The sequence below is a fragment of the Aquabacterium sp. NJ1 genome (assembly GCF_000768065.1).
Classification (GTDB): Bacteria; Pseudomonadota; Gammaproteobacteria; order Burkholderiales; family Burkholderiaceae_C; genus Aquabacterium.
In genome coordinates, this window is sequence record NZ_JRKM01000001.1 from 1834437 (window position 1) to 1892107 (window position 57671).

Below are 57671 nucleotides of genomic sequence, written 5' to 3' on the forward strand. Positions count from 1 at the left end.
CAGTTCGATGCAGATCGAGCTGGATTCGGGCAAGCGCGTGAAGGTGAAAGCCGCCAACGTGCTGATCAAGTTCGCCAAGCCCGCCCCCGCCGAAATCCTGGCGCAGGCCGCGGCCCAGGCCGCTGACATCGACGTGGACCTGATCTGGGAGGTCGCGCCCGAAGACGAATTCGGCTTCGATGACCTGGCCAAGGAATACTTCAGCGCCAACGCCGACGCCGTGCAGCAGGCCGCCATGCTGATGCGCCTGTTCGACACCCCGCACTACTTCCACCGCCGGGGCAAGGGCCGCTTCCGCAAGGCGCCCGAAGACATCCTCAAGCAGGCCCTGGTCGCCATCGAGCGCAAGAAGCAACTGGCCCTGCAGATCGAACAGTGGGCCCAGGAGCTGGCGGCCGGCAACTGCCCGCCCCCCATCAAGGACCAGCTCTACAAGATCCTGTTCAAGCCGGACAAGAACGGCCCTGAGTACAAGGCCGTGGTGGACGCCGCCAAGGCCACGCAACGCGCCCCGCTGGACCTGCTCAAGGACGCCGGCGCCATCGACAGCCCCTACCAGTTCCACTTCAAGCGCTTCCTGTTCGAGTACTTCCCCAAGGGCACCGGCTTCCCGGCCCTGGAAGCGCCCCCCATCAAGGACGAACTGCCCCTGGCCGCCGTCCAGGCCTTCTCCATCGACGACTCGATGACCACCGAGATCGACGATGCACTGTCCGTGCAAGGCCTGGGCTCTGGCACCGTCACCTACGGCATCCACATCGCCGCACCCAGCCTGGCCATCGCCCCGGGTTCGCCTGTGGATGCGCTGGGCCGCGCCCGCATGTCCACGGTCTACATGCCCGGCCACAAGATCACCATGCTGCCCGATGACGTCGTGCAGACCTACACGCTGATCGAAGGCCGCGACTGCCCCGCCGTTTCCTTGTATGTCACGTTCGACGAGGCCACGCTGGCCGTCCAGGGCAGCGAGACCAAGCTGGAGCGCGTGCCCATCGCCGCCAACCTGCGCCACGACAAGCTCGACGGTGTCATCACCAACGCCACACTGAGCGGCGAGGCCCCGGCCGACTACGCCTTCGCGCCCGAGCTGGCCTTCGCCTTCCGCCTCGCCCAGCACCTGAAGGCCCAGCGCGAGATCGTGCGCGGCAAGCCCGAGACCTTCAACCGCCCGGACTACAGCTTCAAGCTGCTCGGCGCCAAGGGCGAGAACACCATGAGCGACGGCATCGAGCCCACCGGGCACGAGCAGGTCGTGATCGGCACGCGCGCCCGTGGCTCGGCGCTCGACCTCATCGTGGCCGAAGCCATGATCCTGGCCAACAGCACCTGGGGCGGCTGGCTGGCCGAGCTGGGCGTACCCGGCATCTACCGCAGCCAGGCCAGCCTGCAGCCCGGCATCAAGGTGCGCATGAGCACCAAGCCCGCACCGCACGCCGGCATGGGCGTGGCGCAGTACACCTGGGCCACCTCGCCGCTGCGCCGTTATGTGGACCTGGTCAACCAGTGGCAGATCGTGGCCTGCGCCAAAAACGGCCGCACCGCCGCCCTGGCCGCGCCCTTCAAGCCCAAGGACGCCGAGCTGTTCGCCATCATCTCGAACTTCGACACCGCCTACAGCGCCTACAACGGCTTCCAGTCCAGCATGGAGCGTTACTGGACGCTCAAGTACCTGGGCCAGCAAGGCCTCACCGAGCTGGACTGCGCCGTCATGGTCAATGGCCTGGTGCGTGCCGACACCCTGCCCCTGGTCTTCAAGGCCATCGGCGCCGACAGCCTGCCGCGCCATGCCAAGGTGCGCGTGCGCATCACCGGCGTGGACGAGCTGACCCTGGACGTGCACGCCAGCGTGGTGGCGCGTCTCGATGAAGCGACATCTGCGGATCAGGGTGAATCGGAGGGTGGCGACGACGACGAGGTGCTGGACAATGCAGGACCACTGACCCTGGCCATCGACGTGACGGATGCCGACGCCCCCGCGGGCGAGGCCCCGGCCGCCTGATCGGGGTTGACCAGCCACCTCCTCCTTGACGCCTGCCAAGCGGATGCTGCAACGCCTTCGAACACTGTGGAAATCCTTGAGCCTCCTGCAGATCTGCCTGGGGGTGTCGGCGCTGTTGCACATCGGCCTGTTCAGCTTCCGCCTGGTGGACCCCGAAGGTTTCAACCGCACCTTCAAGGACACGCCGCTGGAAGTCATCCTGGTCAACGCCGGCAGTGAAGCCGCGCCCGACAAGGCCCAGGCCCTGGCGCAGCAGAACCTGGCCGGCGGCGGCGAAAGCACCGGCCGCGCCACCTCGCCCCTGCCACCCTCGCCCGAAGCCGAAACCGGCGACGCCATGGAGCAGACGGCCCGCATGATCGAGCAGATGCAGCAGGAACAGCAGCAGTTGCTCACCCAGGTCAAGAACGAGCTGTCGGCCCTGCCCCCGCCCCAACCACGCGCCAAGGCCGAGACCGAGCAGAACCGCGCCGACGAAGAACGTCGCCGCCAGCTCACCAAGCTGCTGGCCGAAATCGAAAAGCGCATCCGCGAAGAAAACGAGCGCCCCAAGAAGCGCTACATCAGCCCGGCCACGCTGAAGTCGGCGGACGCCCTCTACTACAGCCAGTTCCGCACCTTGGTGGAACGCGCCGGCACCGAGCACTTCCCCACCCAAGGCGGCCAGAAGCTGTACGGCGAGCTGGTGATGGAAGTCTGGCTGGACCGCCAGGGCAAAGTGGTGGACGCCATCATCACCCAACCCTCGCGCAACAAGCAGCTCGACAAGCGCGCCCGCGCCATCGTGATGAACGCGGGCCCCTTTGGTGCCGTGCCCCCCGAAGTGATCGCCGGCAAGGACCTGCTGCTGATCTCGTCGCGCTTCCGCTTCACGCGGGAAGCTGGCATGCAGGCCACCACGCAGGCCCCGGCCCCTGAGCAAGCCACCATCCCGGCGGCCCCCTGACCCCCTCTGACCGACTGACCCGCCCATGACCACCGCAGACCGCTACGCCGTGGCCGGCAACCCGGTTGAACACAGCCGCTCGCCCCTGATTCACGCGCGCTTCGCCGAGCAGACCGGCCAGGCCGTCGACTACGGCCGCCTGCTGTGCCCGCTGGACGACTTCAAGGCCCACATCCAGGCCTTTGCAGCCAGCGGCGCCAAGGGTTGCAACGTGACCGTGCCTTTCAAGTTCGAAGCCTTCGAGCTGGCCACCCGCCGCACGCCCCGCGCCGAGCTGGCCCAGGCCGCCAACACCCTGCGCTTTGATGCCCAGGCCGATGGCGGCTGGCTGGCCGACAACACCGATGGCATCGGCCTGGTGCGCGACATCACCCGCAATGCCGGCGTGCCGCTGGCGGGCCGGCGCGTGCTGCTGCTGGGCGCAGGCGGCGCCAGCGCCGGCGTGCTGGGTCCGCTGATCGAAGCACGCCCTGCCGAGATCGTCATGGCCAACCGCACGCTTGAAAAGGCAAAGGCCATCGTGGACCGCCACGCCGAATGGGCCGCCCGGCATGGCGTCCAGCTCAGCGCCCGCAGCCTGCAAGACCCCGGCGAGGGCTTTGACGTGTTCATCAATGGCACGGCCGCCAGCCTGGCCGGCAGTGGCGTACCCGTAGGCGCCCAGGTGCTCAAGCCCGGCACCCTTGCGCTGGACATGATGTACGGTCCCGCGGCGCAAGCCTTCCTGGACTGGGCCCGCGCACACGGCGCCACCCCGCGCGATGGCCTGGGCATGCTGGTCGAGCAGGCCGCCGAGGCCTTCGCCCTGTGGCGTGGCGTACAGCCCGACACGCAGCCCGTGCTGGCGCACATGCGCGCACTGGTCGACGCGGCCCAGCCTCACTGAATCCTGATCTTCAACCGTTCCACCAAGAAGCCCTCGATGCGTGCAGTCTGGCGAATCGTCGTCCTGTTGATCCTCAGCGCCCTGAGCCTGCAGCTCTACTTCGCTGCGCGCATCGGCCTGATGCGCTTTGTCGATCCGCAGTCCACCACCTTCCAGCGCAGCGAAATGGCGCGGCTGCTGCGCGAACAAGGCCGCATCACCTGGACCCAGACCTGGCGCCCCTATGACGCCATTTCCGACAACCTCAAGCGCGCCGTGATCGCCTCTGAAGACGGCAACTTCGTGGACCACTGCGGCGTGGAATGGGATGCGCTGAAAAACGCCTGGAAGAAGAACAACCAGGCTCAGGCCAGGGTCGACAAGGTTCGCCAGCAGGCGCAGGAGCGTTATGAACGGGCCGTGGCCCGTGCCAAGGCGCGTGGACGCGCGATCCCCCCGCCCCCGACCGCAACCACCACCGCCTCGCCCAAGATCATCGGTGGCTCGACCATCACGCAGCAGCTGGCCAAGAACCTGTTCCTCAGCAGCGAACGCAACTTCCTGCGCAAGGGCGAAGAGTTCATCATCACCTTCATGCTCGAAGGCCTGCTGGGCAAGGAACGCATCCTCACCGTCTACCTCAACAACGTGGAATGGGGCGAGGGCGTGTTCGGCGCCCAGGCCGCATCACGCCACTACTTCCAGGTGGAAGCCTCTCAGCTCAGCCCCATGCAAGCGGCCCGCCTGGCGGTGATGCTGCCCGCGCCCAAGCGCTTCGAGCAACAACCGCGATCAGGCTACATCATGAGCCGCTCGGCCACGATCGTGGCGCGCATGGGTGGGGCCGAGCTGCCCTGATGTCGGCGCAGGCAGGACCGACATCACTTCTTGTTGATGTCGTCCACGCCCTTCTGGTAGCGGTCGTAAGGCTGGCCGGCCTCGTCCATGCATCGCCTGCGCTCGTCCATGTTGGTGAGCGCATTGCACTGGTTCTGGCGCCAGGCCTGGCCGGCGCTGTACGCCTGTTGGGTGGAACATGCGGTCAAGCCCCAGACTGCCAGCAGACCAAGCCCGAATGTGATGGCGAGTTTTGTCATGCGGGCATCTTATGGGCGCGCCAGGCCAAGTTCAAGCGGCCTTGTTCAACCAGCGCCGCCAGGCCAGCGCATCCAGCGACAAACGCCCGCCACCAAAAGCCGCCAGCGCCACGGCCAGCACGCCCCAAAGATGGTGGTCCTTCAACGCAGCAGGCGCCAGATCCGGGTAGCTGATCACGGCCATCGCGTTGACAAAAAACAGGCCCACGGCAGCAGGCCGCGTCACCAGCCCGAGCGCCAGCAGCATCGAAAAACCCAGCTCGCCGCCCGTGCCCATCCACGCGGCCAGTTCGGGCGGCAACACGGGCACGTGGTACTCCTCATTGAACAGGAACAAGGTGGCATCCCAGTCCTGCACCTTGGTCAGGCCGGACCGGAAGAACACCTCGAACAGGTACAGTCGTGCGGCCAGCAAGGCCAGGGCCTGAGGCCAGACCTCGAAGCGCAGCCAAGCTTGGGCCAGCCCGATCAGGCGCTGGCGCAGGGATGGGGCGGCAGCAGACGAGCCCGCAGCGGCAGAAAGAGATGAGTGAGTGGGGGACATGGTGCAAGCCTCGACAAAGTGGCACAGATGTCCATTGGTCGACGCTGGCGGCGGTTTCTTACACCGCGAGCCCCCCGTTGCCCTCGCCCCGCTCAGCCCCCAGCGGGTGGTGGCATCTTGTCGTCGCCACCGGCGGCCCCGCCACCGTCATCCGCATGCGTGGCAAAACCCTTCATGGCCTGGCGGATGAAGCCCAGTTGCCCACCGAAGTTGCGGCAACCCGAGCAGATCCAGGTGTGCATGCGCAGCACCGTGCGTTCGGCCGTGCCCAGCTGGCGCTCTTGCGACTCGGACATCATGCGGGTGGCTTGTTCGCAGTTGAGTTTCAACATCCTGGGGTACTCCTCAACTTCAGGCGGCCTGCGCAAACCAGCGCTGGTTCAAACATTCGCGCAGGCGCAAGCGGGCCCGGTGCAGGAGCACGAACAGGTTGCTGCTGCTGACGCTCACCGTGGTGCAGATCTCGTCGGACTCGAAGCCCATGAACTCGCGCATCATGAACACGCGGGCCTGTGCGGGCGGCATGCCGTCCAGGCAGACCTCCAGCACCGCCCAGAACTGCTGCTGCTCCAGGCTGGCCTCGGGGCAATGCCAGGCGGTGGGCTTGCTGTCCTGCAACCAGTGGCCACGCTCGTCGAACAGGTCGCTCATGGCCTGCTCTTCGTCCTCTTTCATGAGGCTGCTGGCGTCCACCATGCGCTGCTTGTGGCGCAGCAGGTCGGCCACCTTGTTCTTGAGGATGGCAAACACCCAGGTCTTGATGGCCGCACGGCCCGCGAAACGCTGTGCACCGCTCCAGGCGCCGGCCAGGGCTTCCTGTACGGCATCCTCGGCCAGGTGCCGATCCCCCAGATGCAGCTGGGCGAACTTGATCATCTGGGTGCGCAGCGCGCTCAGGAAGGCCTGGTCGTGCAGACCATGCAGCTGCGCGGCCGCCCCTTCAGGCTTAGAAACGCCAGAAGCCGACGCAGCAGGGTCGGCTTCATCAGGGGGCAAGGTCAAAGGGGATTCGTCGCGGGACATGGTGGGCGGTGCGTTTCAGCAGCCCCCACTGTAGCGCCTGCCGCGCGCACCGCGATGCCCCAGGGGCTTCAGGCTTCTTCGGCCTCGAAGTCCACCTTGTCGCGCACGGCGCACTCCGGGCAAGCCCAGTCATCAGGGATCAGCTTCCAGGGCGTGCCGGGCTTGAAGCCTTCATGGGGCTCGCCCTTGGCTTCGTCGTACACGTATCCGCAGTTGGGGCAGCGGTATTTCATGTTGGTGTCTCCTCGGTGGCTGGCGTCTGTGGATGTGTTCTGGCGCCAGCCGCTCACTCATGGATCAGGCCTGGCGGGCCAGTTCACGCGCCTGCTCAGCATAACGGGCGGTCAGCTCGGCGCGGCGCGGTTCGTACATGTTGATGCGGCTCATGTCGCCCTTGTAGTGGGCCAGCACGCGCTTGTTCATCAGCGCATACCAGATGGGCGGGAAGTAGGCCAGGGTGATCATGCCGGCGTAACCGGAAGGCAGCTGCGGGCTGTGCTCGAAATGGCGCAGGGCCTGGTACTTGCGGGTCGGGTTGGCGTGGTGGTCACTGTGGCGCTGCAGGTGGTACAGGAACAGGTTGGTCACCATGTGGTTGCTGTTCCACGAATGCTCGGGCTCGCAACGCTCGTAGCGGCCATCGGCCTTCTTGCGGCGGCACAGGCCATAGTGCTCCAGGTAGTTCACCACCTCCAGCAAGTGGAAGCCGTAGATCGCCTGGATGACCAGGAAGGGCAGCGCGGCCCAGCCCAGCACGGCCAGCAGCACCGCGAACAGCACGACCGACATGCCCCAGGACTGCAGGTTCTCGTTGTCCAGACTCCACACGCCCTTGCCCGAACGGGCCAGGCGCTCACCTTCCAGGTGCCAGGCCGAACGCAGGCTGCCAAACACCGTGCGGGGCAGGAACACCCAGAACGATTCACCGAAGCGCGAGCTGGCGGGATCTTCCGGCGTGGCCACGTTCTTGTGGTGACCGCGGTTGTGCTCGACGTAGAAGTGGCCGTAGAAAGTCGGCGCCAGCGAGATGCGCGCCATCCAGCGGTCGAACTTGGACTTCTTGTGGCCCAGCTCATGCGCCGTGTTGATGGCGATGCCGTTGACCATGCCCACGCTCAGGGCCAGACCCACCAGGTGGTACCAGGGCAGATCGGAGGTGACGGCCAGCCAGGCGCCGAACACGGTCACCGCGAGTTGCAGCGGCACGAAGGCATACAGCACCCAGCTGTAGTAGCGGTCGTTTTCCAGGCCTTGCAGGGCGCTGTCGGGCGGGTTCTCGGCGTCCTCGCCAAAGAGCCAGTCCAGCATCGGCAGGATGACGTGCACCAGGCCCACCACGAACCACAAGGTCCACACGGCCTTGGTCTGCATGAACACGCCCAGCATGATGATGCCGATCAGGGGCACGGCCGGCCCGAGCAACCACAGGTATCGTTTCGGGTCGGCCCACTTCTGCACGGGGGCCATGATGCTGGCGTTGGACATGTCAATCTCCTTCAAGTGCAGCCAGTGTCTTGAATTTGACATGGATCAGGAGGGGGCAAAAGTCCGTTCGACCATTGCAATACGCCGCACCCCAATCCGTGTTTACCCGAGGTTCGTCAAACATCTCACATTCCCGGCGTTTGGCACCTGAAACACGGATTTTCGGCAGATGCGATGGCTGGCCTTTCGTGGCATCCTGAGCCAATATGGATAGCCTCAGCCTGATTTTGGACGACATGCACTTCGACGGTGTGGTGTTCGCGTCCACGCACAACTCGACGCCCTGGGCGTGGCGTCTGGCGACACCAGGCCTGGCGGCTTTCCACATGGTCACCAGTGGTCAGGCCTGGTTGCTGCGCGAGGGCGAAGAGCCCTTGCTCGTGCAGACCGGTGACCTGATCGTGCTGCCCGCCGGCAGCCAGCACCACATCCAGGACAAACCTCAGACCATGGCCGTGGCGCAAGACCTGCTGCCCCACATGGCCGCCTCCGAGCTGGAGCCGCAAAAGCACGGCGGCCAAGGCGAGCCCAAGTGCGACCTGATCAGCGGCCACGCCCGTTTCGACGTGGACATGGCCGCCCCGCTGATTGCCGCGCTGCCGAGCTTGATGCATGTGCGCGGCCTGGGCGAAGCACCCCCACTGTGGCTGGCCATCGGCCTGCAGTTCCTGGCTCAGGAAGTGGCCGCCCCACGCCCGGCCCAGCAGGCCATCATCAACCGCCTGGGCGACATCCTGTTCATGGAGTGCATCCGCGACTATGTCGAGTCGGTGCCGGAGGGCTCGGGCAACTGGCTGGCAGCATTGAAAGACCGCGCCTTGTCCAATGCGCTGGCCCACATGCACCGCGACCCGCGTCGCAACTGGACGGTGCCGGAGCTGGCGCAGCAGGCCTGCCTGTCGCGCTCGGCCTTTGCAGACCGCTTCACCCAGACACTGGGCGAACCGCCACTGACCTACCTGACACGCCACCGCATGCGGCTGGCGGCCAGGCAGTTGAGCGGGTCAGGTTTGTCGATCAGCAAGATTGCCGATCTGGTGGGGTATTCGTCGGAGGCGGCATTCAGCCAGGCCTTCAAGCGCGAATACGGCACCTCGCCTTCGGTGTGGCGTCAGCAGCGACTGGCTGCCGTCAACCCCATCGCGGTGGCGACGACCAATGGCGACCAACAAGCAGCAGCCTGAACGGGCAGCCTGCTGATCGCACGGACTGATCAAACTGAGCGCGCGAAGGCCTTGACGAGGCCCACCTTCACGGCAGGGGCTGGTGGCCAGGTTTGGCCGCCCATGCGGTTTAACGCCGGGTCGTGCCCGACCCACCCAGCAAGGCCGCGACCTTGCGCTTGGGCTTGATGAAGCGCGACAGGCCCGTGCCACTGCTGGCGGGTGTCGCGGCAGCGGTCTTGTCTTCCCAGACCGGATCGGCAGAGGGATCGGGTTCGTAAGGCTTGTCGAAGAAGGGGTCGGACGGGCGGCGTGGTGCCGGGCGCATCGAACGCGAGGGCTCGCGGTACTCGCGCGCCTCACGTTCACCACGGCCAGACGAGGCGGCGGGTGCCACGTCGGAACGCACATCGCCATCCTCGCTGCGGCGTTCACGGCGATAAGCGCCACGTTCACCGCCTCGGTCGCCACCGCGGTCACCACCACGGCCGCCTTCGAGCTCGAAAGGCTCGACGTCGATCTTCTTCTTGATCAGCTTCTCGATGTCGGCCATCAGGCGGGCATCCGAGCTCGTCACCAGGGACACGGCCAGGCCGCTGGCACCGGCACGACCGGTACGGCCAATGCGGTGCACGTAGTCTTCGGCGTTGAAGGGGATGTCGAAATTGAACACCGCAGGCAGCGCGGCGATGTCGATGCCACGCGCGGCCACGTCGGTGGCCACCAGCAGGTCCATCTCGCCGGCCTTGAAGGCGGCCAGGGCCTTCATGCGCTCTTCTTGCGATTTGTCGCCGTGAAGGGCCGTGGTGCGCAGGCCGTCGCGCTCGAAGGTGCGCGCCAGGCGGGCGGCGCCCAGCTTGGAGTTCACGAAGACGATGCTTTGCGTGATGCCGCGGTCACGCAGGATCTGGCGGATCACGTGGCGCTTGGCGTCGTCATCGACCTTGTAGAAACGCTGCTCGACGTTGGTGGCCGTCTGGTTGGGGCGGGCCACTTCGACCAGGATCGGGTTCTGCAGATAGCTTTGCGCCAGCTTCTTGATTTCGGGCGAGAAGGTGGCCGAGAACAGCAGGGTCTGGCGCTGCTTGGGCAGGTAGCTCAGGATGCGCTGCAAGTCCGGCAGGAAGCCGATGTCCAGCATGCGGTCGGCCTCGTCCAGCACCACGTACTCGACTTGCGACAGGTTGCAGTTCTTGGCTTCGATGTGGTCGATCAGGCGGCCCGGGGTGGCAATCAGCACCTCGACGCCGGCCTTGAGCTCCAGCGTCTGCTCTTTCATGTTCATGCCACCGAACACGACAGCCGAACGCAGATTGGATTTGCTCGCGTACTTCTTGACGTTGTCCGCCACCTGCACAGCCAGCTCACGCGTGGGTGCCAGCACGATGGCGCGCACCGGGTGGCGGGCCGGCGACATGCTGGCGTTCTCGTGCTTCATCATTTTCTGAAGCAGCGGGATGGAGAAGGCAGCGGTCTTGCCGGTGCCAGTCTGCGCGGCACCCATCACGTCACGACCGTCCAGCACCAGGGGGATGGCCTTGGCCTGGATCGGCGTCATCGTCGGGTAGTCGATGGCCCGCAGCAGTTTGGCGTCCAGCGGCAAGGTGTCGAACCGCGCTGGAAGGTCTTCGGGGGCAGCGTCTGGCAGGACGGCGGCGATATCGGCAAGTTCAGCCGCAAGAGAGGTATTCGAATTCATCGGTTGCGGATTATCCGCTTGTTGCTGCATTTTTGCGCAATTTAATTAAGGGGTACAAATCAGAAGGTGTATCCGACCTGCGTCTGGGTGCCGCCGTGGGCCGCCTCGCACTGCTCCAGCAGGCGCGCCAGCGGGCCCAGGCCCTGGTAGCGCGAGGCCACGCGGTGGGCATATGTCCAGACACGGGGGATGTCGTCCAGGTACTGGCGCTTGCCGTCGCGCAGGGCCAGGCGGGCAAAAATGCCCAGCACCTTGAGGTGGCGCTGCAGGCCCATCCATTCGAAATCACGCCAGAAATCGGCGAAATCGGCGGGCACGGGCAGGCCAGCCTTGCGAGCGCGCTCCCAGTAGCGCACGGCGTAATCCAGCTGGATGTCCTCGTCCCAGATCACGTAGGCGTCACGCAGCAGCGACACCAGGTCGTAGGTGACGGGGCCACGTACCGCATCCTGAAAATCGATCACCCCCGGGCGCGCCGTGGAATCGGCCGGATTCGCCATGAGGTTGCGCGAGTGGTAGTCACGGTGCACCAGCACATTGGCCTGGCTCAGGACCTGGGCCTTGATCAGCGCAAAAACCTGCGCCAGCTGGGTTTGCTGCTGCTCCGTCAGAACTTGCTGCCGCAGCTTGCCGATGTACCACTCGGGGAACAGGTCCATCTCGCGCTGCAGCAAGGCGTCGTCGTAGGGCGGCAGGGCCTGCTCACCCTCGCCGGGCGCCACGCCCTGCAGGCGCACCAGCTCGTCGATGGCGGCCTGGTAGCGGGCGCGGTTGGCCGAACCCGGCGCGTGTTCGTAGTCGGTGGCCTCCAGGGTGGACAGGAAGGTGTGTTCACCCAGGTCGCTCAGCAGCATGAAACCCTGGGGCTCGTCCCAGGCCAGGATGTGGGGCACGTTGACACCGCCGCCATCCAGCAGGCGGTCCACAGCCACGAAGGGGTGGCAGTCCTCCTTCTCGGGCGGGGCGTCCATGATGATGAAGCTGCCCTGGGCCGCGTCTTTCGCCGCATCCACCCGGAAATAGCGGCGGAAGCTGGCATCGGCGCTGGCCGGGCGCACCGTCTCGGGCAGAAGACCGTGGGCGGGCGCCACGGCAGCCAGCCAGGCGGCAAAGGCCTGCTGGCGGGCGGTGTCGGCCCAGTGGATGCTGGAAGAAGAAGCTGTGCTCATGAGGGGACTGATTCGAGAAAGCCGGCAAACGGCGCCGACATGAAATAATGCGTCGATTCTAGGCAAGGCCGGCTCACCGAGACGATGGCCCATGCCGCAGCCCCCTTCCTGCGACTGCGATATGTCGTCCGTGGCAACCCATGCCCTCCGTGATCCTTCCGTGACCCCTCTTCCGTGACTCCTCGACTGGCCCGCCCCTCCGCCTCCATGCCCCGCCGCGCCGCCCTTGCCGCGCCGCGCCTGCGCTGGACCCCTGTTGCCGTGGCCGCCGGGCTAGTGGTGGCCCAGATCGCCTGGCCAGGCCAGGTGCAGGCCGATGACCGTGGCCTCAGCGTGGCCGAGGCCGCGCCTGAGCCCGCCGCGCTGCCCAGCTCGACGCTGGCGCCGCCCCTGCGCTTCAGCTTCTCGCTGCCGGCCCCGCAAGCCGATCTGCACAACGGCAAGCTGCCGCTGTTCTTCGAGGCCGACAACCTGGAAGGTGAATCCGGCACGCGCACCCGGGCCACGGGCTCCGTGCGCCTGCGCCAGGGCGACCTCACCGTGCGCGCCGACGAGCTCACGCACACGCAGGCCGACAACACCGCACGCGCGCTGGGCCACGTCGTTATCACGCGCAACCACAACATCTTCAGCGGGCCCGAGCTGACGCTCAAGCTTGACACCCTCGAAGGCGAATTCATCCGCCCGCGTTTCTGGTTCGCCCGCACGCGCGCCGGTGGCGATGCCGAGCTGGTCGAGTTCCTGGGCGCCAACCGCCTGCAGGCCACCAGGACCACCTACAGCAGCTGCACCCCGGCCAACACGGCCGACGGCAGCCCGGGCGAGCCCGACTGGTCGCTCAAGACCAGCCGCATCTACCTGGACTTCGATGCCAACGAAGGCAAGGCCGACAACGCGGTGATCTGGTTCAAGGGCGTGCCTATCCTGGCTGCCCCGACGCTGACCTTCCCGCTCAACGACGCGCGCAAATCCGGCTGGCTGCCCCCCAGCTTCGATTTCGACAGCAAGAGCGGCTTCGAGCTGTCCGCGCCGTACTACTGGAACATCGCACCCGACAAGGACATGACGCTGGCGCCGACGCTGTCGGTGCGACGCGGTGCGGGCCTGGATGCCGAATACCGCTACCTGGCCCCCCACGATGAAGGCACGCTGCGCGTCGTGGGCCTGCCCGATGACCGCGTGGCCATGCGCTCGCGCGGCCTGGTGGACTTCGGCCACAAGGGCAACCTCAATGATGGCAACCTGCTGGCGCAGACCAATTACGAGCTGAAGTGGCTGCGTGTGTCGGACGACGACTACTGGAAGGACTTCCCGCACGGCCTGCCCTCCCAGACTCCGCGTCTGTACGACAGCCACGCCACCATCGAGCGCCAGCTGAACGCGCGCAACTGGGGCCTGGGCAACAGCCAGACCACGCTGTACGGCAGCGTGCAGACCTGGCAGACCCTGCGCGACCTGGACCCGCTGGCCGACCCGGCCTTGACCAAGATCGACACGCCCTACCGCCGCGAGCCCCAGATGGGCCTGCGCAGCCGCAGCGGCAATGACACCGGCATGGTGTGGTCGATGCAGGGCGAGTTCAACCGCTTCACCAATCAGGACACCACCAAGCCCACCGGCAACCGGCTCAATGCCATCGGCCAGCTGAGCCAGTCCTTCAACCTGGGTGGTCTGAACCTCACCCCCAAGCTCAGCATCAACGCCACCAGCTACGACCTGGACCAGGCCATGGCCAGCGGCAGCCGCAGCGCCACACGCGTGCTCCCCACCTTCAGCCTGGACTCGGGCCTGACCATGGAGCGCCCCGTCCACCTGTTCAACCGCGACCTGACCCAGACCCTGGAGCCGCGCATCCAGTACGTGCGCACCCCCTACAGCGACCAGAGCCAGCTGCCCCTGTTTGACAGCGCCCCGCGTGACTTCAACCAGTACGCTATCTACAGCGAAAACGCGTTCACCGGCGGCGACCGCATCTCTGATGCCAACCAGGTCACCGTGGGCGTGACCTCGCGCCTGTTGGACGACCGCACCGGCAACGAAGCCCTGCGCCTGGGCGTGGTGCAAAAGCTCCTGTTGGCCGACCAGCGCCTCAACCCCGACGGGCCCGACCCGATCACGCAGCGCCTGTCCGACCTGTTGCTGCTGGGCTCGGCCTCGGTCATCCCCAACTGGAACCTGGACGGCTCCACGCAGTTCAACGCGCAGAACCACGCCATGTCGCGCGGCCTGCTGGGCGTGCGGTATTCGCCCGGGCCCTGGCGCACCGTGGGTGCCGCCTACCGCTACACCCGCGACGCCAGCGAACAGCTGGACCTGGGCTGGCAATGGCCACTGGCCGGCCCTGTGCCCTCCAGCGCCCAGGTGCGCAACCAGGCCGTGGCCGACCCGCTCAACCTCACCGGCAAACGGGCCGCCAATCCCGGCGCCTGCGGTGGCACCTGGTACAGCGTGGGCCGCATGAGCTACAGCCTGCGCGACAGCCGCCTGACCGACTCGCTGCTGGGCGTCGAATACGACGCCGGCTGCTGGATCGGCCGCGTGGTGGCCGAACGCGTGTCCGTGGGCCGCGCACAGGCCAGCACACGCATCATGTTCCAGCTCGAACTGGCCGGCTTGTCGCGCATCAGCCTGGGTTCCAACCCGCTGCGCGCCTTGAAGGACAATATCCCCGGCTACCAGTTGCTGCACGACGACAGCAAGGCTGCGCCCTCAACCGGCTCTTCGCCATTCACGACAGATGACTGACCACACCACACTGACCCGACGTGCGCCCCGCCCTGCCACACGCCAGCCGCGCGCCCTCCGCGCCCTGGTGCAGGGCCTGTGCCTGAGCCTGCTGGTCAGCACGACGGCACCGGCCTGGGCCCAGTTCAAGCAATCGCCCAACGTCACACCACGCATCCCGGGCGCCCGCAACCTGAGCACCGAGCTCAAGATCGAGGGCATGCAGACCACGGCCGACTACATCCTGGCTGTGGTCAACCAGGAGCCCATCACCCACACCGAAGTGGAAAAGCGTGTGGCCCGCATCACCGACACGGCACCGGCTGGCGCACGCCTGCCCCCGCCTGAAGAGCTGCGCAAGCAGGTGCTGGACGCGCTGATCGACGAGAAGGTGCAGATATCGTATGCCAAGACCATCGGCATGGACATCCCGGATGCCGAGGTGGACGGCGCCATCGAGAACATCGCCGCACAAAACCAGATGACCCTGGTGGACCTGCGCGCCCGCATGCAGGCCGATGGCCTGGACTTCCAGCGCTACCGCAACAGCCTGCGTGAACAGCTGCTGCTGCAACGCCTGCGCGAACGCGAGGTCAGCAGCCGCATCCAGATCAGCGATGACGACCTCAACGCCTTCATGAAGGAAGACCCTGCGGCGCACTCCGAAGTGGCGCTCAACGTCGCGCACATCCTGATCGCCGTGCCTGAAAAGGCCACGCAAGTGCAGGTGGCTGCGCTGCTGACCAAGGCGCAAGGCATCCAGGAGCGTGCTGCACAAGGCGCGAACTTCGCCCAGCTGGCCAAGGAGTTCTCGGCTGACACCAGCACGCGCGACCAGGGTGGTGCCCTCGGCTTGCGCGAGGCCAGCCGCCTGCCCGAGCTGTTCGTGGCCACTGCGGCCAAGCTCAAGGTGGGCCAGGTGGCCCCGGTGGTGCGTTCCAACGCGGGCTTCCACATCATCAAGCTGATCGAGCGCGAAAACAGCGCGCAGGCCACCTACACGCAACAGCGTGCCCGCCACATCCTGCTGCGCACCAACCCGCAGCAACCTGTGAGCGAACAGATCGACCGCATGCGGGAGATCCGCAAGCAGATCGTGGGCGGCCAGACCAGCTTCGCCCAGATGGCCCGCCAGTACTCGGAAGACGGCAGCGGTGCACGTGGCGGCGATCTGGGCTGGGCGGCCCCGGGCCAGTTCGTGCCCGAGTTCGAGAAGGCCCTGACGGCCCTGCAACCCGGCCAGATCTCCGAGCCGGTGGTGAGCCGCTACGGCGTGCACCTGATCCAGTTGCTGGAACGCCGCGAAGTGCAGCTCAACGAGCAGCAAAAGCGCGAAGCCGCCAAGCAGGTGCTGCGTGAACGCCGCTTCGAGCCGACCTACGAAGAATGGGCCCGCGAGTTGCGCGCTGCCGCCTACATTGAAATGCGTGATGCGCCCTGATCGCCCCTCCAACCGCCCGGCTTCCTCGCGCCCCGCCAAGCCTCATGGCAAACGGGCCGTGCAAGGCGGCGGTGGCCACATCGCCCGCAAGCGCTTTGGCCAGAACTTCCTGGTGGACCTGGGTGTCATCGACGAAATCGTGCGCGCCATCTCGCCCAAGCCGGGTGAGGCGCTCATCGAAATCGGCCCCGGCCTGGGCGCGCTGACCAACCCCGTGGTCGAACGCTGCGAACACCTCACCGTGGTCGAGCTGGACCGTGACCTGGCCGCCCGCCTGCGCAAGCGCCCCGAACTCACGGTCATCGAATCCGATGTGCTCAAGGTCGACTTCGGCCAGATCGCGCAAGAGCGGGGCTGCAAGCTGCGCATCATCGGCAACCTGCCCTACAACATCTCCAGCCCCATCCTGTTCCACCTGCTGCCCTGGGCCTCGCACGTGGCAGACCAGCACTTCATGCTGCAAAAGGAAGTGGTGGACCGCATGGTGGCCTCACCGGGCAACAAGGATTTCGGCCGCCTGAGCGTGATGCTGCAATGGCGCTACGACATGGAGTGCGTGGTCGACGTGCCGCCCGAATCCTTCGACCCGCCACCCAAGGTGGACTCGGCCGTGGTGCGCATGGTGCCCCGCGCCCAGCCCGCCGAGGTGGACCCGGCCGTGCTGGAACAGATGGTGGCCGTGGCCTTCTCGCAGCGCCGCAAGATCCTGCGCCACACGCTGGGCCAATGGATCGAACAGAACGGCATCCAGACCGACTTCGATCTGCAGCGCCGCGCCGAAGAGGTGCCCGTGGCCGAGTTCGTTGCCCTGGCGGCGCGCAAGGGCTCAGCCCCTGCTGCCTGACACGCTCGTGGGCATCAACCCAGACGCCTGCGGACCAGGCTGCCCACGAGCAGCATGCCCACCAGGGCCAAGGCCTCGGTCGTGGGCTCCGGCACCGCCATCACCTCGTAGCTCCCGGTGAAGCTGCCACCATAGGCCTTGCCGAACACCGTGATGCTGTGAAAGCCACTGAGCACCGGTGCAGAGAAGTAGTAGTAATCATCCAGACCGGGCAACAGGTCCGCCACGGCAAAGCCATCCACCTGCACGGCGAAAATGTCGTAGCCGGACTTGCCCGTGAACGACGACAGCACCGATCCCGTGAGCACCCCCGCGTCCGACGCGAAGCCGGTCATGAAGGCCGGGGCTGAACTGACGAAGCTGCCCGACACATCGTCGGCACGGGCTCCTGTGGCAACCAAGGCCAAGGCCAGGCCCAAAGTGACTGCAGCGCGTTTCATGACACTCTCCTTCATGGAAAACCAAATGGACTCGGGCAAGAGCCATGCAGATTGCGTACCAGCGCCAGCCCCGTTTTCTTGCACCAAAGCAGCCACAAAGGGCGTGCGGGTGCACCACGAAGCTCACTAAACTCCCCTTGATGAAAACTTATCTTGTTGGCGGCGCAGTCAGAGACCGTTTGCTGGGGCGGCCCAGTGGTGACCGCGACTGGGTCGTCGTGGGCAGCACGCCGCAAGCCATGAGCGCGCTGGGCTACATGCCCGTGGGCAAGGACTTCCCCGTGTTCCTGCACCCGCAGACCAAGGAGGAATACGCCCTGGCCCGCACCGAACGCAAGAGCGGCCACGGCTACCACGGCTTCCAGGTCCACGCCTCGCCCGAGGTCACGCTCGAAGAAGACCTGGCCCGGCGCGACCTCACCATCAACGCCATGGCCGAAGATGAAACCGGCCACGTCATCGACCCGTACGGCGGCCAGCGCGACCTGCGCGATCGCGTGCTGCGCCATGTCTCGCCCGCCTTCGCCGAAGACCCGGTGCGCATCCTGCGACTGGCCCGCTTCGCCGCGCGCTTTCATGATTTCGGCGTGGCCGAAGACACCGTGGTGCTGATGCGCAAGATGGTGGAGGCCGGCGAGGTAGACCACCTGGTGGCCGAGCGCGTCTGGCAGGAGCTGGCCCGTGGCCTGATGGAAGACAAGCCCTCACGCATGTTCGAGGTGCTGCGCGACTGCGGCGCCCTGGCCCGACTGCTACCCGAGGTCGACCGCCTTTGGGGCGTGCCACAACGCGCCGACTACCACCCCGAGGTCGACACCGGTGTGCACCTCATGATGGTGCTGGACATGAGCGCGCGCCTGCACACCTCGCTGGCCGTGCGTTATGCCTGCCTCGGCCACGACCTGGGCAAGGGCACCACGCCGCCCGACGTGCTGCCTCGCCACCTGGGCCATGAGGGCCGCAGCGCGCAACTGCTCAAGCAGGTCAACGAGCGCCTGCGCGTACCCGTGGACTGCCGCGAGCTCGCCGATGTGGTGGCACGTGAGCACGGCAACATGCACCGCAGCGACACACTCAACGCGGCCGCCGTGCTGCGCCTGCTGGAGCGTTGCGACGCATTTCGCAAGCCGCAACGCTTTCGCGAAATCCTGCAAGCCTGCGAGTGCGATGCCCGTGGCCGCCTGGGCCTGCAGGACGAGCCCTACCCGCAGGCCGAGCGCCTGAGCCTGGCGCTGGACATCGCGCTGGCCGTGCCCACCGCCGAGGTTTCTGCTGCAGCGCAGCAACGTGGCCTGCGTGGCGAGGCCATCGGTCAGGCCATCGCACAGGCCCGGACCGAGGCCCTGGTTCAAGGGGGTTTTTGACGCCATTGTTTCCTTGCTGTCGCCAGATGTCCGTTCGGGTCATTCCCATACCAGCTCCCTGGACACTAGACTGTTTGGATGGCCAGCCAAACGATCAATCTCCTGCAGTGGATGGGTGCCGTCGCACGCACCGCACCCGCTTTGCCCCACGTCGCCAAAGGGCTGTGGAACCTGGTGACCCTCAAGCCCGACCAGATCGGCTCGATCGGCTTGCGCTTTGCGCAATTGGCAGCCAGCCAGCCTGATCAACCCGCCCTGGTTTTTGAAGGCCGCACCTGGAGCTACGCCCAGTTCAACATCTGGGCCAACCAGATCGCCCACAGCCTGAGCACCGCCGGCATCCGCCAGGGTGACTCGGTTGGCGTGCTGATGGAAAACCGCGCCGAGTTGCTGGCCTGTGTGCTGGGCATCGTCAAGCTGGGTGCGATTGCCACCTTGCTCAACAACCAGCAACGCGGTGACCCGCTGGCCCACAGCCTGCGCATCACCAAACCCAAGGTCGTGATCCTTGGTGAAGAGTGCGTCGAAGCCTTCGACAGCCTGGCCCCGGCCATCCGCGCCGAACTGGGTGCCCAGTGGTGGTGGGAAGGTGATGCCGCCGCGCCCTTTGGCACCGACAGCCTGCGCCGCCGCACCCTCAAAGCCGAGAGCAGCAACCCGCCGCAAACCGAGCACATCACCCTGCGCCAGCCCTGCTTCCACATCTTCACCTCGGGCACCACCGGCCTGCCCAAGGCCTCGGTGATGACGCATTACCGCTGGCACCGCTGCATGGCGGGCCTGGGCCAGCTGGGCCTGCGCCTGAAGGCCGATGACGTGCTGTACTGCCCGCTGCCCATGTACCACAACAACGCCCTGACCGTGTCATGGAGCGCGGTGGTGGGCGCCGGTGCCTGCATGGCCCTGAGCCGCAAGTTCAGCGCCTCGCGCTTCTGGGACGAGATCCGCGCCAACAAGGCCACGGCCTTCTGCTACATCGGCGAACTCTGCCGTTACCTGCTCAACCAACCCGTGCGCGACACCGACCAGACGCACAACGTGCGCGCCATCATCGGCAACGGCCTGCGGCCCGACATCTGGGAAGCCTTCCAGGCGCGCTTCAACATCCCGCACATCGCCGAGTTCTACACCGCCAGCGAGTGCAACCTGGCCTTCGTCAACGCCTTCAACTTCCAGGGCACGGCCGGCTACTGCCCCCTGCCTTATGCCATCGTGGCCTTCGATGTTGAAAACGAAGTGCCCGTGCGCCAGACCGACGGCAAGAACGCGGGCACGATGCGCAAGGTGGCCAAGGGCGAATGCGGCCTGCTGCTCACCGAGATCACCGACAAGGCCCCGCTGGACGGCTACACGGACAGCAAGGCCACCGAAGCCAAGGTGTTCCGCAACGTCTTCAAACCCGGTGATGCCTGGTTCAACACCGGCGACCTGATCCGCGACATGGGCTTCGGCCACATCGGCTTCGTGGACCGCGTGGGCGACACCTTCCGCTGGAAGGGCGAGAACGTGGCCACCACCGAAGTCGAGGCGGCGCTGGGCTGCATCGAGGGCATCGAAGAGGCCGTGGTGTATGGCGTGGAAGTGCCCGGGGCCGATGGCCGCGCCGGCATGGCCGCGATCCGCTGGGATCACGGCAAAGGCCCGCTCGATGGCGTGGCGCTCGCACAAGCCCTGCACAAGGCTCTGCCCAAGTACGCCGTGCCGCTGTTCATCCGCGTGCGCGACGAGCACGAGGTCACCGCCACCTTCAAGCACCGCAAGGTGGAGCTCAAGCGTGAGGGCTTCGATGTCGACAAGGTCGCAGATGCCTTGTACGCACTGGGTGAAAACGGCTACGAGCTGATGCAGCCTGCGCACCAGATGGCCCGGCGCGCCTGATCCTTCAACCTGATTGTTGTTCTGAGGTGCTGTTGCACCGGAATGGCCAAAAGCCCCCCGCACCTTTCAGCGCGGGGGGATAAAAGCTTGGCAACGGTACGCGCTGGCTGATCAGGCCAGCGTCAGGCGATCACTCAGTCAGCTTGCTTGCGCAGGAAGGCCGGGATCTCGATTTCATCCATGCCGTTGCTGGCCAGGGCGTCAACCTTGGCAGCCGCTTGCGTGCGGCCGGAGCGCCACACGCTGGGCGTGTTCAGGCCGCTGAAATCGTTGCCGCCAGCGCTGGCGTGGCCCATGCCTGCCACGCCACCAGCCAGACCTTGCGCATGGCCTGCGTGGCCGATCGGCTGGGTCAGCACGGGGATGTTGTCGGTGCCGGTACGCTGGAAGACTTGCGTCTGCGGTGCGCTGTGGACCACGGTCATCGGAGCTTGCTGGCGCTTGGAGCCGCACAGGCCGGTGGCGATCACGGTCACGCGCAGCTGGTCGCCCAGGCTTTCGTCGTAGGCCGTACCGTAGATCACGTGTGCATCTTCAGCAGCGTAGCGACGGATGGTGTTCATGGCGTTGCGCGACTCGCTCAGCTTGAAGCTGGACTTGCCTGCAGCGATCAGCACCAGCACGCCACGTGCGCCGGACAGGTCGATGCCTTCCAGCAGCGGGCAGGCCACAGCGGCTTCGGCTGCCTTGGTGGCGCGGTCCGGGCCACCAGCGGTGGCGGTACCCATCATGGCCTTGCCAGGCTCGCTCATCACGGTCTTGACGTCTTCAAAGTCGACGTTCACCAGGCCGGGGATGTGGATGATGTCGGAGATGCCGCCCACGGCGTTCTTCAGCACGTCGTTGGCCTTGCCGAAAGCTTCTTCCTGCGTGACGTCGTCACCCAGCACTTCCAGCAGCTTCTCGTTGAGCACGACGATCAGCGAGTCGACATTGGCTTCCAGTTCGTTCAGGCCGGTGTCAGCCTGCTTCATGCGGCGGTTGCCTTCGAATTCGAACGGCTTGGTCACCACGCCCACGGTCAGGATGCCCATGTCCTTGGCCACGCGGGCGATCACAGGGGCCGCACCGGTGCCGGTACCACCGCCCATGCCGGCGGTGATGAACACCATGTGGGCGCCGTCCAGTGCAGCACGGATCTGGTCGACTGCTTCTTCAGCAGCGGCGCGGCCGGCTTCGGGCTTGGCCCCTGCGCCCAGGCCGGAGTTGCCCAGTTGCAGTTGCATCTCGGCGCTCGAGCGCAGCAGCGCTTGCGAGTCCGTGTTGGCGCAGATGAACTGCACGCCTTGCACGCCTTGGGAGATCATGTGTTCAACGGCGTTACCGCCACCGCCGCCCACACCGATCACCTTGATCTGCGTGCCCATGTCGAAGTTGTCGATCATCTCGATTGCCATGTCGTACCTCTTTTATTAATCAAGCAGTTGCCAATTGAAAACGTACCAAGTTAGGCGCTTAAAAGTTGCCTACGAACCAATCGCGTACACGACCAAACAAGGTCTGAACAGACCCGGCTTGTTGCGCCGCCTTCATCCCGCGCATGCGCGCGAGTCTTGCCTCTTCGAGCAAGCCCATGACGGTGGCCGAGCGAGGGCTGGCCACCATGTCGTGCAGTGCGCCTGAGTACAAGGGCGTGCCCTTGCGCACAGGCTTCAAGAAGATGTCTTCGGCCAGCTCGACCATGCCCGGCATCACCGCCGAGCCGCCGGTCAGCACGATGCCGGAAGACAGCAACTCTTCATAACCAGACTCGCGGATCACCTGGTGAACCAGCGAGAAGATCTCTTCAACGCGCGGCTCGATCACGCCGGCCAGGGCCTGACGCGAGAGCATGCGTGGTGCGCGGTCACCCAGGCCCGGCACTTCGACTTGTTCATTGGGATCAGCCAGCAGTTGCTTGGCCACACCGAAGTCCACCTTGATGTCTTCGGCGTCCTTCGTGGGTGTGCGCAGGGCCATCGCGATGTCGCTGGTGATGAGGTCACCGGCGATGGGGATCACGGCCGTGTGGCGCACCGAGCCATCGGTGAAGATCGAGACATCCGTGGTGCCTGCGCCGATGTCCACCATGGCCACACCGAGCGACTTCTCGTCTTCGGTGAGCACGGCAGCAGAAGAAGCGGAGGGATTGAGGACCAGCTGTTCGGCCTCCAAGCCGCAGCGGCGAACGCACTTGACGATGTTTTCGGCGGCGCTCTGGGCTCCGGTCACGATGTGCACCTTGACCTCGAGGCGACCGCCAGACATGCCGATTGGCTCTTTGACCTCATGGCCGTCAATGATGAACTCTTGAGGCTCAACAAGCAATAGGCGCTGGTCATTCGGGATGTTGATCGCCTTCGCGGTTTCCACCACACGTTGCACGTCGATGGGCGCAACTTCCTTGTCCCGCACGATGACCATGCCCGTGCTGTTCTGGCCGCGGATGTGGCTGCCTGTGATGCCTGTCCACACGCGGCTGATCTTGCAGTCGGCCATCAGCTCGGCCTCTTTCAAGGCTTGCTGAATGGACTGCACGGTGGCGTCGATGTTGACGACCACGCCGCGCTTGAGACCGTGGCTGGGCGCCACGCCCAGCCCTGCCAGGCGCAGGTCACCGCCCGGCATGACTTCGGCCACGACCGCCATCACTTTGGCGGTGCCGATGTCCAGCCCGACGACCAGATCCTTGTATTCCTTGGCCATGGTGTGTGTGGATTTATCTGGTTGAAGACGAAGGTTTGTTGTTGGCCGGCGCGTTGTGTGCAGCCACCGGTTTGGCAACGACGGGTTTCTTGATCACAGGGGCCTTCTGGCCATCCTGCAAAGTGGTCAGGCCACGCAGCTTGACGGCGTAGCCCTCGGGGTAACGCAGGTCGGCGTGGGCCAGGGGGGCGGGGTACTGGCGCTGGAGCTCGGGCAAGGTGCGCACGAAGCGATCGACGCGCGCCTGCACCTCCTCCGGCCCACCGCGACCCAGCTCGATCGTGGCATCGTTGTCCAGCTCGACACTCCAGGAGCCGCGCTCGGTCAGCTTGAGCGTGTCGATCTCACCAAGCGGTGCGAGCACGGGCTTGAGGCGCTGCAGCATGTCGAGCATGGCCTTGGCTTCGCCAGCGCTGGGGTTGAGCGGCGCTTCGAGCGTGGGCAGGTGCTCGTCTTCCACATCACCGAGATTGGCATCGAACACCTCGCCGTAGGTGTTGACCAGCTCGTCTTCGCTGTCCTCGTGGTGCCAGTAGGCCGCAGGGCGGTGCTCTTCCAGCACGACACGCAGCTCGTTGGGCCACACGCGGCGCACCACGGCCTTGCGCACCCAGGGCACCGACTCGAAGATCTCGCGGCTGCGGTTGAGGTTCACGTTGAAGAAGCCGCCGTGCATGCGCGGCACGACGTTGGCGCGCACCGTGGCCAGGTTGTTGCGCTCCAGGTCGCCTTCGAGCTGCACCTTCTGCAGGTTGAAGTAGGGCAAGCGGGTCAGCTTGGTGACACCCGCGGCCAGCAACAGCCCGATCGCCACCACCAGCAAGGCAGAAGCGGCAGCGTTCATCCAGAGGACGTCTTGCGGCGTCTCTTCCGGTGCGCTGAAGCTGTTGAGGGCGGCGGCCTGCATGGCGGTCGTGGCTTCTTTCAGTGAGGGTCAGCGGACACTGTCCAGGCTGGCCGAGGCCAGCAGGTGGACACACAGTTGTTCATAGCTCAGGCCAGCCACCTTGGCCGACATGGGCACCAGGGAATGGCCGGTCATGCCCGGCGAGGTGTTGATCTCCAGCAGGAAGGGTTGGCGGTCCGACTGGCGGATCATCACGTCGGCACGCGCCCAGCCCCGGCAACCCAGGGTCTTGAACGCCCGCACCACCTGGCGCTGGATCTCAGCCTCTTCGTCGGCAGCGAGCTGGCTGGGGCACAGGTACTTCACGTCGTCGGTGAAGTACTTGTTCTGGTAGTCGTAGTTGCCACCGGGCGCGACGATGCGGATCACGGGCAGGGCCTGCGCCTCGCCTTCAACGATCAATACCGGGCAGGTGGTCTCTTCGCCTTCGATGAACTGCTCGCACAACACTTCGGGGTCGTGCTGCGCAGCGGCGGCATAAGCGGCAGCGCACTGCGCAGGGTCGGTCACCTTGGTCAGGCCGATGGACGAGCCTTCGCGTGCGGGCTTGACGATCATGGGGGCGCCCAGGGCAGTCAGGGCATGCGCGCAGTCTTCGGCGCTGGACACCATGCGCCAGTCCGGCGTGGGCAAGCCTTCGAAGCGCCAGATGCGCTTGGTCATGATCTTGTCCATCGCAATGCTGGACGCCATCACCCCGGAGCCGGTGTACGGAATCTTCAGCAACTCCAGAGCGCCTTGCACGGTGCCGTCTTCACCACCACGGCCATGCAGCGCGATGAACACGCGGTCCACGCCTTCGGCCTTGAGCTCCTGCAGCGGGCGCTCGGCAGGATCAAAAGCAAAGGCGTTAACGCCTTGTGACTGCAAGGCCTTGAGCACGCCCGAGCCGGACATGATGGACACATCACGCTCGGCCGAGGTGCCGCCAAACAGCACGGCCACCTTGCCCAGGCTGGCCGGGTCGATGCGGGGCGCTTGGAGTGGGATGGTGCTCATGCTCAGTGCTTCTCTTTCAACAGCTCGGCCGTCTTGCCGGCCACGGTCCCGATCGAGCCGGCGCCCATGCAGATCACCACGTCGCCACCTCGGGCGTTGGTCGCAATGCTCTGCGGCAGCTCGGCCACGTCGTCCACAAAAATCGGTTCCACCTTGCCGGCCACGCGCACGGCACGGGTCAGGGCGCGGCCGTCGGCGGCCACGATGGGCGCTTCGCCAGCGGCGTACACCTCGGTCAGCAACACGGCATCGGCCGTGCCCAGCACCTTGACGAAGTCTTCAAAACAATCGCGGGTGCGGGTGTAGCGGTGCGGCTGGAAGGCCAGCACCAGGCGCTGGCCGGGGAAGGCGCCACGGGCCGCGCTGATCACGGCGGCCATCTCCACCGGGTGGTGGCCGTAATCGTCGATCAAGGTGACCTGGCCGCCATCGGCCGTCTTGAACTCGCCATAACGCTGGAAGCGGCGGCCCACGCCGGTGAAGGCGCCCAGCGCCTGGATGATGGGCTCGTCAGGCAGCTCGATCTCGGTGGCCACGGCAATCGCCGCCAGCGCGTTGAGCACGTTGTGCACCCCAGGCAGGTTGAGCGTGACGGTGATGTCGGGCATGACCACACCATTGCGACGCTGCACCACGAAGCGCATCTGGCCACCGGCCAGCGCTTCGACGTTGACGGCGCGCACCTGGGCGTCTTCACCAAAACCGTAGGTGATGACGGGACGCGAAATCAGCGGGATGATGGAGCGCACGCCCGGGTCGTCGGCGCACAGGATGGCCGAGCCGTAGAAGGGCATGCGGTGCAGGAAGTCCACGAAAGCCTGCTTGAGCCTGGCGAAGTCGTGGCCATAGGTGTCCATGTGGTCGGCGTCGATGTTGGTGACGACCGACATGATGGGCAGCAGGTTCAGGAAGGAGGCATCCGACTCATCGGCCTCGACCACGATGTACTCGCCCTTGCCCAGAGCCGAGTTGGCACCGGCGCTGTTGAGCTTGCCACCGATGACGAAGGTCGGGTCCACGCCGGCTTCGGCCAGGATGGAGGTGACCAGCGAGGTGGTGGTGGTCTTGCCGTGCGTGCCGGCGATGGCGATGCCTTTGCGCAGGCGCATCAGCTCGGCCAGCATCACGGCCCGCGGTACCACGGGGATGCGTTTCGCGCGCGCGGCGATCACCTCGGGGTTGTCGCCCTTCACGGCGGTGGAGGTGACCACGGCCTCGGCGCCCTCGATGTGGGCGGCTTCATGGCCCACATGCACCTGGATGCCCAGCGAAGCCAGGCGGCGCGAGGTGGCGCTGTCCGACTGGTCGGAGCCCGATACGGTGTAGCCCAGGTTGTGCAGGATCTCGGCGATGCCGCTCATGCCGGCACCACCAATGCCCACGAAATGGATGTGTTTGACGGCGTGCTTCATGTGGACGCCTTTGCGTTGGTTTGAGGTTTCACGTGTTGCTCGATGGCGTCGGCCACGGCAGCGGCCGATTGCAGGCGGGCCAGGCCACGCGCCTTGATGGCCATGGCCGCCAGCGCCGTGCGGTTGAGCGATTTCATCAGCTCGGCCAGCTTCGCTGGATTCAGCTCGGCCTGCGGCAGGTGGATGGCGGCGCCGTTGTCGGCCATGTAGATGGCGTTGTCACGCTGGTGGGCAGTGGTCGACACCACCAGCGGCACCAGGATGCTGGGCACGCCGGCGGCACACAGTTCGCTCACGGTGATGGCACCAGCACGGCCGATGATCACGTCGCAATCGGCCAGGCGCTGCGGCATGTTGTTGATGAAGGGCAGCACCTCGGCGTCCCTGGCGGGGTCCAGCCCGGCCTTGAGGTAGTCGGCCTTGACCGCTTCGAAGTTGGCCATGCCGGTCTGGTGCGTGATCAGCGGGCGCTGGTCGGCGGGGATCATGGCCAGGGCCTGCGGTACGGCGTCGTTGAGCGCCTTCGCGCCCAGGCTGCCGCCCACGATCAGCACGCGCAGCGGGCCGGTTCGGTTAGCGAAGCGCTCGGCCGGCGGCGCAATGGCTTCGATCTCGGCGCGCACGGGGTTGCCCGTGACCCGTGCGACCTTGTTCTTGGCGGCAGGGCCGTCAAAGCCGCAGGCCAGCACATCGGTGATGGGCAGCAGCAAGCGGTTGCTCAGCAGCATGGCCGCATCCGCATTGACCAGCACCAAGGGCAGGCCGCGGGCCACGCCCATCAGGCCGCCAGGGAAGCACACATAACCGCCCATGCCCAGCACGGCATCGGCCTGGCGCGCCTTGAGAATCTTCCAGCAATCGGCAAACGCCTTGAGCAGGCGCACGCCACCAAAGACCGTGTCCTTCAGGCCCTTGCCGCGCAGGCCGTTGAAGGCGATGGCGTCCATGGGGATGCCAGTGGGTGGCACCAGGCGGTTTTCCATGCCACCGGTCGTGCCCAGCCAGCTCACCGTCCAGCCGCGGCGCTTCATTTCGTCGGCCACGGCCAGGCCGGGCATGATGTGCCCGCCCGTGCCCGCAGCCATGATGACGAGGTGGCGGCTCATGCGCGCCCCCCTCTCATGAGCTGGCGGTTCTCAATGTCCACGCGCAAGCAAATCGCCAGCGCAATGCAGTTGAGCATCACACCCGAGCCACCAAAGCTCATCAGCGGCAAGGTCAGGCCCTTGGTAGGCAGCACACCCAGGTTCACGCCCATGTTGATGAAGGCCTGGCCACCCATCCACACGGCCACGCCTTGTGCGACCAGGCCGGAGAAAACGCGGTCCAGCGCGATGGCCTGGCGGCCGATGTTGAACAGGCGCACCACCAGCCAGAAGAAGGCGATGATGATCGCGGCCACGCCGATGAAGCCCAGCTCTTCGCCGATCACGGCCAGCAGGAAGTCGGTGTGGGCTTCGGGCAGGTAGTGCAGCTTCTCCAGGCTGGAGCCCAGACCTTCACCAAAGATCTCGCCGCGCCCGAAGGCGATCAGCGAGTGGGTCAGCTGGTAGGCCTTGCCCAGGGCGTTCTTTTCAGACCAGGGATCGAGGTAGGCAAAGATGCGCTCGCGCCGCCACGGGCTGAGCGTCACCATCAAGGTGAAGGCACCCAGCAGCACCGCCGTGATCAGGAAGAACATGCGGCCATTGACGCCACCCAGGAACAGGATGGTCATGGCGATCGTGGCGATCACCATGAAGGCCCCCATGTCGGGCTCGGCCAGCAGCAACAAGCCGATCACACCCACGGCCACGGCCATGGGCATCACGGCGCGGAAGAAGTGCTCCTTCACGTCCATCTTGCGCACCATGTAGTCCGAGGCATACAGGGTGATCGCGAGCTTGGCCAGCTCGGACGGCTGGAAGTTCATGATGCCCAGCGGCAACCAGCGGCGTGCGCCATACACCACCTTGCCCACGTGCGGGATCAGCACCAGGATCAGCAGGAGCAGCGAGAGCACGAACAACCAGGGCGCCGTCTTTTCCCAGGTGGACATGGGGATCTGGGTGACCACCGCGGCCACGCACACGGCCATGATGATGGCCACCAGGTGGCGCGTGAAGAAGAAGGTCGGCGTGTAGTTGGAGAAACGCGGGCTGTCAGACAGCGCGATCGTGGCCGAGTAGACCATCACCAGGCCCATGGCCAGCAAGGCCAGCGTCAACCACACCAGGGGTTGGTCAAAGCCCATGACCCTGGAAGGCTGCGAGGACGTGACGTTGACGAAGTCGCGCACGGGCAGCGGGCCAGCGCCGTCGGCCGAGGGGCCCTTGCCCAGGCCGGCGCGAACCTTGTCCAGCAAACCAGCCAGCAGGGGGCGACGAACGGTGGCTTCGCTCATGCGATGTCTCCTCGTTCGTGGGCCAGATCCTGCACGGTGCCGATGAACACCTCGGCGCGGTGCGCGTAATTGCGGAACATGTCCAGGCTGGCGCAGGCCGGGCTCAGCAGCACGGCGTCACCCGCTTTGGCCTGCTCGAAGGCCCAGCGCGTGGCGGCTTCCAGGTTGTCATGGCGTTGCATGGGCAGGGTGTCGCCAACGGGCGTGCGCACCTCGGCCAGCGTGGCTTCAATGGCCTGTGCGTCGCGGCCAATCAGGGCCACGGCGCGGGCAAAGCGCCCCACGGGCTCGGCCAGTGGCGCAAAGTCCTGGCCCTTGCCATCACCACCCAGGATCACCACCAGCTTGCCGGGCGACATGTCGGCACCCAGGCCTTGCAAGGCGGCCACGGTGGCGCCCACATTGGTGCCCTTGCTGTCGTCGATGGCATCGATGCCGCCGACGGTGGCCACGTGCTCGACGCGATGTGGCTCGCCGCGGTATTCACGCAGGCCATGCAGCATGGGTGCCAGCGGGCAGCCAATGGCGGTGGCCAGCGACAAGGCCGCCAGCGCGTTGGAGGCATTGTGGCGACCACGGATGCGCAGCGCATCAGCGGGCATCAGGCGCTGCAGCACGATCTCGGCCTGCTCGCCCTTCTTGAGCTTGATGGTGGGGTCGGCTTCAAGCGCACGCACCAGCCAGGCCATGCCGGACTCGTTGACCAGGCCGAAGTCGCCAGGGCGACGTGGGGCGTCCAGCCCAAAGTACACGAGGTTGCGGTACACCGTCTTGGCCGGGCGGCCACGCACGCCGGACTTGATGACCTCGGGCGGCGGCACCATGTCCATCACGACGGGGTCATCTCGGTTGATGACCATGATGCCGTTCTTGCCGAAGATGCGGGCCTTGGCGGCGGCGTACGCGGCCATGCTGCCGTGCCAGTCCAGGTGGTCCTGCGTGATGTTGAGCACCACGGCGGCGTCGGGTTCGAAGTTGCTGACACCATCGAGCTGGAAGCTCGACAGCTCCAGCACCCACGCTTGGGGCAGCACCTCGAAGGTGGGCGCAGACGGAGGCGGTGGGGTCAGCGTGATCAGCGGGGCATCGGCATCGTCGGCCAGCGGTTCTGCCTGACGCTCAAGCTGCGACTCAACCTGTGACTCAAGGGCCGGCTCGGCATCCTCAGGCTGATCGATCTCGGCGGGTTCGCTTTCGGGCAGAACCTCGGCGGCGGCCTCCATGATGGCCGTGTTTTCGACGGGCTCGTCCAAGGCGGCGTCCGTTGCAACAGGCACAGGCACCGATGCCACGTCCGCGCCTGAAGCAAGCGCTGCTTGCTCACCGGCTACGGCACCCGCATCGCTTTGCACAGTGCCCTGTTCGCCCACCACCTCAGCAGTATCAGAGGCAGGCTCCTCGCTCAAAGGCTTGGGCTCCTGCTCGAGCGCGACACGCAAGGTATCCAGCAGCGTCGGGCCGATGTTGCCGGCGAGGCCCACACGCAGGCCGGTGCGCTCGATCAGCTTGGCGGTCAGCGAGGTGGTCGTGGTCTTGCCGTTGGTGCCGGTGATGGCCACCACCTTGGGCGCATAGCCCATGTCGGCCTTCAGATCGGCCAAGGCGGAGGCGAACAGCGACAACTCGCCGCGCACGGGGATGCCCAGCTCATCGGCCTTGGCCAGCAGCGCGGACACATCCGGCGCATTGGGCATCAGGCCGGGGCTCTTGAGCACCAGGTTGACGCCATCGAGCAGGCCCACGTCCAGACCATGGTGCAGCGTGGCAGCAGGCACATCGGCGGCCAGCGTGGCCGCTTGCGGCGGGTTGGCACGCGTGTCGGCCACGCGCACGGTCGAGCCACACCGGGCGCACCAGCGCGCCATGGCCAGGCCTGAGTCACCCAGACCCAGGATCAGCACGGTGAGGTCACGTAAGTAAAACATGGTGGGCTTGAACCAGTGAAACGATCAGCGCAGCTTGAGGGTGGACAGACCCAGCAGGCACAGCAGCATGGTGATGATCCAGAAACGGACCACGACCTGCGTCTCTTTCCAGCCGGACTTTTCAAAGTGGTGATGCAGCGGTGCCATCAGCAAAATACGACGGCCTTCGCCGTATTTCTTCTTCGTATATTTGAAGTAACTCACCTGCACCATCACAGACAGCGCTTCCAATACAAAAACCCCGCCCATCAAGGCCAGCACGATCTCTTGCCGCACGATGACCGCGATGGTTCCTAAAGCACCGCCAAGTGCCAAGGCCCCCACGTCGCCCATGAAGACCTGGGCGGGGTAAGCGTTGAACCAGAGGAAGGCCAGGCCTGCTCCGGATAGGGCCGCGCAGAACACCAACAGCTCACCTGCGCCCGGAATATGCGGCAGCAGCAGGTACCTGGCGAACACGGCGTTGCCCGTGACATAACAGAAGATGCCCAGCGAGGCCGACACCATCACCACCGGCATGATGGCCAGGCCATCGAGGCCATCGGTGAGGTTCACGGCATTGCTGGTGCCCACGATCACGATGTAGGTCAGCACCATGAAGCCCCACACGCCCAGCGGGTAGCTCATGGTCTTGAAGAAGGGCACGATCAGGTCGGCCTTGGGTGGCAGGTCATTGGAGAAACCCGACGACACCCAGCGGAAGAACAGTTCGATGACGCGCAGGTTGTTCGTCTCCGACACGCTGAACGCCAGGTAGATGGCGGCCACCAGGCCGATGAGGGACTGCCAGAAATACTTCTCGCGCGAAGGCATGCCCTCGGGGTCCTTCAAGACCACCTTGCGCCAGTCGTCCACCCAGCCGATGGCGCCAAAGCCCGTGGTCACGATCATCACGATCCACACAAAGCGGTTGGCCCAGTCGAACCACAGTAGCGTCGACAAACCGATGGCCAGCAGGATCAGCGCGCCACCCATGGTGGGGGTACCGCGCTTGCTCAGGTGCGACTGCATGCCGTATTCACGGATGGGCTGACCGATCTTGAGTTCGGTGAGCTTGCGGATCACGATGGGGCCCAGGAACAGGCCGATCAGCAAGGCCGTCATGGCCGCCATCACCGAGCGGAAGGTGAGGTACTGGAAGACGCGCAGGAAGCCCCACTCGGGGTGCAGGCCCTGGAGCCACAGCGCAAGACTAAGCAGCATGGGCACCTCCCGACAGCTCACCCAGGCGGGCGACAACTTGTTCCATCTTCATGAAGCGTGAACCTTTGACGAGGATCGATGCCGCCGCAGGCACCTGATCCAGCGTGGGCAGCGCGGCCACGATGTCGGCTGCGCTGTTGAAATGACGGGCGGACGCGCCACAAGCCTGCGCGGCATGCGCGCACAACTCACCAGCCGTCCAGACGTGTTCGATGCCGCGCTCACGGGCATAGGTGCCGACTTCCTCGTGGAAGGCCGGGCCTTGCGTGCCCACCTCGCCCATGTCACCCAGCACCAGCCAGCGTGGGCCAGGCAGGCCGGCCAGCATGTCGATGGCGGCGCGCACGGAATCGGGGTTGGCGTTGTAGCTGTCGTCCACCAGGGTGACCGCGCGCTGACCCAGGGTGATGCAACGCAGTTGCGAACGGCCCTTGACGGGCTCGAAAGCTTCCAGGCCCTGGGCAATCACGCTCAGGGGCACACCGGCACCCAGCGCAGCGGCCGTGGAGGCCAATGCATTGCGCACATTGTGGGCGCCGGCCATCTTCAGCTTGACGCGGGCCGCGCCCTGCGCCGTGCTGATGTCGATCAGCCAATGCGGTGTGGGCTCGGCCACCCAGGTCGCGGCCCCCGTGATGGCGGCCGGGCCCTGCGTGGCGAAGTCGAACTTGGGATAGCCGTTGGCCTGCTCGCGCCAGATGGGGGCGAACTCGTCGTCGGCCGGGAACACGGCCACGCCGCTGCGCGACAAGGCCTGCAGCACGCTGCCGTTTTCGCGCGCCACGGCCTCGACCGTGTGCATGAACTCCTGGTGCTCGCGCTGGGCGTTGTTCACCAGGCCCACCGTGGGCGCGGCAATCGAAGCCAGGTGCGCGATCTCGCCGGGGTGATTCATGCCCAGCTCGACCACGGCACAACGGTGCTGGCCTTCACGCAGGCGCAGCAGGGTCAAAGGCACGCCGATCTCGTTGTTGAAGTTGCCCTGCGTGGCCAGCGAGGCTTCGGGCGCGCCTTGCGACACCACCCAGGTCTTCAGGATGGACGCGATCATCTGCGTGACCGTGGTCTTGCCATTGCTGCCGGTCACACCGATCAGCGGGATGTCAAAACGTGCGCGCCAGCCGGATGCCAGCCACCCCAGTGCGGCGCGTGTGTCAGGCACCGTCAGGCCTGGCAGACCACAGGTGTCCACGCCTTGCTGGGCCAGCACGGCCACGGCGCCAGCGGCCTTGGCCTGGGGCAGGAAGTCATGCGCATCAAAGCGCTCGCCGCGCAGCGCCACGAACAGGTCGCCGGGCTGCAGGGTGCGGGTGTCGGTATGCACGCGGGCGATCGGCGTGGCGGGGTCACCCGTCAGCACCGAACCGGGCAACAGTTCGTGGGCCAGGCCCAGGGTCATCATCATGGGAATGCTGGGTGCTGGGACGACCGGCGCGCGGCGCTTGAGCGCGGCTGCTGCCTCGTCCACATCTGAAAAGGGTGTCTTGACGCCGGCCACTTCTTGCGTGGCCTCATGGCCTTTGCCGGCGATCAACACGATGTCGTTGGCATCGGCCTGCTGCAGGGCATGTGCGATGGCAGCGCGGCGGTCTTCGATCACGTCCACCGTGTCACGCCCGGCCACACCGGCCAGGATCTGCGACAGGATGAAGGCGGGGGATTCGCTGCGAGGGTTGTCACTGGTCAGCACCACGCGGTCGGCGTGCTGCTCGGCCATGGCACCCATCAGGGGGCGCTTGATGGGATCACGGTCACCACCACAACCGAAGACGCACCACAACTGGCCATTGCGTGCTTCGGCCACGGGGCGCAGCGCTTGCAAGGCCTTGAGCAGTGCATCAGGGGTGTGGGCGTAATCGACCACGGCCATGGGCACGGCAGTCTGCACTTCCGGCTGCCAATCAGGCAGGCTCACCACCTGCATGCGGCCTGGCACCGACTTCAAGCCGCTGCAGGCGCGCGCAGCGTCAGCCAGCGGCACATCGAGTGCACGCAGGGCCCCCAGCACAGCCAGCAGGTTCGAGACATTGAAGGTGCCGATCACCGGCGCCTGCACGGTCGCTTTGCCCACGATCTGCGACAGCGCATCGTCGCGCTCGATCAGGTCAAACACCAAGCCATGGGCTTGATAACGGATGTTGGTCGCCTGCAGGCGCACGGCCTCTTGCAGGCCATAAGACCAGCAGGCCAGATGGCGACCGCGCGCGTGGTCCTGCAGCGCATGGCCCATCGGGTCATCCAGGTTCAGCACGGCGGCGCGCAGGCCCGGCCAGTCGAACAGGCGGCGCTTGGCTTGCCAGTAGCCTTCCATGCTGCCGTGGTAGTCGAGGTGGTCCTGCGTGAAGTTGGTGAACTGCGCGACCGCGATGTGCGTGGCGTGCAGGCGCAACTCTTCGATGCCGATGGACGAGGCCTCGATGGCCGCAGCCTTCAGGCCCTTGTCTGCAAACGCGCGGAAGGTGGCGTGCAAGGTGATGGGGTCAGGCGTCGTCAAGCCGGTGGGCACGAAGTCGCCATCCACCTGGCCCACGCCCAACGTGCCGATCACACCGCAGCCCTGGCCCAGGCTGCTCAAGGCTTGGGCTGTCCACCACGAGGTCGAGGTCTTGCCATTGGTGCCCGTCACGGCCACCACCTGCAGTTGCGCGCTGGGTTCGGCAAAGAAGCCGTGCGCGATCTCGGCGCTGCGGGCCTTCAGGCCAGGCACGGTGGCCACACGGGCGTCAGCGAAACCAAAGGTCTGCACGCCATCGGCTTCGACCAGGCAAGCGCGGGCGCCATCCTTCAAGGCTTGCTCGACAAAGGCCCGGCCATCACGCGCGGCACCCGGCCAGGCGATGAAGCACACGCCCTCACCGGCCAGCGACGCCACCTGGCGGCTGTCTACCGTCAGGCGCGTGACGCCCCACTGGCGCAGCCAGCCCAGGGCTTCATCCGTGCTGTGCAGGTGCAAAGTGGTCTGGCTCATTTAAAAGCTCTCCACTTCAGCGGGTTCGGTGTTGATGATCTTGGGCTGCACTTCCATGTCAGGCAGCACGCCCAGGCGGTTGAGCGTTTGCTGCACCACCTGGCTGAACACGGGCGCGGCCACATCACCACCGTAATAGATGCCGTCGCCAGGCTCGTCCACCATCACGGCCACCACGATGCGGGGCTTGCTGATGGGCGCGATGCCCACGAACCAGGCGCGGTACTTGTTGCCCGCATAACCCTTGCCTTCGACCTTGTGCGCGGTACCCGTCTTGCCGCCCACGCTGTAGCCCTGGGTCTGGGCCTTGGGTGCGGTACCACCCGGGCCACACACGAGGTTGAGCATCTTGCGCACGGCGCGGGCCGTCTCAGGCGAGATCACGCGGGTGCCATGGATGGGCACGACCTCTTCATTGGCCGGTGCAGAGGGATCACCCTCAGACGACGAAGCCGCCTCCGGACGGAAGGCGGTCTTGAAGGCCAGCACGGGGCGCTCGTTGTCATCCCCGGAATGGGCTTTCGCCACTTTGCGCAAAGGATCCCGATCGTCACCGGGGCCCTCCCGCTTCAGCAGCGAAATCGGGATCAGTTCACCATCGCTGGCGAAGATCGTGTACGCGTGGGCCAGCTGGAACAAGCTGGCCGACAGGCCGTAGCCATAACTCATGGTGACCTGCTCGATGCGGCGCCACGACTTGTAGGGGCGCAGGCGGCCGGTCACCGCGCCGGGGAAACCGAGCTGCGGCTTTTGCCCCAGGCCCACGGCGGTGAACATTTCCCACATCTCGCGCGGCTGCATCTGCATGGCGATCTTGGCCGTGCCGACGTTGCTGGACTTCTGGATGACCTGCTCGACGGTCAGGTCGCCGTGCGGGTGCGAATCAGAGATGGTGGAGCCATCGATGGTCAAGCGGCCAGGCGCGGTGGAAATGATGGTGTTGGGCGTGATGCGCTTGGTCTCCATGGCCAGCGAGATCACGATGGGCTTCATGGTGGAGCCCGGCTCGAAGGTGTCGGTCAGCGCACGGTTGCGCAGCTGGGCACCCGTCAGGTTGCGGCGATCTTCCGGTGTGTAGCTGGGCACATTGGCCAGCGCCAGCACTTCACCGGTCACGGCGTCGAGCACCACCACGCTGCCGGCCTTGGCCTTGTGCAGGGCCACGGCATCGCGGATGCGCTGGTAGGCGTAGAACTGGATCTTGGCATCGATCGACAGACGGATGGCCCGGCCGTCTTCAGCCGGCACCATGTCGCCCACCGACTCCACCACCCGCCCCAGGCGGTCCTTGATCACATGGCGCACACCATCGCGGCCAGCCAACTGCTTCTGATAAGCCAGCTCGATGCCTTCCTGGCCTTCGTCTTCGATGTTGGTGAAGCCCACGATATGCGCAGCAGCCTCACCCTCGGGGTACTGGCGCTTGAATTCACGCAGCTCGTACACACCCTTGATCTTGAGCGCAGCCACCTTCTCGGCCACACCGTCTTCGACCTTGCGGCGCAGCCACACGAAGTTGGGGCTGGAGGCCAGGCGCTTTTGCAGGTCGACAAAGGGCATGTCCAGCAGCTTGCTCAAGGCACGCAGCTGGTCGCGCGAGGCATCCATGTCCTTGGGGATGGCCCAGAGCGACGGCGCCGGCACGCTGGAGGCCAGCAACTCGCCATTGCGATCCAGGATGCGCCCGCGGTTGGCCTGCAACTCGATGCGGCGCTCGTAGCGGCTGGCACCTTGCTGCAGGTAGAAATCGTTGTGGATGATCTGGATCCAGGCGGCGCGCCCGATCAGCACAGCAAAACCCAGGCCGATGGCGCCGATCATGAACTTGACGCGCCAGGGCGGTGTGCGCGAAGCCAGCAGCGGGCTGGTCGCGTAACGCACGGTGGGCATGGCACCCTTGCCTTGCTGGCGTGGTTTGCCACGCAGGCGGCGCATCAGGTCACCCAGGCGGCTCATGGCTGCACCCCCTGGCTGGTGGCACCACCACCCGACGCCGCGGTGCTCACATAGTGCGTGACGGCCGGCGTGTTGTTGAACATGTGCAGCTTTTCGCGCGCCAGCTTTTCAACACGCAGCGGCGTGGCCTGCGCGCGCTTTTCCAGCTGCAGACGCTCAAATTCGATCTGCAACTCGCGCGATTGCGACTGGGCCTTTTCCAGCTCCACGAACAGGTGGCGCGATTCGTAGCTGGCCCGGATCAACCAGAAACAACTCAGCAGCAGCACGATGGCCAGCAGGATGTTGAGGCGCGCCATCATCGACGTCCTCCCTTGCCACCGCTTTTGCCACCAGCCTTGCCCTTGCCCGCCTTGGCCGGCGCAGCCACCAAGGCCTCTGACCAGGGCACGTTGGTGCGCTCGGCCACGCGCAGCACGGCAGAGCGCGAACGCGGGTTGCCCGCCACTTCTTCAGCGGAGGGCTTGATGCGCGCGATGGCGTCCAGCATCAGGGGCTTCGGGCTAGCGAATGGCACGCGGCGGTCGACTTCTTCGCGGCTGTGTTTCGCGATGAAGGTCTTGACGATGCGGTCTTCCAGCGAATGGAAGCTGATGACCGACAGCCGCCCGCCGGGCGCCAGCGTCTTCAAGGCTGACTCCAGAGCGTCTTCCAGTTCACCGAGCTCACGGTTGACGTGAATCCGAAGAGCCTGGAAGGTTCGGGTAGCGGGGTCTTGCCCGGCTTCACGGGTTTTGACCGTACGAGCCACGAGCGCCGATAGCTCGGCAGTGGTTCGCACAGGCTGGCCTTCATCGCGGCGAGCGACAAGCGCCTTTGCAATGGGCCAAGCAAACCGTTCTTCGCCGTACTCACGGATGACCTCCGTGATCTCGTCCACCGAGGCATGCGCCAGAAAATCCGCCGCGCTCTCGCCTTGCGTGGTGTCCATGCGCATGTCCAGCGGCGCATCGAAGCGGAAGCTGAAACCGCGCGCGGGGTTGTCGATCTGCGGCGACGACACGCCGATGTCCATCAGCAAGCCGTGCACCTGCGGCAAGCCCAGATCGGCCACCACATCCGCCCAGGACGAGAACGGTGCGTGCACGATCTGGAAGCGTGGGTCGTTGATGGCGTTGGGGCCTTGCGTGGCGTGGGCAATGGCCTCCGGGTCCCGGTCCAGCGCGATCAGACGCGCCTGCGGGCCCAGCCTGGACAGCAGGAGACGTGAATGGCCGCCGCGACCAAAGGTGGCATCGACGTACACCCCCTGCGGATGCGGACCGACGTCGGCATCCCACAAGGCATCGACCGCCTCGTGCAGCAGGACAGTTTGATGCTGCCAAGGTGTGACTCCTTCCTGCATCGCGTCAGAAGGTGAAGTCTTGAAGCGCCTCGGGCATGGGCTGAGCCATGACCTCGGCTTCGTGTGCGGCGTACTTCTGGGCGTCCCACAACTCGAAGTGGCTGCCCATGCCCAACAGCATCACGTCCTTGGTGAGGCCGGCTGCGGCGCGCAGTTCAGGCGAGATCAGCACGCGCGCAGCGCTGTCGATCTCGACGTCCATGGCGTTGCCCAGAAAGATCCGCTTCCAGCCGGCGGCCGACATCGGCAGCGCGGCAACCTTGTCGCGGAAGGTTTCCCACGCGGGGCGCGGGAACACCATCAGGCAGCCATCGGGGTTCTTGGTGATGGTCAACTGGCCTGCACAAAGGGCCTGCAAAGCGTCGCGATGGCGCGAGGGAACGGCCATCCGCCCCTTTGCGTCCAGCGACAACGCTGATGCCCCTTGAAAGACCAAGCTCACACAAAACCCCACGAATTTGCACTAAATCCCACTTTATCGCATCCGCACCCCCAAAACAAGGTGGAAGTAAAAAAAAGTTCAATGAAATCAAAGACTTAGATGCGATTGCGGCGCGAAAACGCAGAAAAAAAGTCCTTATGAATCAAGGACCTGCAAGGGGGTCTGGAAGTGGAAGATGAGGAATTACCCCCTTTGGGGCTGGGGTAAGCACTGGGTGGACTCCCACCCATCGGCCCCCTGATCGCGGGAAAGATGCCCGACTTTCCTGACTTGGATCAATCAAACTCATTGCGAATCGTTCGCATTTAAAACTAGAATGGGCTCATGAAATCGCAGCACCACCCTCATCACAGCAAGTCGCCGGCCATCACGCTGGACAAGCTGCCCGTGCGGGCGGTGGCGACGATCCAGGACATCAAGGCTGGCCACCACGACGGCGGCGCCCTCAAACGCCGGCTGATGGAGCTGGGCTTCGTGCCGGGCGAGCGCGTGCAGGTGCTGCGGCGCATTTTCTTTGGCCGTGGGCCCCTGGCCGTCCGGGTGGGCACCAGCACCTTCGCCATGCGCAAGCTGGAGTCCTCGCTGATCGAAGTCGTTGTGGCCTGATCGTTCAGCGTCCCGTATTTTCTCATTGGCCAGCAGCAGGAGCGACCTCATGGCGGCAGCGACACCTGAAGTGTCAAACTCTCCGCTGATCGCCCTGGTCGGCAACCCGAACTGCGGCAAGACCGCGCTGTTCAACCGCCTCACGGGTGCCAAGCAGAAGGTCGGCAACTACGCCGGCGTCACCGTCGAGCGCAAGGAGGGGCAGTTTGTGTCCCCCGCCGGCCAAGGCTGGCGCCTGCTGGATCTGCCCGGCGCCTACAGCCTGCTGGCCGCCACCCCCGATGAAGCCATCACGCGCGATGTGATCGCCGGCGTGCGCGCGGGTGAATCGGCGCCGGTGGGCCTGGTCTGCGTGGTGGATGCGACCAACCTGCGCCTGAACCTGCGCATGGTGCTGGAGCTGCAGACCCTGGGCGTGCCCATGGTGCTGGCCATCAACATGATGGACCTGGCCACCAAACGCGGCATCCACATCGACACCGTCAAGCTGCAGCAGGAGCTGGGCATCCCGGTGGTGGAAGCCGTGGCCGTGCAGACCGGTGGCGAGCGCGCCCTGCTCAACCAGCTCGACCAACTGGACTGGGCCAAGCTGCCCAAGCCCACCGCCCCCCGGCCCATGCAGCGCATCGCGCAAACGCCAGTGGAAGACACCCACAAGCGCGTGAGCGCGTTGCTGGCCAAGTGCGTGACCATGCCCGAGCAAGGCTCGCACCTGACCGCCGTGCTGGACCGCTACGTGCTGCACCCGGTCATGGGCCCGCTGATCCTGGCCGGGCTGATGTTCCTGGTCTTTCAGGCCGTGTTCACCTGGGCCAAGCTGCCCATGGACCTGATCGACAACGGCATGGGCCTGGTGGGCGACTGGGTCAAGGCCCACATGGCAGACGGCATGCTGCGCAGCCTGCTGGTGGATGGCGTGATCGGCGGCGCGGGCAGCGTGCTGGTCTTCCTGCCGCAGATCATCATCCTGTTTGGCTTCATCCTGGCACTCGAAGACTCGGGCTACCTGCCGCGCGCGGCCTTCCTGCTGGACCGCATCATGGGCAGCGTGGGGCTATCGGGCCGAGCCTTCATCCCGCTGCTGTCGAGCTTTGCCTGCGCCATCCCCGGCATCATGGCCACGCGCACCATCGCCGACCCACGTGACCGCCTGGTCACCATCCTGATCGCCCCCTTGATGACCTGCTCGGCGCGCCTGCCGGTGTATGCGCTGCTGATCGCGGCCTTCATTCCCAGCCGCACGGTGGGTGGCATCTTCAACCTGCAAGGCCTGGTGCTGTTCGCGCTGTACATGGCGGGCATTTTCTCGGCCATGCTGGTGGCGCTGGTGCTCAAGAAGTTCATGAAACAAGGCAGCGCCCAGCCCCTGCTGATGGAGCTGCCCGACTACCACGTGCCGCACCTGCGCAACCTGGCGCTGGGCCTGTGGGAGCGCGCCAGCATCTTCGTCAAGCGCGTGGGCACCATCATCCTGTCGCTGATGATCATCCTGTGGTTCCTGTCGAACTTCCCTTCGCCACCGGATGGCGCCACGGGGCCGGCCATCCAGTACAGCCTGGCAGGCATGGCCGGCCGCGCGCTGGAGGTGATCTTCGCGCCCATTGGTTTCACCTGGCAGATCTGCATCGCGCTGGTGCCGGGCATGGCCGCGCGTGAAGTGGCCGTGGCGGCATTGGGCACGGTGTATTCGATGTCACAAACCGGCGACGAACTCAGCAGCGCGCTGCAAGGCCTGATCGGTCACGCCTGGTCACTGCCCACGGCCCTGTCGCTGATGACTTGGTATGTGTATGCGCCGCAATGCCTGTCCACGCTGATCGTGACGCGCCGCGAGACCAACGGCTGGCGTGTGCCGATGATCATGCTGGGCTATATGTTTGCGCTGGCCTATGCCGCCTCGTTTGCGGTGTACCACCTGGCCCTGCGCTGGGGAGCCTGACATGCGTCTGGACTGGCAAACCCTCGTCACCCTGGCCATCGGCCTGGTGGCCGCGCTGTACCTGGCACGCCGCTGGTGGCCAGGGCTGCGCAACTTGTTGACCCCACCGGCCACGCCGCCGTCGGCGAGCACCTGCCCATCCAATCAAGTGGCCTCACCCGCTGCATCCTGCGGCAGCGGCTGCGGCAACTGTGGCCACCAAGCCAGCCCTGTCACCAAGGACCACCGCGTCCACGTGGTCCGCACCCGACAAGGTTGATCCCCGAGGGGCGAGCACGCGCCAGCAGCCCGATATCGAGGGCTCGCCCCCCCACGGTCAGGGGATGAATCCCCCCCGTGCCGGGGATGGCTGAGCACACGTCCTGATTCCTACACTGAGGTCAATCAGAAATATTTCAGGTCCATCCCCTGTCATCCGCTCACATGCGCCCCCTGTACGCCATTGCGCCATTGGCCTTGTTGCTGACCCTCTTCGGGCCCCCGCCCCACGAGGCCAACAAGGTGCTGGCCGACTTCATGGACCACTTCCTGGGCCACAGGGCGCACCCGCAGCTTGACAACAGCACCGACGCCCGCGCCAACAAGCCCGCTTCGATGGGCGGCGAGGTGGTTGAAACATCCTTCAGCCGCTGACGGATTTAATTGCCCCCGGTTTGACGCAGCCCTGCGCGGGCGCATTACACTGCGCACTGCTCCGGGGTGTGCCTCACGTTTTGACGTGCTGGCGCTGAGATGGAATACCGAACCCGCTGAACTTGATCCGGTTCATACCGGCGAAAGAAGAGCTGTACCTGATGCGAGTGGTCTGCACTTGTCCCGCGTGGACGAGCCCCTGCCTGACCTCACCTCGCAGCGCCTGACACCCGTCAGGTCCAGGCACCCCTCGGAGCATGTGTTGCCACTGCCACCGTTGGAGCTGCCGATGAACGCCCCTGACCTCACCATTGACGCTGCCGCCCTGCAAGCGCTGGATGAACTCACCCGCCTGACCCGTGAGCCCTTGCCCGCATCGCGCAAGGTGTACGTTGAAGGCAGCCACGCTGGCGTGCGCGTGCCGATGCGTGAGGTCTCGCTGACCAATGGCGAGTCGGTCACGCTGTACGACTGCTCCGGCCCGTACACGGACCCGAACGTCAGCATCGACGTCACCAAGGGCCTGCCGCCTGTGCGCGAGGCCGCCGTGGTGGCCCGTGGCGACACGGAACAGTACGAAGGCCGCTCCATCCAGGCGGTGGACGACGGCCTCAAGCCAGATGAGCGCCACGACGAGCGCATGGCCGCCCTGCGCGCTGCCGCAGCAGGCCTGCAGCGCACGCCGCGCCGCGCCAAGGCCGGCGCCAACGTGACGCAGATGCACTACGCCCGCAAGGGCATCATCACGCCGGAGATGGAGTTCGTGGCCCTGCGCGAGAACCAGCGCCGGCTTGATCTGGCCGAGGACTGGCGCAGCAAGTACGGCGTCGATGCCGAGCGCGAGGCCCGCCTGCGCGGCAACCCCATGGGCGCGGTGATTCCGCGCGAGATCACGCCCGAGTTCGTGCGCGATGAGGTGGCACGCGGCCGCGCCATCATCCCCGCCAACATCAACCACACCGAACTGGAGCCGATGGCCATCGGCCGCAACTTCCTGGTCAAGATCAACGCCAACATCGGCAACTCGGCCGTGACCTCGTCGATCGAAGAAGAGGTTGAAAAGCTGGTGTGGGCCATCCGCTGGGGTGCGGACAACGTGATGGACTTGTCCACCGGCAAGCACATCCACACCACGCGCGACTGGATCGTGCGCAACAGCCCCGTGCCGATCGGCACCGTGCCCATCTACCAGGCGCTGGAAAAGGTGGGCGGCGTAGCCGAAGACCTGACCTGGGACATCTACCGCGACACCCTGATCGAACAGGCCGAGCAGGGCGTGGACTACTTCACCATCCATGCCGGGGTGCGCCTGCCCTTCATCCACCTCACGGCCAATCGCCGCACGGGCATCGTCTCGCGCGGTGGCTCCATCCTGGCCAAGTGGTGCATCGCGCATCACAAAGAGAACTTCCTGTTCACGCACTTCGAAGAGATCTGCGAGATCATGAAGGCGTATGACGTGAGCTTCTCGCTGGGCGACGGCCTGCGCCCCGGCTCGCTGAGCGATGCCAATGACGAAGCCCAGTTTGCCGAGCTGAAGACACTGGGCGAGCTGACCCAGATCGCCTGGCAGCACGATGTGCAGACCATGATCGAAGGCCCCGGCCATGTGCCCATGCACATGATCCAGGCCAATATGGACGAGCAGCTCAAGCACTGCCATGAGGCGCCCTTCTACACCCTGGGCCCGCTGACCATCGACATCGCACCCGGCTATGACCACATCGCCTCGGCCATCGGCGCGGCCATGATCGGCTGGATGGGCACGGCCATGCTGTGCTACGTGACGCCCAAGGAGCACCTGGGCTTGCCCAACCGCGATGACGTCAAGCAAGGCCTGATTGCCTACAAGATCGCGGCCCACGCGGCGGACGTTGCCAAGGGCCACCCCGGCGCCCGTGCGCGTGATGATGCACTGTCGCAAGCGCGCTTTGACTTCCGCTGGCAGGACCAGTTCAACCTGGGCCTGGACCCGGAAACCGCGCGCGACTTCCACGACGAGACGCTGCCCAAGGATGCCTCCAAGGTGGCGCACTTCTGCTCGATGTGTGGCCCCAAGTTCTGCTCGATGAAGATCACGCAGGAGGTGCGGGAGTTTGCGGCGCAAGGCATGGCCGCCAAGTCCGAAGAGTTCAAGAGCGTGGGCGGCGAGCTCTACATCCCCATCAAGGCCGAGCAACCCGCCGCCTGATCACCGCGCCCCTAAGCCACGCATCCACAAGGAACCGTCATGCAAGGCGTTTCTCGACACAGCGACAGCCGCTTGAGCATCGGCATCGCCGGCGCCGGCCTGTTGGGCCGCCTGCTGGCCTGGACCCTGGCGCACCAGGGGCACCAGGTCAGCGTGTTCGACCCGGCTGCGGGCCCCGGCCCCAGCTTTGACGGGCAAGGCGCGGCGGGCTTCACGGCGGCGGGCATGCTCAGCCCGCTGGCCGAGCTGGATGCCTCCGATACCGATGTGGCCGCACGCGGCTGGCACTCGATCGAGCGCTGGGCCCAAATCACCCGCCAGCTGGCCGCCCAGCACACCAAGGCGCCGCACTTCGATCGCCTGGGCAGCCTGATGGTGGCCCACGGCCCGGACCTGGGTGCCGCCCGACGCGTGCTGGCGCGTGTGGAGGCGGGCGCGCGGCAATGGCCGCATCAGGCGCAAGCCCTGCAAGCCTCGGCCTTGAAAGAACTGGAGCCCGCGCTGCACAGCGCACTCGGGCCACTGCATGCCTGGCTGCTGCCCGGCGAAGGCGCCATCTGCACGGTGGGCACGCTCAAGGCCTTGCAGGCCACCGCACCCAATGTGCAATGGCATTGGCGCCACCAGGCCCACGCGCCCAGCCCGCATCAACTGCACACAACCCACCTGGACACGCAGGCCACACAAACCCATCGCTTCGACATGGTGATGGACGTGCGCGGTGCAGGCGCCCGCCCTGATGCCCCGGTGCGCGGCGTGCGCGGCGAACTGGTCTGGCTGCACGCGCCCGGCGTGGCGCTGCGCCGGCCTGTGCGCCTGCTGCACCCGCGTCACCGCGTCTACATCGTGCCGCGGCCGGGCGACGTCGTGATCGTGGGCGCCAGCGAAATCGAAAGCGAAGACCGCTCGCCCATGTCGCTGCGTAGCGGCGTGGAGCTGATGGCGGCGGCGCACAGCGTGATCCCCGATCTCGCCGAGGCCCGCATCCTGCGCATGGACGTCAACCTGCGCCCCGCCCTGCCGGACAACCGCCCCGAGATCCACATCGAACCCGGTCTGCTGCGCATCAACGGCCTGTACCGCCACGGCTGGCTGCTGGCGCCTTCGCTGGTGGACGAGGCCTTGTCGCGCATGGGGCTGGGCGAACGAGCCACCTGCGGCGCGCCGGCCCTGGCTACCTGAAGCGGTCCAGCATGAGCTCCATGACACCCGATTGCATCACGATCCGCACGGATCAAGGCAGCTTGCAACTGCCCGCTGGCAGCACGCTGAGCCAGGCGCTCGACCAACTGCTGCCTTCGCTCAAAAAGCAGGCCGAGCAAGTGGCCACGGCGGTCAATGGCGAGTTCGTGCCACGTGGCGCGCGCGCCGGCCACGTGCTGCAAGACGGTGACGCCGTGCTGTGCTTTTCACCGATCACCGGGGGCTAGACAGATGACGACCCCCAGCTCACTGGCGTTCGCAGCCCCCACGCACCTTTCACTGAAGGAGGCCTGACATGGTCGACACCTGGTCCATCGGCGACACGACGCTCTCCAGCCGCTTTCTGCTCGGCACCGCCGGCTACCCCTCGCCACAGGTGCTGCGCGAGGCCATCGAGGCCTCTGGCGCCCAGGTGCTGACGCTGGGCCTCAAGCGCACCCTGGCCGTGCCCGGTGGCGGCGACAACGGCTTCGTGCAGATCATCCGCGACACCGCCAAGGCACAAGGCGCACACCTGCTGCCCAATACCGCCGGGTGCCGCAGCGCCCGCGAGGCCATCAACCTGGCGCACATGGCGCGCGAGCTGCTGGGCACGCACTGGATCAAGCTGGAAGTCGTCGGTGACGAGCAGACGCTGCAACCCGACCCCTTCGAGCTGGTCGAGGCCGCACGGCAATTGATCAGCGACGGCTTCGAGGTGCTGCCCTATTGCACCGACGACCTGGTCAGCGCGCAACGCCTGGTCGACGCGGGTTGTCGCATCCTCATGCCCTGGGCGGCACCGATCGGGTCTGGCCTGGGCCTGCTCAACCCCTGGGCCTTGCGCACCTTGCGCGCGCGCCTGCCGCACATCACCCTGATCGTGGACGCGGGCCTGGGTGCGCCCTCGCATGCCGCTGCCGCGATGGAGCTGGGCATGGATGCGGTGCTGCTGAACTCGGCCGTGTCGCAATCGGGCAACCCGGTGGCCATGGCCCGCGCCTTTGCCCATGCCATCCAGGGTGGCCGAGGTGGCTTCACGGCTGGCCTGATGCCCACCAGTGATGTGGCCGTGGCGACCACCCCTGTTGGCGGCCAACCTTTCGTCTTGCTGTGAAGGGGTGACGATGGACAAGCCTCCCGCCATTGTCTGGAGCATCGCCGGGCACGACAGCAGCGGTGGTGCCGGCCTGAGCGCCGACCAGCGTGCCGCCGACGCCATGGGCGCGCACCTGTGCCCGGTCGTGGCCTGTGTCACGGCCCAGCATTCATCGGGCGTCGAGGCCATCTTCCCCCTGCCGCTCAAGCAGCTCCAGGCCCAGTTGGCGGCCCTGAGCGAAGACATGCCGCCCCAGGCCATCAAGACCGGCCTGCTGGGTGATGTGGACACCATCCGTGCCGTCGCCACCTGGGTGAGGCAACTGCGCGAGCAACACCCCGGCCTGCCGCTGGTGGTCGACCCCGTGCTGGGTGCATCGGCCGGGGGCGCGGCCTTCAGCAACGAGGCCGTGGTGCAAGCCTACCGTCGTGAGCTGCTGCCGCTGGCCACCTTGATCACGCCCAATCGGGCCGAGGCCTTGCGCCTGCTGGGCAAACCCGCCCGGCACGATGGTGACGCGCACGAGCTGCCCGACCTGGCCTCGCTGCTGCGCGCCATGGGGGCGCAGGCCGTGGTGATCACCGGGGGTGACGCCCCACAGGCTGACTGGGCGCAAGACTGGATGGACACGCCCCATGCCCAGGGCTGGTTGTGCAGCCGCCGCGTGCCCACTCGCCATCACCATGGCAGCGGCTGCACCTTTGCGAGTGCCGCCGCCAGTGCCATGGCGCACGGGCATGTGAGTGCGGACGCCGTGGTGCTGGCCAAGATGCTGACCACGCAGGCGCTGCGGCACGCCCATGAAGCCGGCCGTGGCCCCGGCCCGGTCATGGCCAGTGCCACGCAAGCACTCGGCCCCCTGCCCTACCTGGGCCTGGGACGCGCCCTGCCCTGGCAGGTTCAATATGGGGCACCCGACGGCGCGCCCTTGTTCCAGCCCTTCGAGCCGCCGGCCGATGGCCTCTACGGCATCCTGGCTGACAGTGCCCAGCTTGATGCAGCGGCACGCACCGGCCTGCGTTGCCTGCAACTGCGACACAAGCCACACGAAGGCGTGCAAGCCCACATCGAGGCCAGCGCAATCAGCTGCATGGCGCACGGCGCCCTGCTGTTCATCAACGACCATTGGCAAGCAGCCTTGCAGCAGTGCACACACGCTGACTTGCAGCTCGGCCTGCACCTGGGCCAGGAAGACCTGCTGGCCTTGGACGAAGCCGGCCGCGCGCAATTGCTGGCCGCCCGCGGGCGCGTGGTGCTGGGCCTGAGTTCTCACAGCGCCTGGGAGCTGGCACGTGCGGCAGGCTGCGGCGCCAGCCTGATCGCCTGCGGCCCGGTGATGTCCACCACGACCAAGGACATGCCCTGGATGCCGCAGGGCGAACACAACCTGCGATGGTGGGCCACGCACAGCCCTGCCCCCGTGGTGGCCATCGGCGGGCTGCTGACACCGGCTGACGTTGAACGATTCTCGGCGTGCGGGCCTGCCGCACTGTGTGTGGTTCGCGGCCTGGGGCCCTCGGAAACCGACATGCGCGAACGTGTCCCGCCACTGCGTGCTGCCGTGCAAACAGGCCGAGCCAAAGGCAGCAGCCCGGAGTCGGCCTCGCCCGTCATTTCTCTGCCCAACCCCGTGCTGTAGTTGCACAACGGCCCCACCACCCTGCTGGCGCCTCGCTTTTCAGGGGCAACGCTTTCTGATAGCGTTGGGGGCACCCCGCTAGCGCGAGCCATCGGGTGACAACAAACGGAGGAAAGCCCTGATCACGCCCCCCGTCCGTCGGCCGCCTGCCTGGCGCCTCTACCTGTACGTGCTGGCACCTTCGCTGGTGATGGTGGGTCTGGTGGGTGCGCTGGCCATTTGCAGCGTCAAGATGCTGGGGGCGGTGCGCGGCTATGTGGGCGGCGAAAGCCTGTGGTCCAAGGCGCGCAGCGAGGCCGTGCAGCACCTGCGGGAATACGCCAGCAACCATGATCCCCGTGCCTTCGCCCAGTTCGAGGCCGCGCTGAAAGTCCCCCTGGGTGACCGGCGTGCGCGTGAAGGCCTGATACAGGCCCACCCGAACATGGCCGTCATCCGCCAGGGTTTCCTCGACGGGGGCAACCACCCAGACGACATCGACGGCATGATCCAGCTGTACCTGTACTTTGGTCAGCAAGCCTTGTTCAAACCCTCGATCCTGGCGTGGGTCGAAGGCGATGCCCTCATCACGCAATTGCAGGACACGGCCCAGAAGCTGAAGCAGCAAGTGGGGCAGCAAGCGGCGCCGGAGGAAACCCAGGCCACGCTGGCCCACATCAACGAGCTCAACACCCGCCTGTTCCAGGCGGAGGTCACCTTCAGTCGCAACCTGGCACGCGCTTCCCGCATCACCGAACAGCTGTTGATCGGGGTCATGGCGCTGGCGGTCGTGGGGCTGTCCCTGGCGGGCTACATCTTCATGCGCCGGGGGCTGCAGCGCCAGCAAGCCTATCAACAGGATCTGGCCCGGGCCAACCGGCGTTGGGAGCTGGCCGTGGTCGGCGCCGAACTGGGCTTGTTCGACATGGACGTGAACGCTGCCACGGTCAACCTCGATGCCCAGGCCGCCACCTTGTACGGCCTGCCCCCAGCGACCGTGACCGTGCCGGGGCAGACCTTGCTCGACCGCATGGCCCCCGAAGACCGGCAGCGCGCGAAGCAGGCGCTCCAGGACGCCAAGGCAGGCCACAGCCTGTTCAGGCTGACCGTGCGCATCATGCTGCCCGATGGGCAAAGCCGCTACCTGGAGACGGTGGGCAGCCTGCCAGAAGATGGTGATGCCACAGCCCCCCGCCTGATCGGCGTGGTCCGCGACGTCACCCAGGAGAAGGCCCGCGCGCGGCTGGCCATCGAGCGGGATGCCGCCGAGAAGGTGGCCGCTTCCCAGCGGGCCTTCCTCTCGCGCCTCAGCCACGAACTGCGCACGCCGCTCAATGCCATCCTGGGCTTCGCACAGCTGCTGTCGATGGAGCACATCCAACCTCTGCCCGCCACGCAGCACAAGCAGGTGGAATGGATCCTGGACGCCGGCCACCAACTGCTCAAGCTGGTGGAGGACGTACTGGACCTCAGCAAGGTCGACGCGGGCGAGATCGGCATGAGCCTGCAGGATTGCGATCTGGGCACCGTGCTCGACAGCAGCCTGGTTTTGATCGAGTCGGCCCGGCAGCAAAACGACATCAGCATCATCAACCGCGTTTCGGGCGGCGCGCTGCGGGTGGCAGCCGATGCCCAGCGGCTGCAGCAGGTGCTGGTCAATCTGCTGACCAATGCCTGCAAGTACAACCGGCCCGGGGGCCATGTGACCATCGATGCGCACGAAGAAGGCGAGCGGGTGTGCATCGACATCGCCGACAACGGCATCGGCCTGACGCCGGAAGATGCCGCCTCGCTGTTCCAGCCCTTCAGGCGGGTGGCCGCGGCCTCCGTGGGGATCGAGGGCTCGGGGCTGGGGCTCTACATCGTCAAGCAGCTGGTGGAGCGCATGAGCGGCTCCGTGACGGTGCGCAGCGAACACGGCGTGGGCTCGCGCTTCACCGTCAGCCTGCCCAGGGCCTCGTCGCAGGCCGAGCAAGCGGGCCTCCCGGCGGCTGCCCCCGCTGAAGCACTCAAATCCGAAGCGCTCAACAACTGAAATTCAAGGGCAGCGGCTCGATGTTCAATGGCTGAGTGATTCGAACTCGCCGGCGTCCAGCCACTCGCGCAGGCTCTTGACCATGTCGCGGTCGTTGTGCAGCCAGGCGTTGTGGCGGTACTCGTTGTAGTAGGCCTCTTCAGCGGTTTGCTCGCCCAGCGCCAAGTACACGAAACGCAGCACCATCTGCCGGGCTTGCGGCTCTTCGATGCTGATGGTCAGGCGGATGGGCGCCGTGCCCCCATGTGGCCGGGGCGTGAACTGCAGGCTTTGTTGCGCCACCGCCAGCACTTCGTCTTGCATCTCATGCTGGCCAAAGCGCAGGGTGCGCGCAAACACGCCGGGCGCGGTCTCCTGCCATTCACAAGACTCCGGGCCATTGGGAAAACGTTGAGGCGCCTGCACGCGCAGCATCAGGCCCAGCCACAGCTGCGCGCGGGTGAAGCCCGGCACCACCGTTTGCACGGCCAGCTGGGGGGAATTGATTTCAATGATGTGCTCGAAACGCATGGCGCGAGCTTACTGCAAGGCCGATGGGCCCAGGTGGGCAGGTGGCACAGGGCAGGCCACGGATTTCACATGGCTGAAGCCTGACCCCAATGTTGACGTAAATGCCATCCCGCGTCATGAGGCTGATCCCAACGTCACCCAGGTTAGCCCTGGGGCAGACTACACTCGCATCTGCTTGTCTCGTCAACTCCCGCCGCGTTCAGGCGCGGCCGACCGTCCATGTCTCAGTGCACGACCTCCTCCCAGGCTGAAACCTCATCCCTGAAGTCAGCGGAACCGGCTGCCAAGCCCATCCAGATCGTGCCCAAGAAAGCCGTGCTCAACAGCCACGGCTGCGGCGGCGACTGCACGGACCACGACGACAGCAACGCGCCCTGGCCACGCGTCAAGGTGCTCGAACTGCTGAACCTGCCCTTCAACGACCTGATGTGGCAGGCCCAGCATGTGCACCGCGCCCACTGGGACGCCAACGAGATCGAACACGCCACGCTGCTGTCGGTGAAGACCGGCGGCTGCCCGGAAGACTGCGGCTACTGCCCGCAATCGGCCTCGCACGACACGGGCGTGGAGGCCAGCAAGCTGATGTCGCCCGACGAGGTGCGTGAAGCCGTGGTGGCCGCGCGCGATGCCGGCGCCAGCCGCTTCTGCATGGGCGCCGCCTGGCGCGCCCCGAAAGACCGCGACATCGAGAAGGTGGCCGAGCTGATCGGCGTGATCAAGGACGAAGGCCTCGAAGCCTGCTGCACCCTGGGCATGCTGACCGACACCCAGGCCCAGTCCCTGAAGGACGCGGGCCTGGACTACTACAACCACAACCTGGACACGGCCCCCGAGCTGTACGGCGACATCATCTCCACGCGTGACCTGCAGGACCGCCTGGACACCCTGGGCCATGTGCGCAACGCCAAGATCAAGGTGTGCAGCGGGGGCATCGTCGGCATGGGCGAAACACGTGAAGGCCGTGCCGGCCTGATCGCGCAACTGGCCAACCTGCCCACCTACCCCGAGTCCGTGCCCATCAACGACCTGGTGCGTGTGCCTGGCACCCCGCTGGCCGACACCCCGCCGCTGGACCCGCTGGAGTTCGTGCGCACCATCGCCGTGGCCCGCATCACCATGCCCAAGGCCCGTGTGCGCCTGTCCGCTGGCCGCCAGGCCATGAGCGAGGCCGTGCAGGCCCTGTGCTTCCTGGCGGGCGCCAACTCCATCTTCTATGGCGACAAGTTGCTGACCACCGGCAACCCGGCCTTCGACAATGACCAGGCCCTGATGAAGAAGCTGGGCCTGCGCAGCGGCAAGGCCGTGACCGCCCGGGTGGACGCAGCGTAGGCTGAAACCGACACCCGGTTGTTCCCTCAATCGGCCACCCCATGAGGACGCCATAATCATGTGACTCCCCTGCCCCAGGGAAGGAGCGCATTGATGCAGGTCACTCGTCGCCAGCTGTTCAGCCTACGGGCCACCGTGGGATACGTCGTGTTCGCTGGCGCCTGGATTTTGTTGTCCGACCGGGTGCTGGAAACCTTCAGCGACCCGCACACACTGGCACGCTACTCCACGCTCAAGGGGCTGATCTTCGTGGCCCTGACGGCCGCCATCTTGTGGTTCACGCTGCAGAATGCGCCCCCCGAAGAAGACATCCACCTGATCGACGAGGCCCCGCGTCAATCGGCCGGCCTGCAGGTCTTGTGGGGCCTTTTGCCCCCCTTGCTCGGCGGGGCCGTTCAATGGGCCATCTGGCCACAGATCGACCCGTTCGCCTGGCTGCTGCTGTACCCGGCGGTGTTCACCGCGGCATGGCTGGGCGGCTGGGTGTCGGGCCTGCTGGCTGCGGCCCTGTCAGCCGCCATCGGTTGGTACGTCTTCACCCCCCCCTTCATGGCCTGGACGCCGGACAAGCCGACATCGCTCATCGGGATCGGCGTGTTTTTCGCCATGAGCACGCTCCTGAGCCTGATCATGGCCTGGCTGCGCAAGGCCGAACACCGCGCGGGCAACAGCAAGTTCGAAGCCCTGGTCGAACAGACGCTGGCGGGCATCTACATCATCCAGGGCGAGCGTTTTCGCTACGTCAACCCCGAATTCGCGCGCATGCTGGGCTACGCCAGCCCCGATGAGATCATCAACAAGGTGCCGGTCAGTGCGATGGTCTCGCCACACGACAAGGCCCGCGTCGCCGAACACCTGCATAAACGATTTGACGACCTGAACAAGGCCGTGCGCTACGGCTTCACGGCCATGCGCCGCGACGGCGACACCATCGAGCTGGAAGTGCATGGCCGCGGCCTGGACACCAGCACGGGCCGGGTGATCATCGGGCTGGCGCTGGATGTGAGCGAGCGGCGCCAGACCGAACACGCCCTGCACGAAAAACAGGCCCTGCTCGACCGCATGAGCGCCCTGGCCAAGGTGGGGGGCTGGCGCATGGAGGTGGGCACCAAGCTGGGTACGCGCACCGACGGCGCCGCGCGCATCCTGGACCTGGACCCCAGCCAGCCCGGATCACTCTCGTTCCGCGATGGCCTGAGCTACTTCAAGGGTGAACACCATGCGCAGATCACCCAGGCGATCCAGCGGGCCGTCCAGCAAGGCCAGCCTTACGCACTGGAGCTGGAGCTGATCAGCGCCAAGGGCGTGCGCAAGTGGATCCGCACGCAAGGCGAGCCCATCTGGGAGGATGGGCGTGTGGTGCGCATCGAAGGCGCCATCCAGGACATCAGCGAGGTGCAGCAGGCCCGTGCGGCCCTGCAGGCGCACCAGGAGATGCTGGAGCAGACCGTGCGCGAACGAACGGCAGAGCTGGAGGTGGCCCGTCAGGAGGCCGTGCAACTGGCGCGCATCAAGTCCGAGTTCCTGGCCAACATGAGCCATGAGATCCGCACCCCGCTCAATGGCGTGCTGGGCCTGGCACAGATCGGCTACCGCGACCACAAGGGGCCGGCCCGCCAGGTGTTCGAGCAGATCATCGCCTCGGGGCGCCTGTTGCTGGGCATCATCAATGACATCCTGGACTTCTCCAAGATCGAGGCGGGCAAGCTGCGCATCGAATACCAGCCGCTGGACCTGCACCAATTGCTGCGGCGTGCCATCCAGCTGGTGCAGGACAAGGCCAACGAAAAAGGCCTGGACCTCATCGTCGAGATCGATCCTGAACTGCCGGTGTCCTGCCTGGGCGACGCCTTGCGGCTGGAGCAGATCCTGCTCAACCTCTTGTCCAACGCGGTCAAGTTCACCACCCATGGCGCGGTGCGCCTGGCTGCCTGCGCACGTGAGGATCGCCTGGTCTTGAGCGTGACCGACACCGGCATCGGCATGACGCCCGCCCAGCTGCAAGGGCTGTTCCGGCCGTTCGAGCAAGCCGACGGCTCGACCACGCGGCAATACGGCGGCACGGGCCTGGGCCTGAGCATCACCAAACGCCTGGTGGAGATGCTCGATGGCGCCATCGACGTCCGCAGCAACCCGGGTCAGGGCACATGCTTCGAGGTGGTGCTGCCGCTCGTCCTGGGCGAACAGGCGGCTGCCCCTTCCTCCTCGGCCTGGATGGCCTCTGCCCCGGCCCCGCTGGATGGTGCAGAAGCCCCGCGGGCGCCCAGGCTGGCGGGCGTGCGCGTGCTGGCGGCCGAAGACAACCTCGTCAACCAGATGGTGCTGAGCGAATTGCTGGACTATGAAGGCGCGCAAGTGACCATGAGCGAGAGCGGCAGCGCGGCCATCTCGCAACTGGCCCAGCATGGCGCGCAGGCCTTTGACCTCGTGCTCATGGACATCCAGATGCCAGGCATGGACGGTTATGAGGCCACACGGCAGATCAAGGCCATGGCACCTGGTCTCCCGGTGATCGGGCAGACGGCCCATGCGATGGCCGAGGAGCACGCCAAATGCCACGAAGCCGGCATGGTGGACCTGGTGATCAAGCCAATCGAGCTGGAGGCCCTGGTCCGCACCATTCGGCGGCACGTGCCGGCCTCGCCCGCCGCCCCGCGTTGACCGGGCTGGTGAAGCGGTCATTTGGCCGTGAAAAGCAGGCTTAGACCTGACATGGTCTGCCCGTGCAAAGGCGCACGATAGGCGCAAGGTGAGCGTCCGTCTCACACCTGAGCCTGTTGCCCTTTGCGCCATGGATAAAAAACAGCCAGCCCCCCGCTCCGGCCGCGCCGCGACCAGACAAGCGCCCGCCCGCACCAGCAGCAAGCCACGGCGCGCAGCCGCGGGCGACGTGATCCCGTCGAGCCGACAGCGCCGCATCGAGGCCATCGTCAGCGAGCAGGCCACGGAAGCGGCGCAACAAGCCAAGCTGGCCGCATTGCACGACATCGTGCGCCAGACGCCACCGCAGGATCTGGCGCAGGCGCTGGAGGCGGTGCTCAAGGGCTCATCACCCGATGACGCGGCCTTGTTGCGCGCCACCTTGCAGGGCAAGCTCAACGGCAGCGCGCCCAAGCTGAACCCCGACGAGGAGCTGGCCCCGCACTGGCGCGATGCCACCACCTACCCCTACAACAACCTCATGGCGCGCAAGAGCTATGAGAAGCAGAAGTACCGCCTGCAGGTCGAGCTGCTCAAGCTGCAGGCCTGGGTGAAGGCCACCGGCGCCAAGGTTGTGATCCTGTTCGAGGGGCGTGACGCGGCCGGCAAGGGCGGCACCATCAAGCGCATGATGGAGCACCTCAACCCGCGTGGTGCCCGCGTGGTGGCCCTGGAAAAGCCCAGCGACGTGGAGCGCGGCCAGTGGTACTTCCAGCGTTATGTGCAACACCTGCCCACGGCCGGCGAGATCGTGCTGTTCGACCGCAGCTGGTACAACCGCGCCGGTGTCGAGCACGTGATGGGCTTTTGCACGCCCGAGGAATACCGCGAGTTCATGCGCCAGGCACCCGAGTTCGAACGCAACCTGGTGCGCTCAGGCGTGCACCTGATCAAGTTCTGGTTCTCGGTGAGCCGCAAGGAGCAGCGCCGCCGCTTCAAGGAACGCGAGACCCACCCGCTCAAGCAGTGGAAGCTGTCGCCCATCGACATGGCCTCGCTGGACAAGTGGGACAACTACACGCGCGCCAAGGAAGCCATGTTCTTCCACACCGACACGGCCGATGCGCCCTGGACGGTGATCAAGAGCGATTGCAAGAAGCGCGCACGGCTCAATGCCATGCGCTACCTGCTCTACAAGCTGCCGTATGCCAGCAAGGACCTGGCCAATGTGCCGCAACCCGACCCGCTGCTGGTGGGGCGTGCCAATGTGGTCTACGAGCGCGGCGAAACGCCTGCGGTGGCGCACGACGAGAACTGATTCAGACGCGGCGCATTCACGCGCTCAATCGCGCTTCTTGGGCACCCAGGCCCAGACCATCTCGCACTGGATGGGCTCCTGGCCCGACTCGTCGGTGATGCTCACCGGCACGGTGACCTCGCCCTTGTCCTGCGTTCGGATCAGCTGGATCTGATCGGGGCGCAACTGGGCCACCGCCTTCATGTTGCCCACCGAGCGCTTGAGGTAGTCCACCTTCAGCGTCTTGATCAAGGGCAGCTTGTCGTCGGGCAGGTTCATGCCCACGCAAAAGCCGGTGGCGGTTTCGGCCAGCAAGGCCATGGCCGCCGCGTGCACGCCCTTGATGTGGTTCTGCACCTTGCGCTGGTTGCGGATGCTGACCACCACGCGGGAACTACTGAGTTCCTCGAAACGCAGCCCTCCTGTACCGACCAGCGGCACCACGCGGCCCAATGCGAAGCTGAGCGCCCACTGGCCAATCAGGGGCAGCCCCCGCAATTTGGCGACGGTGCGGCTGAGTTGATTGGGCTTGCTGCTGCTCATGCGGACTCCATGTGAACTGGGGCCGCATGGTAGCGGATCACAGCACGCGGATCACCCCCCTGCGGCAGAAGGCGTCGCCAGAAGATCCGCCAGCACCGCAGGGTCGAAGGCCGATGCATGCGGCGCGATCAATGCCTGCTGGTCGGTGCTGCTCACGCCCATCCAGCCGGCCAGCGCGGCCGCCAGTTGGTCCACGGCCATCGAGGGCAGCAGGCGGCCCTGGCCAATGTCCTGCGCGCCTTGCAAGCCAGGGTCAGGCAAATCGCCATAGAAGCGCCCGCCGCGCACGGCACCACCCAGAACAAAGTGGTGGCTGCCCCAGCCATGGTCGGAGCCATCGCCGTTGCTGCTGAGGGTGCGGCCGAAATCGCTGGCGGTGAAGGTCGTGACCTGATCGGCCAGGCCCAGCTCGTTGGTGGCATCGCCAAAGCTCTTGAGCGCGCAGGCCACCTGGCCCAGCAGCACGGGGTGGCGGCTCATCAGGTTGTCGTGCGTGTCAAAGCCGCCCAGGGTGACGAAGAACACCTGCCGCTTGAGGCCCAGCTGGCTGTGTGCCGCGATCATGCGGGCCACCATCTTCAGCTGCACAGCCAAGCCGTTGTCTGACGCAAAGGCCGTGGTCATGGCATCCGTGCCTGCCAGTGCAGCGCTCAGGCTGGCCTGGGCGTCAATGGCACGGCTCATCACCTGTGCGTGCGCGCGCGCCATCACGTGGGTGCTGCTGGTCTGGGTCACCACGCGCTTGAACAGGGCCGAGCAGGCGGCCGAGCCGTACATCGTGCCGTCTATGGGTTGCAAGGGCGCGGGCCCGTAGGGGTTGAGCATATAGGGCACCACCTGGTCACCAGACACGTACACCGCGTTGCCCGCGAGGTTGATGCAGGTGAACGCGGCCTGGCCATTGCCTGAGGCGAACAGGTCCCCCAGGCGCCCACCCCACCCCGGCTGCGCGCCTTCCTGGTGGTAGGACTGCCAGGCCGATTGCTGGTCATTGTGCGAAAACAGCTTGGGTGGCAAAGGCACGTTCTGCGCCTTGAAGCCCGCCAGCGTGGTGGGCTGCACCAATGGCCCGATGTTGAGCAGCACGGCCAGCTTGCCCGCATCGAAATACGGTTTGATGGGCGCCAGCGCGGGGGCCAGGGC

49 protein-coding genes and 1 riboswitch (2 of these 50 cut by a window edge) are annotated in these 57671 nt (G+C 66.0%); of the genes, 23 read left to right on the top strand and 26 right to left on the bottom strand.

The genetic code is table 11. The features are described 5' to 3' along the window. The 4 genes in view from JY96_RS07875 to JY96_RS07890 are tightly spaced (at most 43 nt apart) and all read left to right on the top strand, a layout consistent with a single transcriptional unit that may run on beyond the window. Window positions 1–1999, top strand: the 3' portion of a protein-coding gene (locus tag JY96_RS07875; RefSeq protein WP_035036427.1) for a ribonuclease catalytic domain-containing protein. Its footprint begins 62 nt before the window's first position; 1999 of the gene's 2061 nt are visible here — the last part of the coding sequence; its start codon lies beyond the left edge, outside the window; the stop codon is at window positions 1997–1999. Window positions 2000–2042: 43 nt separating this feature from the next. After that, the gene (locus JY96_RS07880) at window positions 2043–2945 is read left to right on the top strand and encodes an energy transducer TonB (RefSeq protein ID WP_052162261.1); all 903 of its coding nucleotides are present in this window, start codon (window positions 2043–2045) and stop codon (window positions 2943–2945) included. 25 nt (window positions 2946–2970) lie between these two features. Further along, window positions 2971–3831, top strand: coding sequence for a shikimate dehydrogenase (aroE, locus tag JY96_RS07885; protein WP_035036429.1), 861 nt, complete (start codon window positions 2971–2973; stop codon window positions 3829–3831). A gap of 36 nt (window positions 3832–3867) precedes the next feature. After that, the gene (locus tag JY96_RS07890; protein WP_035036431.1) at window positions 3868–4668 is read left to right on the top strand and encodes a transglycosylase domain-containing protein; all 801 of its coding nucleotides are present in this window, start codon (window positions 3868–3870) and stop codon (window positions 4666–4668) included. 23 nt (window positions 4669–4691) lie between these two features. Here JY96_RS07890 and JY96_RS07895 read toward each other — a convergent pair whose 3' ends face one another. The 6 genes from JY96_RS07895 to JY96_RS07920 all read right to left on the bottom strand — a co-directional run bounded on the left by JY96_RS07895 (window position 4692) and on the right by JY96_RS07920 (window position 7959). Further along, complete coding sequence (locus tag JY96_RS07895) at window positions 4692–4907, bottom strand: hypothetical protein (RefSeq protein WP_052162262.1); 216 nt, start codon at window positions 4905–4907, stop codon at window positions 4692–4694. Window positions 4908–4938: 31 nt separating this feature from the next. Continuing rightward, entirely contained in the window at window positions 4939–5451 is a 513-nt protein-coding gene (locus JY96_RS07900) for a DoxX family protein (RefSeq protein ID WP_081961118.1), read from the bottom strand. A gap of 92 nt (window positions 5452–5543) precedes the next feature. Further along, on the bottom strand, window positions 5544–5783 hold the full coding sequence (locus JY96_RS07905; RefSeq protein WP_035036434.1) for a zf-HC2 domain-containing protein: 240 nt from the start codon (window positions 5781–5783) through the stop codon (window positions 5544–5546). Window positions 5784–5802: 19 nt separating this feature from the next. Further along, entirely contained in the window at window positions 5803–6474 is a 672-nt protein-coding gene (locus tag JY96_RS07910) for an RNA polymerase factor sigma-70 (RefSeq protein WP_081961119.1), read from the bottom strand. A gap of 68 nt (window positions 6475–6542) precedes the next feature. Beyond that, window positions 6543–6707 carry a rubredoxin gene (locus JY96_RS07915; protein ID WP_035036437.1) on the bottom strand — a complete coding sequence of 55 codons (165 nt, stop codon included), beginning with the start codon at window positions 6705–6707 and terminating at the stop codon, window positions 6543–6545. Window positions 6708–6771: 64 nt separating this feature from the next. Beyond that, window positions 6772–7959 carry an alkane 1-monooxygenase gene (locus JY96_RS07920; protein ID WP_035041671.1) on the bottom strand — a complete coding sequence of 396 codons (1188 nt, stop codon included), beginning with the start codon at window positions 7957–7959 and terminating at the stop codon, window positions 6772–6774. A gap of 206 nt (window positions 7960–8165) precedes the next feature. Here JY96_RS07920 and JY96_RS07925 point away from each other — a divergent pair, with 206 nt between their 5' ends. Then, window positions 8166–9143: an AraC family transcriptional regulator gene (locus tag JY96_RS07925; protein ID WP_052162263.1), complete on the top strand. Its 978-nt coding sequence runs from the start codon at window positions 8166–8168 to the stop codon at window positions 9141–9143. Between the two features lie 109 nt (window positions 9144–9252). Here JY96_RS07925 and JY96_RS07930 read toward each other — a convergent pair whose 3' ends face one another. After that, on the bottom strand, window positions 9253–10821 hold the full coding sequence (locus JY96_RS07930; protein WP_081961120.1) for a DEAD/DEAH box helicase: 1569 nt from the start codon (window positions 10819–10821) through the stop codon (window positions 9253–9255). 59 nt (window positions 10822–10880) lie between these two features. Beyond that, entirely contained in the window at window positions 10881–11990 is a 1110-nt protein-coding gene (locus tag JY96_RS07935) for an aminoglycoside phosphotransferase family protein (RefSeq protein ID WP_035036442.1), read from the bottom strand. Window positions 11991–12164: 174 nt separating this feature from the next. On the opposite strand from JY96_RS07935, the gene JY96_RS07940 reads away from it, so the two are divergent. The 3 genes from JY96_RS07940 to rsmA are packed head-to-tail and all read left to right on the top strand — an operon-like array spanning window position 12165 to window position 16999. Continuing rightward, on the top strand, window positions 12165–14735 hold the full coding sequence (locus JY96_RS07940) for an LPS-assembly protein LptD (protein ID WP_152606399.1): 2571 nt from the start codon (window positions 12165–12167) through the stop codon (window positions 14733–14735). Then, complete coding sequence (locus tag JY96_RS07945) at window positions 14728–16155, top strand: peptidylprolyl isomerase (RefSeq protein WP_052162265.1); 1428 nt, start codon at window positions 14728–14730, stop codon at window positions 16153–16155. Before JY96_RS07940 ends, JY96_RS07945 begins: the two co-directional genes overlap by 8 nt. Further along, window positions 16145–16999, top strand: coding sequence for a 16S rRNA (adenine(1518)-N(6)/adenine(1519)-N(6))-dimethyltransferase RsmA (gene rsmA, locus JY96_RS07950; RefSeq protein WP_081961121.1), 855 nt, complete (start codon window positions 16145–16147; stop codon window positions 16997–16999). The genes JY96_RS07945 and rsmA overlap by 11 nt, the downstream gene beginning before the upstream one ends. Before the next feature lie 14 nt (window positions 17000–17013). Here rsmA and JY96_RS07955 read toward each other — a convergent pair whose 3' ends face one another. Continuing rightward, window positions 17014–17439: a PEP-CTERM sorting domain-containing protein gene (locus tag JY96_RS07955; RefSeq protein ID WP_161784263.1), complete on the bottom strand. Its 426-nt coding sequence runs from the start codon at window positions 17437–17439 to the stop codon at window positions 17014–17016. 140 nt (window positions 17440–17579) lie between these two features. On the opposite strand from JY96_RS07955, the gene JY96_RS07960 reads away from it, so the two are divergent. Further along, window positions 17580–18803, top strand: a complete 1224-nt coding sequence (locus tag JY96_RS07960) for a multifunctional CCA addition/repair protein (RefSeq protein WP_035036446.1) — start codon at window positions 17580–17582, stop codon at window positions 18801–18803. A 78-nt stretch (window positions 18804–18881) separates the two neighbouring features. Beyond that, complete coding sequence (locus JY96_RS07965) at window positions 18882–20681, top strand: long-chain-acyl-CoA synthetase (RefSeq protein WP_035036449.1); 1800 nt, start codon at window positions 18882–18884, stop codon at window positions 20679–20681. A 134-nt stretch (window positions 20682–20815) separates the two neighbouring features. On the opposite strand, the gene ftsZ is transcribed toward JY96_RS07965, so the two are convergent. From ftsZ to mraZ, 14 genes are read right to left on the bottom strand one after another with little or no spacing between them, the layout of a single operon-like run. Next, complete coding sequence (gene ftsZ, locus JY96_RS07970) at window positions 20816–22078, bottom strand: cell division protein FtsZ (RefSeq protein ID WP_035036452.1); 1263 nt, start codon at window positions 22076–22078, stop codon at window positions 20816–20818. Window positions 22079–22136: 58 nt separating this feature from the next. Beyond that, complete coding sequence (ftsA, locus tag JY96_RS07975) at window positions 22137–23366, bottom strand: cell division protein FtsA (RefSeq protein WP_035036455.1); 1230 nt, start codon at window positions 23364–23366, stop codon at window positions 22137–22139. Window positions 23367–23379: 13 nt separating this feature from the next. Further along, window positions 23380–24273 (bottom strand): cell division protein FtsQ/DivIB, encoded by an 894-nt coding sequence (locus JY96_RS07980; RefSeq protein ID WP_081961122.1) that lies wholly within the window; start codon window positions 24271–24273, stop codon window positions 23380–23382. Between the two features lie 27 nt (window positions 24274–24300). After that, window positions 24301–25272 (bottom strand): D-alanine--D-alanine ligase, encoded by a 972-nt coding sequence (locus JY96_RS07985; protein WP_035036457.1) that lies wholly within the window; start codon window positions 25270–25272, stop codon window positions 24301–24303. Window positions 25273–25274: 2 nt separating this feature from the next. After that, window positions 25275–26684: a UDP-N-acetylmuramate--L-alanine ligase gene (gene murC, locus JY96_RS07990; RefSeq protein WP_035036460.1), complete on the bottom strand. Its 1410-nt coding sequence runs from the start codon at window positions 26682–26684 to the stop codon at window positions 25275–25277. Next, entirely contained in the window at window positions 26681–27790 is a 1110-nt protein-coding gene (gene murG / locus JY96_RS07995) for an undecaprenyldiphospho-muramoylpentapeptide beta-N-acetylglucosaminyltransferase (protein ID WP_035036463.1), read from the bottom strand. Before murG ends, murC begins: the two co-directional genes overlap by 4 nt. Then, window positions 27787–29067, bottom strand: coding sequence for a putative lipid II flippase FtsW (ftsW, locus tag JY96_RS08000; RefSeq protein WP_035036466.1), 1281 nt, complete (start codon window positions 29065–29067; stop codon window positions 27787–27789). Before ftsW ends, murG begins: the two co-directional genes overlap by 4 nt. Continuing rightward, a complete protein-coding gene (gene murD, locus JY96_RS08005) occupies window positions 29064–30992 on the bottom strand; it encodes a UDP-N-acetylmuramoyl-L-alanine--D-glutamate ligase (protein WP_035036468.1) in 1929 nt (642 codons plus the stop codon). Before murD ends, ftsW begins: the two co-directional genes overlap by 4 nt. Window positions 30993–31016: 24 nt before the next feature. Next, a complete protein-coding gene (gene mraY / locus JY96_RS08010) occupies window positions 31017–32195 on the bottom strand; it encodes a phospho-N-acetylmuramoyl-pentapeptide-transferase (RefSeq protein ID WP_035041683.1) in 1179 nt (392 codons plus the stop codon). Beyond that, a complete protein-coding gene (gene murF / locus JY96_RS22795; protein WP_081961123.1) occupies window positions 32185–35163 on the bottom strand; it encodes a bifunctional UDP-N-acetylmuramoyl-L-alanyl-D-glutamate--2,6-diaminopimelate ligase MurE/UDP-N-acetylmuramoyl-tripeptide--D-alanyl-D-alanine ligase MurF in 2979 nt (992 codons plus the stop codon). Before murF ends, mraY begins: the two co-directional genes overlap by 11 nt. Then, window positions 35164–37098 carry a penicillin-binding protein 2 gene (locus tag JY96_RS08025; RefSeq protein WP_052162915.1) on the bottom strand — a complete coding sequence of 645 codons (1935 nt, stop codon included), beginning with the start codon at window positions 37096–37098 and terminating at the stop codon, window positions 35164–35166. It lies immediately after the preceding gene. Between the two features lie 17 nt (window positions 37099–37115). Then, window positions 37116–37421, bottom strand: a complete 306-nt coding sequence (gene ftsL / locus JY96_RS08030) for a cell division protein FtsL (RefSeq protein WP_369796131.1) — start codon at window positions 37419–37421, stop codon at window positions 37116–37118. Continuing rightward, window positions 37418–38464 carry a 16S rRNA (cytosine(1402)-N(4))-methyltransferase RsmH gene (gene rsmH, locus JY96_RS08035; RefSeq protein ID WP_081961125.1) on the bottom strand — a complete coding sequence of 349 codons (1047 nt, stop codon included), beginning with the start codon at window positions 38462–38464 and terminating at the stop codon, window positions 37418–37420. The genes ftsL and rsmH overlap by 4 nt, the downstream gene beginning before the upstream one ends. A 4-nt stretch (window positions 38465–38468) precedes the next feature. Further along, window positions 38469–38900: a division/cell wall cluster transcriptional repressor MraZ gene (gene mraZ, locus JY96_RS08040; protein ID WP_035041702.1), complete on the bottom strand. Its 432-nt coding sequence runs from the start codon at window positions 38898–38900 to the stop codon at window positions 38469–38471. Window positions 38901–39230: 330 nt separating this feature from the next. Here mraZ and JY96_RS08045 point away from each other — a divergent pair, with 330 nt between their 5' ends. From JY96_RS08045 to JY96_RS22090, 10 genes are all read left to right on the top strand, one after another. Beyond that, window positions 39231–39512 (top strand): FeoA family protein, encoded by a 282-nt coding sequence (locus JY96_RS08045; protein ID WP_035036470.1) that lies wholly within the window; start codon window positions 39231–39233, stop codon window positions 39510–39512. 49 nt (window positions 39513–39561) lie between these two features. Beyond that, on the top strand, window positions 39562–41451 hold the full coding sequence (feoB, locus tag JY96_RS08050; protein WP_035036472.1) for a ferrous iron transport protein B: 1890 nt from the start codon (window positions 39562–39564) through the stop codon (window positions 41449–41451). Between the two features lies 1 nt (window position 41452). Beyond that, complete coding sequence (locus tag JY96_RS08055) at window positions 41453–41710, top strand: hypothetical protein (RefSeq protein ID WP_035036474.1); 258 nt, start codon at window positions 41453–41455, stop codon at window positions 41708–41710. A gap of 164 nt (window positions 41711–41874) precedes the next feature. Beyond that, window positions 41875–42084 (top strand): hypothetical protein, encoded by a 210-nt coding sequence (locus JY96_RS08060; RefSeq protein ID WP_035036475.1) that lies wholly within the window; start codon window positions 41875–41877, stop codon window positions 42082–42084. Window positions 42085–42136: 52 nt separating this feature from the next. Next, window positions 42137–42250: riboswitch (TPP riboswitch) on the top strand. A 123-nt stretch (window positions 42251–42373) separates the two neighbouring features. Continuing rightward, a complete protein-coding gene (gene thiC / locus JY96_RS08065; RefSeq protein WP_035041711.1) occupies window positions 42374–44275 on the top strand; it encodes a phosphomethylpyrimidine synthase ThiC in 1902 nt (633 codons plus the stop codon). 39 nt (window positions 44276–44314) lie between these two features. Next, complete coding sequence (locus JY96_RS08070; protein WP_052162266.1) at window positions 44315–45457, top strand: FAD-dependent oxidoreductase; 1143 nt, start codon at window positions 44315–44317, stop codon at window positions 45455–45457. A gap of 11 nt (window positions 45458–45468) precedes the next feature. After that, window positions 45469–45705, top strand: a complete 237-nt coding sequence (gene thiS, locus JY96_RS08075; RefSeq protein ID WP_035036478.1) for a sulfur carrier protein ThiS — start codon at window positions 45469–45471, stop codon at window positions 45703–45705. A 68-nt stretch (window positions 45706–45773) separates the two neighbouring features. Next, window positions 45774–46574, top strand: coding sequence for a thiazole synthase (locus tag JY96_RS08080; RefSeq protein WP_035036482.1), 801 nt, complete (start codon window positions 45774–45776; stop codon window positions 46572–46574). 10 nt (window positions 46575–46584) lie between these two features. Continuing rightward, window positions 46585–48195 (top strand): bifunctional hydroxymethylpyrimidine kinase/phosphomethylpyrimidine kinase, encoded by a 1611-nt coding sequence (gene thiD / locus JY96_RS08085; RefSeq protein ID WP_035036484.1) that lies wholly within the window; start codon window positions 46585–46587, stop codon window positions 48193–48195. 169 nt (window positions 48196–48364) lie between these two features. Beyond that, on the top strand, window positions 48365–50209 hold the full coding sequence (locus JY96_RS22090; RefSeq protein WP_052162267.1) for a sensor histidine kinase KdpD: 1845 nt from the start codon (window positions 48365–48367) through the stop codon (window positions 50207–50209). Window positions 50210–50233: 24 nt separating this feature from the next. Here the strand turns inward: JY96_RS22090 and JY96_RS08095 are convergent, their stop codons facing one another. Then, the gene (locus tag JY96_RS08095) at window positions 50234–50719 is read right to left on the bottom strand and encodes an AtaL-like protein (RefSeq protein ID WP_035036488.1); all 486 of its coding nucleotides are present in this window, start codon (window positions 50717–50719) and stop codon (window positions 50234–50236) included. Between the two features lie 219 nt (window positions 50720–50938). Here JY96_RS08095 and bioB point away from each other — a divergent pair, with 219 nt between their 5' ends. The 3 genes from bioB (at window position 50939) to ppk2 (ending at window position 56006) form a co-directional block, all read left to right on the top strand. Further along, on the top strand, window positions 50939–52048 hold the full coding sequence (bioB, locus tag JY96_RS08100; protein ID WP_035036490.1) for a biotin synthase BioB: 1110 nt from the start codon (window positions 50939–50941) through the stop codon (window positions 52046–52048). Window positions 52049–52141: 93 nt separating this feature from the next. Continuing rightward, window positions 52142–54709: an ATP-binding protein gene (locus JY96_RS22095; protein ID WP_052162268.1), complete on the top strand. Its 2568-nt coding sequence runs from the start codon at window positions 52142–52144 to the stop codon at window positions 54707–54709. A gap of 130 nt (window positions 54710–54839) precedes the next feature. Next, complete coding sequence (gene ppk2, locus JY96_RS08110; RefSeq protein ID WP_035036493.1) at window positions 54840–56006, top strand: polyphosphate kinase 2; 1167 nt, start codon at window positions 54840–54842, stop codon at window positions 56004–56006. 24 nt (window positions 56007–56030) lie between these two features. On the opposite strand, the gene JY96_RS08115 is transcribed toward ppk2, so the two are convergent. Continuing rightward, complete coding sequence (locus tag JY96_RS08115) at window positions 56031–56528, bottom strand: DUF4442 domain-containing protein (protein ID WP_035036495.1); 498 nt, start codon at window positions 56526–56528, stop codon at window positions 56031–56033. Window positions 56529–56579: 51 nt separating this feature from the next. After that, window positions 56580–57671 carry the 3' portion of a DUF1501 domain-containing protein gene (locus tag JY96_RS08120; RefSeq protein WP_035036497.1) on the bottom strand. It continues 321 nt past the right edge of the window, so only the last 1092 of its 1413 coding nucleotides appear in the window; its start codon lies off the right edge, out of view; its stop codon occupies window positions 56580–56582.

What these genes read in the sequence shown, in the direction of transcription:
- JY96_RS07880 (WP_052162261.1), top strand. Translation starts at nt 2,043, where the DNA reads ATGCTGCAACGCCTTCGAACACTGTGGAAATCCTTGAGCCTCCTGCAG.
- aroE (WP_035036429.1), top strand. Translation starts at nt 2,971, where the DNA reads ATGACCACCGCAGACCGCTACGCCGTGGCCGGCAACCCGGTTGAACAC.
- JY96_RS07890 (WP_035036431.1), top strand. Translation starts at nt 3,868, where the DNA reads ATGCGTGCAGTCTGGCGAATCGTCGTCCTGTTGATCCTCAGCGCCCTG.
- JY96_RS07895 (WP_052162262.1), bottom strand. Translation starts at nt 4,907, where the DNA reads ATGACAAAACTCGCCATCACATTCGGGCTTGGTCTGCTGGCAGTCTGG.
- JY96_RS07900 (WP_081961118.1), bottom strand. Translation starts at nt 5,451, where the DNA reads ATGTCCCCCACTCACTCATCTCTTTCTGCCGCTGCGGGCTCGTCTGCT.
- JY96_RS07905 (WP_035036434.1), bottom strand. Translation starts at nt 5,783, where the DNA reads ATGTTGAAACTCAACTGCGAACAAGCCACCCGCATGATGTCCGAGTCG.
- JY96_RS07910 (WP_081961119.1), bottom strand. Translation starts at nt 6,474, where the DNA reads ATGTCCCGCGACGAATCCCCTTTGACCTTGCCCCCTGATGAAGCCGAC.
- JY96_RS07915 (WP_035036437.1), bottom strand. Translation starts at nt 6,707, where the DNA reads ATGAAATACCGCTGCCCCAACTGCGGATACGTGTACGACGAAGCCAAG.
- JY96_RS07920 (WP_035041671.1), bottom strand. Translation starts at nt 7,959, where the DNA reads ATGTCCAACGCCAGCATCATGGCCCCCGTGCAGAAGTGGGCCGACCCG.
- JY96_RS07925 (WP_052162263.1), top strand. Translation starts at nt 8,166, where the DNA reads ATGGATAGCCTCAGCCTGATTTTGGACGACATGCACTTCGACGGTGTG.
- JY96_RS07930 (WP_081961120.1), bottom strand. Translation starts at nt 10,821, where the DNA reads ATGAATTCGAATACCTCTCTTGCGGCTGAACTTGCCGATATCGCCGCC.
- JY96_RS07935 (WP_035036442.1), bottom strand. Translation starts at nt 11,990, where the DNA reads ATGAGCACAGCTTCTTCTTCCAGCATCCACTGGGCCGACACCGCCCGC.
- JY96_RS07945 (WP_052162265.1), top strand. Translation starts at nt 14,728, where the DNA reads ATGACTGACCACACCACACTGACCCGACGTGCGCCCCGCCCTGCCACA.
- rsmA (WP_081961121.1), top strand. Translation starts at nt 16,145, where the DNA reads ATGCGCCCTGATCGCCCCTCCAACCGCCCGGCTTCCTCGCGCCCCGCC.
- JY96_RS07955 (WP_161784263.1), bottom strand. Translation starts at nt 17,439, where the DNA reads ATGAAACGCGCTGCAGTCACTTTGGGCCTGGCCTTGGCCTTGGTTGCC.
- JY96_RS07960 (WP_035036446.1), top strand. Translation starts at nt 17,580, where the DNA reads ATGAAAACTTATCTTGTTGGCGGCGCAGTCAGAGACCGTTTGCTGGGG.
- JY96_RS07965 (WP_035036449.1), top strand. Translation starts at nt 18,882, where the DNA reads ATGGCCAGCCAAACGATCAATCTCCTGCAGTGGATGGGTGCCGTCGCA.
- ftsZ (WP_035036452.1), bottom strand. Translation starts at nt 22,078, where the DNA reads ATGGCAATCGAGATGATCGACAACTTCGACATGGGCACGCAGATCAAG.
- ftsA (WP_035036455.1), bottom strand. Translation starts at nt 23,366, where the DNA reads ATGGCCAAGGAATACAAGGATCTGGTCGTCGGGCTGGACATCGGCACC.
- JY96_RS07980 (WP_081961122.1), bottom strand. Translation starts at nt 24,273, where the DNA reads ATGCAGGCCGCCGCCCTCAACAGCTTCAGCGCACCGGAAGAGACGCCG.
- JY96_RS07985 (WP_035036457.1), bottom strand. Translation starts at nt 25,272, where the DNA reads ATGAGCACCATCCCACTCCAAGCGCCCCGCATCGACCCGGCCAGCCTG.
- murC (WP_035036460.1), bottom strand. Translation starts at nt 26,684, where the DNA reads ATGAAGCACGCCGTCAAACACATCCATTTCGTGGGCATTGGTGGTGCC.
- murG (WP_035036463.1), bottom strand. Translation starts at nt 27,790, where the DNA reads ATGAGCCGCCACCTCGTCATCATGGCTGCGGGCACGGGCGGGCACATC.
- ftsW (WP_035036466.1), bottom strand. Translation starts at nt 29,067, where the DNA reads ATGAGCGAAGCCACCGTTCGTCGCCCCCTGCTGGCTGGTTTGCTGGAC.
- murD (WP_035036468.1), bottom strand. Translation starts at nt 30,992, where the DNA reads ATGTTTTACTTACGTGACCTCACCGTGCTGATCCTGGGTCTGGGTGAC.
- mraY (WP_035041683.1), bottom strand. Translation starts at nt 32,195, where the DNA reads ATGCTGCTTAGTCTTGCGCTGTGGCTCCAGGGCCTGCACCCCGAGTGG.
- murF (WP_081961123.1), bottom strand. Translation starts at nt 35,163, where the DNA reads ATGAGCCAGACCACTTTGCACCTGCACAGCACGGATGAAGCCCTGGGC.
- JY96_RS08025 (WP_052162915.1), bottom strand. Translation starts at nt 37,098, where the DNA reads ATGCGCCGCCTGCGTGGCAAACCACGCCAGCAAGGCAAGGGTGCCATG.
- ftsL (WP_369796131.1), bottom strand. Translation starts at nt 37,421, where the DNA reads ATGATGGCGCGCCTCAACATCCTGCTGGCCATCGTGCTGCTGCTGAGT.
- rsmH (WP_081961125.1), bottom strand. Translation starts at nt 38,464, where the DNA reads ATGCAGGAAGGAGTCACACCTTGGCAGCATCAAACTGTCCTGCTGCAC.
- JY96_RS08045 (WP_035036470.1), top strand. Translation starts at nt 39,231, where the DNA reads ATGAAATCGCAGCACCACCCTCATCACAGCAAGTCGCCGGCCATCACG.
- feoB (WP_035036472.1), top strand. Translation starts at nt 39,562, where the DNA reads ATGGCGGCAGCGACACCTGAAGTGTCAAACTCTCCGCTGATCGCCCTG.
- JY96_RS08055 (WP_035036474.1), top strand. Translation starts at nt 41,453, where the DNA reads ATGCGTCTGGACTGGCAAACCCTCGTCACCCTGGCCATCGGCCTGGTG.
- JY96_RS08060 (WP_035036475.1), top strand. Translation starts at nt 41,875, where the DNA reads ATGCGCCCCCTGTACGCCATTGCGCCATTGGCCTTGTTGCTGACCCTC.
- thiC (WP_035041711.1), top strand. Translation starts at nt 42,374, where the DNA reads ATGAACGCCCCTGACCTCACCATTGACGCTGCCGCCCTGCAAGCGCTG.
- JY96_RS08070 (WP_052162266.1), top strand. Translation starts at nt 44,315, where the DNA reads ATGCAAGGCGTTTCTCGACACAGCGACAGCCGCTTGAGCATCGGCATC.
- thiS (WP_035036478.1), top strand. Translation starts at nt 45,469, where the DNA reads ATGAGCTCCATGACACCCGATTGCATCACGATCCGCACGGATCAAGGC.
- JY96_RS08080 (WP_035036482.1), top strand. Translation starts at nt 45,774, where the DNA reads ATGGTCGACACCTGGTCCATCGGCGACACGACGCTCTCCAGCCGCTTT.
- thiD (WP_035036484.1), top strand. Translation starts at nt 46,585, where the DNA reads ATGGACAAGCCTCCCGCCATTGTCTGGAGCATCGCCGGGCACGACAGC.
- JY96_RS08095 (WP_035036488.1), bottom strand. Translation starts at nt 50,719, where the DNA reads ATGCGTTTCGAGCACATCATTGAAATCAATTCCCCCCAGCTGGCCGTG.
- bioB (WP_035036490.1), top strand. Translation starts at nt 50,939, where the DNA reads ATGTCTCAGTGCACGACCTCCTCCCAGGCTGAAACCTCATCCCTGAAG.
- JY96_RS22095 (WP_052162268.1), top strand. Translation starts at nt 52,142, where the DNA reads ATGCAGGTCACTCGTCGCCAGCTGTTCAGCCTACGGGCCACCGTGGGA.
- ppk2 (WP_035036493.1), top strand. Translation starts at nt 54,840, where the DNA reads ATGGATAAAAAACAGCCAGCCCCCCGCTCCGGCCGCGCCGCGACCAGA.
- JY96_RS08115 (WP_035036495.1), bottom strand. Translation starts at nt 56,528, where the DNA reads ATGAGCAGCAGCAAGCCCAATCAACTCAGCCGCACCGTCGCCAAATTG.